At 73.0% G+C, this 57,204-nt stretch carries 44 protein-coding genes, 9 tRNA genes and 1 riboswitch (1 of these 54 only partly in view); of the genes, 24 read left to right on the forward strand and 29 right to left on the reverse strand.

Annotation, left to right across the window (positions count from 1 at the left end; translation table 11 throughout):
* Positions 1–403: 403 nt before the first annotated feature.
* Positions 404–952 carry a MarR family winged helix-turn-helix transcriptional regulator gene (locus tag ACIQ8B_RS02710; protein ID WP_106413547.1) on the reverse strand — a complete coding sequence of 183 codons (549 nt, stop codon included), beginning with the start codon at positions 950–952 and terminating at the stop codon, positions 404–406.
* Between the two features lie 123 nt (positions 953–1,075).
* On the opposite strand from ACIQ8B_RS02710, the gene ACIQ8B_RS02715 reads away from it, so the two are divergent.
* Positions 1,076–2,344 carry an MFS transporter gene (locus ACIQ8B_RS02715; protein ID WP_290001881.1) on the forward strand — a complete coding sequence of 423 codons (1,269 nt, stop codon included), beginning with the start codon at positions 1,076–1,078 and terminating at the stop codon, positions 2,342–2,344.
* Between the two features lie 9 nt (positions 2,345–2,353).
* Here ACIQ8B_RS02715 and ACIQ8B_RS02720 read toward each other — a convergent pair whose 3' ends face one another.
* Both ACIQ8B_RS02720 and ACIQ8B_RS02725 read right to left on the reverse strand, forming a co-directional pair.
* Entirely contained in the window at positions 2,354–4,009 is a 1,656-nt protein-coding gene (locus tag ACIQ8B_RS02720) for a SpoIIE family protein phosphatase (protein WP_403544779.1), read from the reverse strand.
* 169 nt (positions 4,010–4,178) lie between these two features.
* The gene (locus ACIQ8B_RS02725; RefSeq protein WP_403544781.1) at positions 4,179–5,558 is read right to left on the reverse strand and encodes an NAD(P)/FAD-dependent oxidoreductase; all 1,380 of its coding nucleotides are present in this window, start codon (positions 5,556–5,558) and stop codon (positions 4,179–4,181) included.
* A gap of 374 nt (positions 5,559–5,932) precedes the next feature.
* Between ACIQ8B_RS02725 and ACIQ8B_RS02730 the strand changes: the two genes are divergently transcribed.
* On the forward strand, positions 5,933–6,667 hold the full coding sequence (locus ACIQ8B_RS02730) for a TetR/AcrR family transcriptional regulator (RefSeq protein WP_106413544.1): 735 nt from the start codon (positions 5,933–5,935) through the stop codon (positions 6,665–6,667).
* 457 nt (positions 6,668–7,124) lie between these two features.
* Here ACIQ8B_RS02730 and ACIQ8B_RS02735 read toward each other — a convergent pair whose 3' ends face one another.
* Entirely contained in the window at positions 7,125–9,248 is a 2,124-nt protein-coding gene (locus ACIQ8B_RS02735; RefSeq protein ID WP_403544784.1) for an asparagine synthase-related protein, read from the reverse strand.
* A gap of 737 nt (positions 9,249–9,985) precedes the next feature.
* Between ACIQ8B_RS02735 and ACIQ8B_RS02740 the strand changes: the two genes are divergently transcribed.
* The 4 genes from ACIQ8B_RS02740 (at position 9,986) to ACIQ8B_RS02755 (ending at position 15,017) form a co-directional block, all read left to right on the forward strand.
* On the forward strand, positions 9,986–11,410 hold the full coding sequence (locus ACIQ8B_RS02740) for an MFS transporter (RefSeq protein ID WP_290001905.1): 1,425 nt from the start codon (positions 9,986–9,988) through the stop codon (positions 11,408–11,410).
* Between the two features lie 63 nt (positions 11,411–11,473).
* Entirely contained in the window at positions 11,474–12,697 is a 1,224-nt protein-coding gene (gene lhgO / locus ACIQ8B_RS02745; RefSeq protein ID WP_403544786.1) for an L-2-hydroxyglutarate oxidase, read from the forward strand.
* Between the two features lie 85 nt (positions 12,698–12,782).
* A complete protein-coding gene (gene trmB / locus ACIQ8B_RS02750) occupies positions 12,783–13,619 on the forward strand; it encodes a tRNA (guanosine(46)-N7)-methyltransferase TrmB (protein ID WP_403545445.1) in 837 nt (278 codons plus the stop codon).
* A 60-nt stretch (positions 13,620–13,679) separates the two neighbouring features.
* The gene (locus tag ACIQ8B_RS02755; protein ID WP_403544788.1) at positions 13,680–15,017 is read left to right on the forward strand and encodes a PrsW family intramembrane metalloprotease; all 1,338 of its coding nucleotides are present in this window, start codon (positions 13,680–13,682) and stop codon (positions 15,015–15,017) included.
* Between the two features lie 104 nt (positions 15,018–15,121).
* Here ACIQ8B_RS02755 and ACIQ8B_RS02760 read toward each other — a convergent pair whose 3' ends face one another.
* The 5 genes from ACIQ8B_RS02760 to ACIQ8B_RS02780 all read right to left on the reverse strand — a co-directional run bounded on the left by ACIQ8B_RS02760 (position 15,122) and on the right by ACIQ8B_RS02780 (position 19,738).
* Positions 15,122–16,132: a M23 family metallopeptidase gene (locus tag ACIQ8B_RS02760; RefSeq protein WP_403544790.1), complete on the reverse strand. Its 1,011-nt coding sequence runs from the start codon at positions 16,130–16,132 to the stop codon at positions 15,122–15,124.
* 12 nt (positions 16,133–16,144) lie between these two features.
* Positions 16,145–16,302: riboswitch (cyclic di-AMP (ydaO/yuaA leader) on the reverse strand.
* Between the two features lie 318 nt (positions 16,303–16,620).
* Positions 16,621–16,694 (reverse strand) — tRNA-Met (locus ACIQ8B_RS02765).
* Between the two features lie 63 nt (positions 16,695–16,757).
* Positions 16,758–17,891 carry a dihydrofolate reductase family protein gene (locus ACIQ8B_RS02770; RefSeq protein WP_403544792.1) on the reverse strand — a complete coding sequence of 378 codons (1,134 nt, stop codon included), beginning with the start codon at positions 17,889–17,891 and terminating at the stop codon, positions 16,758–16,760.
* A 110-nt stretch (positions 17,892–18,001) separates the two neighbouring features.
* Positions 18,002–18,661: a response regulator gene (locus ACIQ8B_RS02775; protein ID WP_403544794.1), complete on the reverse strand. Its 660-nt coding sequence runs from the start codon at positions 18,659–18,661 to the stop codon at positions 18,002–18,004.
* Between the two features lie 30 nt (positions 18,662–18,691).
* Entirely contained in the window at positions 18,692–19,738 is a 1,047-nt protein-coding gene (locus ACIQ8B_RS02780; RefSeq protein WP_403544796.1) for a HAMP domain-containing sensor histidine kinase, read from the reverse strand.
* Positions 19,739–20,131: 393 nt separating this feature from the next.
* Here ACIQ8B_RS02780 and ACIQ8B_RS02785 point away from each other — a divergent pair, with 393 nt between their 5' ends.
* Positions 20,132–20,425 (forward strand): DUF3040 domain-containing protein, encoded by a 294-nt coding sequence (locus tag ACIQ8B_RS02785; RefSeq protein WP_403544798.1) that lies wholly within the window; start codon positions 20,132–20,134, stop codon positions 20,423–20,425.
* Between the two features lie 95 nt (positions 20,426–20,520).
* On the opposite strand, the gene ACIQ8B_RS02790 is transcribed toward ACIQ8B_RS02785, so the two are convergent.
* The 4 genes from ACIQ8B_RS02790 to ACIQ8B_RS02805 form a co-directional block, all read right to left on the reverse strand.
* A tRNA-Lys gene (locus tag ACIQ8B_RS02790) sits at positions 20,521–20,593 on the reverse strand.
* A gap of 154 nt (positions 20,594–20,747) precedes the next feature.
* Complete coding sequence (locus ACIQ8B_RS02795) at positions 20,748–22,922, reverse strand: DEAD/DEAH box helicase (protein ID WP_403544800.1); 2,175 nt, start codon at positions 22,920–22,922, stop codon at positions 20,748–20,750.
* A 245-nt stretch (positions 22,923–23,167) separates the two neighbouring features.
* A complete protein-coding gene (locus ACIQ8B_RS02800) occupies positions 23,168–23,722 on the reverse strand; it encodes a hypothetical protein (protein WP_403544802.1) in 555 nt (184 codons plus the stop codon).
* A 72-nt stretch (positions 23,723–23,794) separates the two neighbouring features.
* A complete protein-coding gene (locus tag ACIQ8B_RS02805; RefSeq protein WP_026244081.1) occupies positions 23,795–24,145 on the reverse strand; it encodes a metallopeptidase family protein in 351 nt (116 codons plus the stop codon).
* An 83-nt stretch (positions 24,146–24,228) separates the two neighbouring features.
* Between ACIQ8B_RS02805 and ACIQ8B_RS02810 the strand changes: the two genes are divergently transcribed.
* From ACIQ8B_RS02810 to ACIQ8B_RS02840, 7 genes are all read left to right on the forward strand, one after another.
* On the forward strand, positions 24,229–25,860 hold the full coding sequence (locus ACIQ8B_RS02810; protein ID WP_290001934.1) for a metallophosphoesterase: 1,632 nt from the start codon (positions 24,229–24,231) through the stop codon (positions 25,858–25,860).
* Positions 25,861–25,940: 80 nt separating this feature from the next.
* A tRNA-Glu gene (locus ACIQ8B_RS02815) sits at positions 25,941–26,013 on the forward strand.
* A 39-nt stretch (positions 26,014–26,052) separates the two neighbouring features.
* Positions 26,053–26,127, forward strand: a tRNA-Asp gene (locus ACIQ8B_RS02820).
* 24 nt (positions 26,128–26,151) lie between these two features.
* A tRNA-Phe gene (locus tag ACIQ8B_RS02825) sits at positions 26,152–26,225 on the forward strand.
* A gap of 94 nt (positions 26,226–26,319) precedes the next feature.
* On the forward strand, positions 26,320–30,297 hold the full coding sequence (hrpA, locus tag ACIQ8B_RS02830; RefSeq protein ID WP_403544805.1) for an ATP-dependent RNA helicase HrpA: 3,978 nt from the start codon (positions 26,320–26,322) through the stop codon (positions 30,295–30,297).
* Positions 30,298–30,389: 92 nt separating this feature from the next.
* Positions 30,390–30,464 (forward strand) — tRNA-Asp (locus tag ACIQ8B_RS02835).
* Between the two features lie 218 nt (positions 30,465–30,682).
* Positions 30,683–30,901, forward strand: a complete 219-nt coding sequence (locus ACIQ8B_RS02840) for a DUF6274 family protein (protein ID WP_403544807.1) — start codon at positions 30,683–30,685, stop codon at positions 30,899–30,901.
* Positions 30,902–31,340: 439 nt separating this feature from the next.
* Here ACIQ8B_RS02840 and bldC read toward each other — a convergent pair whose 3' ends face one another.
* Positions 31,341–31,547, reverse strand: coding sequence for a developmental transcriptional regulator BldC (gene bldC / locus ACIQ8B_RS02845; protein ID WP_003949541.1), 207 nt, complete (start codon positions 31,545–31,547; stop codon positions 31,341–31,343).
* 539 nt (positions 31,548–32,086) lie between these two features.
* Positions 32,087–32,929 carry a hypothetical protein gene (locus ACIQ8B_RS02850; protein WP_290001941.1) on the reverse strand — a complete coding sequence of 281 codons (843 nt, stop codon included), beginning with the start codon at positions 32,927–32,929 and terminating at the stop codon, positions 32,087–32,089.
* A gap of 219 nt (positions 32,930–33,148) precedes the next feature.
* On the opposite strand from ACIQ8B_RS02850, the gene ACIQ8B_RS02855 reads away from it, so the two are divergent.
* A complete protein-coding gene (locus tag ACIQ8B_RS02855) occupies positions 33,149–34,237 on the forward strand; it encodes a Leu/Phe/Val dehydrogenase (protein ID WP_403544809.1) in 1,089 nt (362 codons plus the stop codon).
* Between the two features lie 320 nt (positions 34,238–34,557).
* The gene (locus ACIQ8B_RS02860; protein ID WP_106413527.1) at positions 34,558–34,806 is read left to right on the forward strand and encodes a DUF3073 domain-containing protein; all 249 of its coding nucleotides are present in this window, start codon (positions 34,558–34,560) and stop codon (positions 34,804–34,806) included.
* 123 nt (positions 34,807–34,929) lie between these two features.
* Here ACIQ8B_RS02860 and purM read toward each other — a convergent pair whose 3' ends face one another.
* The 9 genes from purM to purS all read right to left on the reverse strand — a co-directional run bounded on the left by purM (position 34,930) and on the right by purS (position 43,964).
* Entirely contained in the window at positions 34,930–35,997 is a 1,068-nt protein-coding gene (gene purM, locus ACIQ8B_RS02865; RefSeq protein WP_403544812.1) for a phosphoribosylformylglycinamidine cyclo-ligase, read from the reverse strand.
* A 33-nt stretch (positions 35,998–36,030) separates the two neighbouring features.
* Positions 36,031–37,557, reverse strand: a complete 1,527-nt coding sequence (gene purF / locus ACIQ8B_RS02870) for an amidophosphoribosyltransferase (protein ID WP_106413525.1) — start codon at positions 37,555–37,557, stop codon at positions 36,031–36,033.
* Between the two features lie 62 nt (positions 37,558–37,619).
* The gene (locus tag ACIQ8B_RS02875; protein ID WP_290001953.1) at positions 37,620–38,405 is read right to left on the reverse strand and encodes an META domain-containing protein; all 786 of its coding nucleotides are present in this window, start codon (positions 38,403–38,405) and stop codon (positions 37,620–37,622) included.
* A gap of 53 nt (positions 38,406–38,458) precedes the next feature.
* The gene (locus tag ACIQ8B_RS02880; RefSeq protein WP_290001954.1) at positions 38,459–39,256 is read right to left on the reverse strand and encodes a maleylpyruvate isomerase family mycothiol-dependent enzyme; all 798 of its coding nucleotides are present in this window, start codon (positions 39,254–39,256) and stop codon (positions 38,459–38,461) included.
* A gap of 9 nt (positions 39,257–39,265) precedes the next feature.
* Positions 39,266–40,102, reverse strand: a complete 837-nt coding sequence (locus ACIQ8B_RS02885; protein ID WP_403544815.1) for a M23 family metallopeptidase — start codon at positions 40,100–40,102, stop codon at positions 39,266–39,268.
* 25 nt (positions 40,103–40,127) lie between these two features.
* Entirely contained in the window at positions 40,128–40,610 is a 483-nt protein-coding gene (locus tag ACIQ8B_RS02890; RefSeq protein WP_106413521.1) for a helix-turn-helix transcriptional regulator, read from the reverse strand.
* Between the two features lie 158 nt (positions 40,611–40,768).
* A complete protein-coding gene (gene purL / locus ACIQ8B_RS02895; protein WP_403544817.1) occupies positions 40,769–43,027 on the reverse strand; it encodes a phosphoribosylformylglycinamidine synthase subunit PurL in 2,259 nt (752 codons plus the stop codon).
* Positions 43,024–43,704 (reverse strand): phosphoribosylformylglycinamidine synthase subunit PurQ, encoded by a 681-nt coding sequence (gene purQ / locus ACIQ8B_RS02900; protein WP_290001959.1) that lies wholly within the window; start codon positions 43,702–43,704, stop codon positions 43,024–43,026. Before purQ ends, purL begins: the two co-directional genes overlap by 4 nt.
* Positions 43,701–43,964 carry a phosphoribosylformylglycinamidine synthase subunit PurS gene (purS, locus tag ACIQ8B_RS02905; RefSeq protein ID WP_006133353.1) on the reverse strand — a complete coding sequence of 88 codons (264 nt, stop codon included), beginning with the start codon at positions 43,962–43,964 and terminating at the stop codon, positions 43,701–43,703. Before purS ends, purQ begins: the two co-directional genes overlap by 4 nt.
* Positions 43,965–44,318: 354 nt before the next feature.
* Between purS and ACIQ8B_RS02910 the strand changes: the two genes are divergently transcribed.
* The 8 genes from ACIQ8B_RS02910 (at position 44,319) to ACIQ8B_RS02945 (ending at position 48,946) form a co-directional block, all read left to right on the forward strand.
* Positions 44,319–44,636 carry an Lsr2 family protein gene (locus ACIQ8B_RS02910; RefSeq protein WP_403544820.1) on the forward strand — a complete coding sequence of 106 codons (318 nt, stop codon included), beginning with the start codon at positions 44,319–44,321 and terminating at the stop codon, positions 44,634–44,636.
* Positions 44,637–44,795: 159 nt separating this feature from the next.
* Positions 44,796–44,867: transfer RNA gene (locus ACIQ8B_RS02915), tRNA-Gly, on the forward strand.
* An 80-nt stretch (positions 44,868–44,947) separates the two neighbouring features.
* Positions 44,948–45,020: transfer RNA gene (locus tag ACIQ8B_RS02920), tRNA-Gly, on the forward strand.
* A gap of 159 nt (positions 45,021–45,179) precedes the next feature.
* Positions 45,180–46,151: an ABC transporter ATP-binding protein gene (locus ACIQ8B_RS02925; protein ID WP_403544822.1), complete on the forward strand. Its 972-nt coding sequence runs from the start codon at positions 45,180–45,182 to the stop codon at positions 46,149–46,151.
* Positions 46,148–46,924 carry an ABC transporter permease gene (locus tag ACIQ8B_RS02930; RefSeq protein WP_290001968.1) on the forward strand — a complete coding sequence of 259 codons (777 nt, stop codon included), beginning with the start codon at positions 46,148–46,150 and terminating at the stop codon, positions 46,922–46,924. The genes ACIQ8B_RS02925 and ACIQ8B_RS02930 overlap by 4 nt, the downstream gene beginning before the upstream one ends.
* Positions 46,925–47,004: 80 nt before the next feature.
* Positions 47,005–48,237 carry a sensor histidine kinase gene (locus tag ACIQ8B_RS02935; RefSeq protein ID WP_403544825.1) on the forward strand — a complete coding sequence of 411 codons (1,233 nt, stop codon included), beginning with the start codon at positions 47,005–47,007 and terminating at the stop codon, positions 48,235–48,237.
* Between the two features lie 5 nt (positions 48,238–48,242).
* Complete coding sequence (locus ACIQ8B_RS02940; RefSeq protein ID WP_290002725.1) at positions 48,243–48,848, forward strand: response regulator transcription factor; 606 nt, start codon at positions 48,243–48,245, stop codon at positions 48,846–48,848.
* Positions 48,849–48,873: 25 nt separating this feature from the next.
* Positions 48,874–48,946, forward strand: a tRNA-Gly gene (locus ACIQ8B_RS02945).
* Positions 48,947–49,044: 98 nt separating this feature from the next.
* On the opposite strand, the gene ACIQ8B_RS02950 is transcribed toward ACIQ8B_RS02945, so the two are convergent.
* The 5 genes from ACIQ8B_RS02950 to ACIQ8B_RS02970 all read right to left on the reverse strand — a co-directional run.
* On the reverse strand, positions 49,045–49,944 hold the full coding sequence (locus tag ACIQ8B_RS02950) for a phosphoribosylaminoimidazolesuccinocarboxamide synthase (RefSeq protein WP_403544827.1): 900 nt from the start codon (positions 49,942–49,944) through the stop codon (positions 49,045–49,047).
* Between the two features lie 177 nt (positions 49,945–50,121).
* Positions 50,122–51,498, reverse strand: coding sequence for a N,N-dimethylformamidase beta subunit family domain-containing protein (locus ACIQ8B_RS02955; protein ID WP_403544829.1), 1,377 nt, complete (start codon positions 51,496–51,498; stop codon positions 50,122–50,124).
* 211 nt (positions 51,499–51,709) lie between these two features.
* Positions 51,710–53,473 carry a hypothetical protein gene (locus ACIQ8B_RS02960; RefSeq protein ID WP_403544831.1) on the reverse strand — a complete coding sequence of 588 codons (1,764 nt, stop codon included), beginning with the start codon at positions 53,471–53,473 and terminating at the stop codon, positions 51,710–51,712.
* A 319-nt stretch (positions 53,474–53,792) separates the two neighbouring features.
* A complete protein-coding gene (gene purD, locus ACIQ8B_RS02965; RefSeq protein WP_290001984.1) occupies positions 53,793–55,046 on the reverse strand; it encodes a phosphoribosylamine--glycine ligase in 1,254 nt (417 codons plus the stop codon).
* A gap of 144 nt (positions 55,047–55,190) precedes the next feature.
* Positions 55,191–57,204: the 3' portion of a DNA polymerase III subunit gamma and tau gene (locus ACIQ8B_RS02970; protein WP_403544834.1), read on the reverse strand. The gene runs 197 nt beyond the window's last position; only the last 2,014 of its 2,211 coding nucleotides appear in the window; its start codon lies off the right edge, out of view; its stop codon occupies positions 55,191–55,193.

Raw genomic sequence — 57,204 nt, forward strand, 5'->3', positions numbered from 1 at the left:
GGCGTTGACTTTTGGCACGCTGTTGAGTTCTCAAGGAACGGACGCTTCCTTCGTACTCACCCTCTCGGGCTTTCCTCCGGGCGCTTCCCTTCGGTGTTTCCGACTCTATCAGATCCTTTTCTCGACCTGACCCCCAGTCAGCGGGGTCCGTCTTTCCGGCCGTTGCGGGCCGTTCCGACGTTTCCAACCTTAGCGGACTCTCTCCGTGTTTCCCAAATCGGGAGTGTGGAATTGAATTCAGGCATGCGGACATACCGAAGTCGTTCCCACTGGGAGGCCGTACTGAGGTTTGGGTGCCGCTGTCGCGGCGGAAGTGCTGCCGGAGAACCGTTACGGCCCCGTGGCAACTCGAAGAACCTTACGGATCGCCCGGGGCCGCGTCAAGTGGCTGCGCCAAGATCTTTCAGTCCAGGTCGGTGAGGCGTCCGCCGGCGTCGGGCTGGGCGTCCTCCACCCTGCGCAGCAGGCGGATGAGCACCTCGCCGAGGGCGGTCCTCTCCTCCGGGTCGAGGTCCTGCAGGAGGTCCGTCTCGAAGACGGTGGCCATCCGCATGGCCTCCTGCCACTTCTCCCGGCCGGCCGGGGTGAGCTCCACGATGACGCGGACCCGGTTGTTCTCGTCCCGCTCCCTGGTGACCAGACCCTCGGTGACCATGCGGTCGATGCGGTGGGTCATGGCGGCCGGGGTCAGACCCAGGCGCTTGGCGAGGTCGCTGGGGCCCATCCGGTAGGGGGCGCCGGAGAGGACGAGGGCCTTCAGGACCTCCCAGTCGGCGTTGGTGATGCCGAGCTCGGCGGTCTGCCGGCCGTAGGCGACGTTCATGCGGCGGTTGAGCCGGGAGAGCGCGTTGACGATCTGCTCGACCTGCGGGTCGAGGTCCTGGAACTCGCGCTGGTACGCGGCGATCTGCTCTTCGAGGGTCGGCTCTTCCAAGCCGGGGGTGTCGCCCATGCCCCGCAGTATGGCACGCCCCTCCTTTGCCTTGAAGTCTTTCTCTGTGTACTCTTCAGCGTCGAACTTTAGCTTCTAAGTCTTCACTCCTAACTAGTGAGAGAGGTGAATGTGACCAGGGCGATGGGCGCAGCGATGCGCCGGATCCACGTGGGCAACGCACTCAGCGCTTTCGGGCTGGGCTTCACGGTCCCGTACCTGTACGTCTACGTGGCGCAGGTGCGCGGGCTGGGGTCGGTGACGGCGGGGCTCGTCCTCGCCGTCTTCGCCGTGGCCGCGCTGATCGTGCTGCCGCTGGCCGGACGGGCGATCGTCCGGCGCGGTCCCCTTCCGGTGCTGCTCGCCGCCCTGCTCACCGCCGCGATCGGCGCGCTGTGCCTGGGACTGTCGGCGAGCGCGGCGACCGTGCTGCTGTCGGCGGCGGCGCTCGGCGCCGGGCAGGCGGTCATGCAGCCGGCCCTGGCCACGATGATCGTGGAGTGCTCCGGTCCGGAGACCCGGTCGCGCGCGTTCGCCATGCAGTTCTTCCTGCAGAACCTCGGGCTCGGCGTCGGCGGGCTCATCGGCGGTCACCTCGTCGACCCGACCGAAGCGGGCTCCTTCACGCTCCTCTTCTCCCTCGAAGCGGTGATGTTCGCGCTGCTGGTGCTGGTGATGGCGACGGTGCGGATGCCGCGCTCGCCGCGGATCGGCGGCGCCTCGGCGCAGTCGGCCAAGGGCGGCTGGAAGCAGCTGCTGGGCAACCGGGCCATGGTGCAGCTGTGCGTACTGGGCTTCGTGCTGTTCTTCGCCTGCTACGGCCAGTTCGAGTCGGGCCTGAGCGCGTACGGCGTCGAGGCCGCCGGGATCTCCACCTCCGCGCTGGGGACGGCGCTGGCGGCGAACACACTGATGATCGTCGTCGCGCAGTTCGCGGTGCTCCGCTTCGTGGAGCGGCGCAAGCGGTCGCGCGTCATCGCGTCCGTGGGTCTGATCTGGGCCGTGGCGTGGGCCGTGGCCGGGTACGCGGGGCTCGGCGGCGGCAGCCAGGAGATGGCGACGGCCGCGTTCGTCTCGACGTACGCGCTGTTCGGGCTCGGGGAGGCGCTGCTGTCGCCGACGCTGGCGCCGCTGGTCGCGGACCTCGCGCCGGCCGGGATGGCCGGTCAGTACAACTCGGCCTTCGCCCTGGTGAAGCAGCTCGCGCTGGCGGTGGGGCCCGCGGTGGGCGGACCGATGGCAGCCTCGCTGCACGCGCCGTACATCGTGGTGTTCCTGCTGTTCTCGCTGGGCATCACCGTGCTGGCCCTGCGGCTCGGGCGGCAGCTCACCGCCGTGCAGGACCACCCGGCGGCCGCGGGCAGCCGGATCGTGGCGCAGGGAGGCACGGAGCAGGCCCCGGCACCCGCCTGACCGTGCGCGTCACACGCCGGCGCCGACGGTCTTCGGCAGCAGGAACTCGCACCAGACGGCCTTGCCGCCGCCCGGCGTGCGCCTGCTGCCCCACGCCGAGGCGATCGTCGCGACGATGGCGATGCCCCGGCCGGACTCGTCACCGGGCTCAGCGCGGCGGCGCCTGGGCAGGTGGTCGTCGCCGTCGGTGACCTCGATGATCAGACGGCGGTCGGTGCGGCGCAGGCGCAGGCGCATCGGGGGTGTGCCGTGCTGGAGGGAGTTGGCGACCAGTTCGCTGGTGGCCAGCACGCCCAGATCGTGCAGCTCGGGCGGGAAGCGCCAGCTCGTCAGGACGCCGGACGCGAAGGCACGCGCGCGGGGGGCCGCCTCGACCCCGCCGAGCAGTTCCAGGGCGGCGTTGCGGAACAGCTCGCTCTCCACGCCCGAACGCGCGGGGTGCTGGAGGACCAGGACGGCCACGTCGTCGTCGTGGTCGGGGGTGACGCCGGCCGAACGGACCAGGCGGTCGCAGACGACCTGGGGACCGCCGGTGGCTCCGGCCAGGGCGCGCTCCAGGGCGGCGATGCCCTCGTCCAGGTCCTCGTCACGGCGCTCGACGAGGCCGTCGGTGTAGAGGACGGCGGTGGAGCCGGGGCCGAGCGGCACGGAGCCGGAGGCGTGCATCCAGCCGCCGGTGCCGAGCGGGGGGCCGGTCGGTTCGTCGGCGCGCAGGACGGTGCCGTTCTCGTCGCGCACCAGGATGGGGAGGTGCCCCGCGGAGGCGTAGACCAGGCGGCCCTCGTTGGGGTCGTGGATGGCGTAGACGCAGGTGGCGATCTGGTTGGCGTCGATCTCCATGGCGAGACCGTCGAGCAGTTGGAGCACCTCGTGCGGCGGGAGGTCGAGGCGCGCGTACGCCCGTACGGCCGTGCGCAGTTGGCCCATGACGGCGGCGGCGCGCACGCCCCGGCCCATCACGTCGCCGATGACCAGGGCGGTACGGCCGCCGCCGAGGGTGATGACGTCGTACCAGTCGCCGCCGACGGCCGCCTCGGTGCCGCCGGGGTGGTAGGTCGCGGCGACCCGCAGGTCGTCGGGCTCCTCCAGCTCCTGCGGGAGCAGGGAGCGCTGGAGGGTGACGGCGGTCTCGCGCTGCTGCCGTTCGCTGGCGCGCAGCCGCTCGGCGGCTTCCGCGTGGTCGGTGACGTCGGTGGCGAAGATCAGCACCCCACGGCCGTCGCCCTCGCCGGCGGGCGTGCAGGTGAACGTGTACGAGCGCCCGTCGGGGGCCTTGCGCGATTTCACCGTGCGGGGCTTGCCGCTGCGCAGGACCTGGTCGAGGAGGGGCAGCAGGCCCAGTTCGTCCAGCTCCGGGAGCGCTCCCCGCGCGGGCGCGCCGGCGGGGCGGATGCCGAACGCGGCCGTATAGGCGTCGTTGAGGTAGGCGATGCGGTGGTCGGGGCCGTGCACCAGAGCGACGAGGCAGGGGACGCGGTCCAGGACTTCGCGCACCCCCAGCTCGTCGACGGCCGGCGCGGGCCCGTCCCCGTCGGTGAACCGCTCGGCGCGGGCCACGGGCACGGAGCCCTCTCCCCGCCGGTCCGGGGAAACCGTCTGCTCGGTCCGCGCTGCGGCGCGGCGCTGCGTTCCGGGGAGCCGGGCGCTCCAGCGCGTGAAGTTCACGAATCCTTGCCTCGTGTAGTTGTCGGCGGCCGGGTACCGGAACCGGCCGCGGCCCGGGGGCCGCACCGGGGCGGGTCCTCCCGCCCGCGGTGGTGGACCAGTCTGGCAGGGTCCGGCCGGGCCGACATCCGCTGGACGCCGGTCCGGCGCCAGGAGTTCCCGGGTCCGGTCAGGACGACCCCTCCGGGTTGTGCGGTGGGTCGTGGGAAGGCTTTCCACCGGCCGCCAGTTCGAACTCTGCCCGCGGATGTTCGAGCGATCCGAGCGACACGATCTCCCTCTTGAAGAGGCCCGCGAGCGTCCACTCCGCGGCCACCCGGGCCTTGCGGTTGAAGGTCGGCACCCGGCTGAGGTGGTACGTCCGGTGCATGAACCAGGCGGGGTAGCCCTTCAGCTTGCGCCCGTAGACCTGGGCGACCCCCTTGTGCAGTCCCAGGGAGGCGACGGAACCGGCGTACTTGTGGGCGTACGTCTCCAGGGGTTCGCCGCGCAGGGAGTGGACGACGTTGTCACCGAGCACCCGGGCCTGGCGCAGGGCGTGCTGGGCGTTGGGGGCGCACGTGCGGCCCTCCTCGCGCGCGGTGACGTCGGGTACGGCGGCGGCGTCCCCGGCGGCCCAGGCGTGGGGGGCGCCCTCGACGGCCAGTTCGGCGGTGCAGCGCAGCCGGCCCCGCTCGTTCAGCGGCAGGTCGGTGGCCGCCAGCACGGGATGCGGCTTCACCCCGGCGGTCCACACGACCGTCCGTGTCGGGAAGCGCGACCCGTCGCTCAGTACGGCGACACGGTCGGCGCAGGACTCCAGGCGCGTCCCGAGGCGTACGTCGATGTTGCGGCGGCGCAGTTCGGTGAGGGTGTAGCGCCCCAGCTCCTCGCCGACCTCGGGCAGGATCCGGTCCGACGCCTCCACCAGGATCCACTTCATGTCCTCGGGGCGGACGTTGTGGTAGTACCGCGTCGCGTACCGCGCCATGTCCTCCAGCTCGCCGAGCGCCTCCACGCCCGCGTAGCCGCCGCCGACGAAGACGAACGTCAGCGCGGCATCGCGGACCGCGGGGTCACGGGTCGACGAGGCGATGTCCATCTGCTCCAGCACGTGGTTGCGCAGCCCGATGGCCTCCTCCACCGTTCTGAAGCCGATGGCGTGGTCGGCGAGGCCGGGGATGGGCAGGGAGCGCGCCACGGAACCGGGAGCGAGAACCAGTTCGTCGTACCCGATCCGCCGCCCGTCCGTCCCCTCCTCCTCGGCGGCCGGGGTGCGGACGGTGGCCGTGCGCGCCGCGTGGTCGACGGCCGTGGCCTCCCCGATGACGATGCGGCACCGGTCGAGAACACGACGCAGCGGTACGACGACATGACGAGGGGAAATGGCGCCGGCGGCCGCTTCGGGAAGGAACGGCTGGTACGTCATGTACGGGTCCGGCGTGACGACCGTGATCTCGGCCTCGCCCCGCCCGATCTCCCGTCTCAGTCTCCGCTGCAGGCGCAGGGCCGTGTACATCCCGACGTAGCCGCCGCCGACAACGAGAATGCGCGCACGTTCCTTCACCATCCCATGACGCACCCGCCGCTTCCGTTTGTCCACAGCCTCGACGAATTGTGTGACCGTAGGACACCCGCGTCCGTGGTTGGCCGAATTACCGACCCACGCCCGGTCACCGCAGGTCACACCCCATGATCGACACCCTCCCCGCGGGATATTCAGGACGTATGCGACTCGTGCTCCGATCGAGGGGCGCTCCGTGCGGAACGTGCCCCTTCTGAATTGACCCCCTCTCAACTATGTTCATCTCTCGACGGGGTGCAGGGGGATGCGCTCATCGGGTCCGCGACGGGCGGGACCGACAGGCCGGTCCCGTTTCCACGCCCCGGACGTCAATGGCGGGGAGAGTCTCCGGGGGGAGACGTCATTACCGGGGGATACACATGCATGTTCAGGACTCTCGATGGTCGTCCGCGGTCGCCTCTGGCGCGACGATGAGCGCCGCCTCCGGCGGGCGCCCGGACGGCACACGCACCACACCGCTGCGGGTCGACGCCCAGCGCAACCTGGAGCACGTGCTGCGTGCCGCGCGTGAGGTCTTCGGCGAGCTGGGGTACGGCGCGCCGATGGAGGACGTGGCGCGCCGGGCACGGGTCGGCGTCGGCACGGTGTACCGGCGGTTCCCGAGCAAGGACGTGCTCGTGCGGCGGATCGCCGAGGAGGAGACGTCCCGGCTGACCGAGCAGGCGCGCGCCGCTCTGGGGCAGGAGGACGAGCCGTGGTCGGCGCTGTCGCGCTTCCTGCGCACATCGGTCGCCTCCGGCGCGGGGCGGCTGCTGCCGCCGCAGGTGCTGGGGGTGGGCGTCGCGGAGGAGCAGGGTCTGCCGGACCACGCGCGGCTGCCGCAGCAGCGGACGCCGCCGGCGGGGGAGCTGCGGCTCATGTCCGAGGAGCCGGCGGAGGACGACGCGGGGGCGGCGGAGCTGCTCGACGTGGTCGGGCAGCTGGTGGACCGGGCGCGGGCGGCGGGGGAGCTGCGGGCGGACGTGTCCGTGTCGGACGTGCTGTTGGTGATCGCCACGGCGGCGCCTTCGTTGCCGGACGCGGCGCAGCAGGCCGCGGCGTCGGCGCGGTTGCTGGACATCCTCCTGGAGGGGCTCCGCAGCCGCCCGTCCTGACCCACGCCGCCGGAGGGGTTCACCCCCTACAGCGCCGGCCTGCGTACGTGTGCTGCACACGCCCGGACCTCGAACCACCCGGCGGGGGTGCGGTGGCGAGGGCTCGCGTGCCTCGAACGGCCGGGCAGGAGCCGCGTACGGCGAGGCGGGGCGCCCGGCGTGGGCGGGGTGCAGCCGCCTACGGCGGGGAGGGGACGGGGTGGGGGCGGGCGCCCGCAGCGGCCGGCGCGTCCGCGCCCTGTGCCTCTGCAGGTGACCTCATCGCGCCGGACCGAGGACGACCGCCCCCACCGCGGCCCCGCACCACCCACCCACCGCGGGCGCTGCACCAGCCCCCACCGGACGGCAACCCCGCGCCGCAGGCATCAGACCCCGACCCCCACCGGACGGCAACCCCGCGCCGCAGGCGTCACGCCCAGCCCCACCGGACCGCAAGCCGCAAGCCGCAACGCGAGCGTCAGCGTGACCCCGCCGCCCCCGCCCCCAGCGCGCCCCTCTGCGGGGCGATCCCCGCCGGCACCGCCCGCTGCCGCGCAGGCGTGCCCGTCCAGCACGTCCCCCGCCTCGCCAGCAGCCTCCGCAGCCACACCTCCAGCGCCACCAGATCCGCCAGCCCGTCCAGCGGCAGCGGCTCCCCCTCCGCCGCCCCCCGCAGCGCCTTCCGCACGACCCGCGCCTCCACCAGCCCCGCCTCCGCCAGCAGCGGCGTGTCGAACAGCGAGATCAGCGACCCCGCCGCCACCCGCAGCCCCGTCCGCGCGGCAACCGCCGACGTAGGCGCCCCCTGCGCCCCCCACCCCGCCGGCAGATCCCGCACCCCCGCGCCCTCCAGCACCGACCGCAGGATCGCCGCCCGCGCCCCCGGCCGCACCCGCAGCGCCTCCGGCAGGGCCCGGCACGCCCGCACCACCTGGTTGTCGAGGAACGGCGTGTGCAGCCGCTGCGACCGGATCTCCGCCGCCTGTTCCAGCACCCGCACGTCCGCCGCGTACCGCGCCAGCGCCGCCCGCGCCCGGAAGTCCCCCGGCCGCTGTCCCGGCCCGACCTCCGACCGCCAGGTCGACGCCTGGAGGCGAACCGATACTTCAGCCAGTGCCTCACCCGTCAGCCACCGCGCCGCGGGCCCGGGTCTCCCCCAGGTCAGCGCCGCCAGCGAGGCGTCCGCGGCCCCGCCCGGTCCGTCGTCGTCGAGCTTCCGGTGCAGCAGCCGCTGCGCGAGGGACTCCAGCCCCGTCCGGTACGGCGTCCGCGCCAGCCGCCGGGCCGCCGCGTAGACCCGCGCCGGCACCATCACGGACCCGTCCGCCTTGGCGAGGGCCGCGACCGGCCGCACGAGATGCCGCCGCTTGCGGTCCAGCAACAAGTCGGCGAGCCGTGCCGGATGAGCGTCGAGCACCTGCTTGGCGCCGTACCCGGTGAAGTGATCCGCGCTGCCCGCGGCCAGCCGTGCCCGGTGCCGCGCCGCGGCGACCAGCGAGGGCCCCGGTTCGTCGGTCAGCGGCACGTCCAGTTCGACGTACGGAAGCGTCGACTCCTCACCGGCGACCACCACATGGTGCAGCCGGGGGTTGGCGGCGAGTGCGCCCGCCCGCTCCAGTTCGCCCGCGTCGCGCCCCCCTGCGTCGCCAGCGGCGAGGTCGTTGAAGGTGACGGCCAGCAGCCGCTCCCCCGCGCCGGTGCCGTGCCCCAGCACGGTCCCCGGCCTCCCGGGCAGCCCGGCGGCCAGCAGGGCCAGGGCGCCCGACGCGGGCCCTCCGGACAGATCCGCCCCGATCCCCGCGACCGGCGTCCCGCGGGCCGCACGCCGTTCCGCGGGCCCCATGCCCGGCACCGGACCGGGGTCTATGTCGGCCCCGGGGACGTGACGCGGCGCGGCCAGTCGCGTCCGCACGGCCTCCACCAGCGCGTCCCGCACCGCGTCCACCGCGTGGTCGGGGTCGGCGGGCGGGGCGGCGACCGCCAGCGAGGCGACGGGCTCGTACCCGGCGACCTCCCGCGTGCCGGTGCGCAGGATCAGCGCGTGCCCCGGCGGAACGCGCTTCACGCCGTCGTACGGGGTGGAGTCCTGCAGCGCGGCGGGCACGTCGGGCGCGGCGAGCAGCGCGGCGAGGTGCCCGAAGTCGAGGTTGGCCTCGACGAGGTCGGCGAGCGGCAGGGCGGCGGTGGCGTAGGCGGTGCCCCGCTCGAAGGGGGTGTAGAAGACGGGCCGGGCGCCGGCGAGGTCGCCGCACACCGTGATGCGGCGCCCGACCTGGACGACGGCCGTGTAGCTGCCCGGCCAGGCGGTCAGGTGCCGCAGCGCCCCGCCCCGGGCGGCGAACAGGGCGACGCGCAGTTGTTCGTCGGAGGCGCCGCAGGTGCCGAGGACGGCGATCCGCGTCTGCTCGTCGGCGGAGACCACCCGCACCTCGTCGGGGCGCCAGTCGCCGACCGCCCACAGCGGGTCGGGGTCGCCCCACAGCGGCTGGGAACCCACCGGCTGCAGGGTCTCACCGTCGACGCCGGTGGCGCCGGCGGAGCCGACGGGGCCGTATCCCCCGGCCGCCGCGGCGGTGCTGCTCCATCCCACCAACCACCGCATCGCCGCCTCCACATGCCGTGGACCACCAGTGCACCGTACGAACCGGTTCCCCATGCTGCCATGAAGGAGGCGCTCGGCGACGCCGCCGGAGCGGTGTGTGCTCCGGCGAATGCGCCCCGGCGGATACACCCACCCTCGAAGGCGGTTGCCCCCGCACTCGCTCGAACACCCGCCCGATGCACGGAGATCGACGTTCGGGTCGCGATCGCCCACCAAGCCACTTCGACGCGAATGCGCCCCCTCAACGCGCCCCCAAAACCCCCAACGCGCCCTCGACTACCTGGGTAGAAGCGTGGATACACCGAAAAGAGTGGCATTGATTTTCGGCCAAATTGGAGCGGTGAGATCACACTCGAACACGCTCCGTACAGGCTTTGCGCACCACCGCGGGCGCGCGGTCCGGGAGGCGGAGCACGCCTCCCGGACCGCGCCGCCGCCCGCGGGGATGAAGGCGGCGGTGTTCCCCCAGCCCACTGGATCCAGTACAGCGGGCCGACCCACGCACGGACCATGGAACCGCTCCCGGCATGGCCGGAGAAGAGCGCACGGACGGGCGCACGGCCACACACCGGGAGCACGTCGCAACTGCGCGTATCGGACCCGCACTTCAGTACGGACCACAATCCCGCCATCCGGAAGAATGCCCCTTAACGCTTGGGATGCGGCGAACTACGCTGGGTTTACGAATGCCGCGTGGTTATGCCAGAGCGGCAGCCGTCTGTGTCGAGGGGTGGCGCATGTCCAGGGAGCAACGCGGGCCGAACGAAAAACTCGGCGCCGTTCTCGCCCTCGCGGGAATCAGCAACGCCGGCCTCGCGCGGCGCGTCAACGACCTCGGCGCCCAGCGGGGACTGACGCTGCGCTACGACAAGACGTCGGTGGCGCGCTGGGTGTCGAAGGGCATGGTGCCGCAGGGCGCCGCCCCGCACCTGATCGCCGCCGCCATCGGCCAGAAGCTGGGCCGCCCCGTGCCGCTGCACGAGATCGGCCTGGCGGACGCCGATCCCGCGCCGGAGGTGGGCCTCGCCTTCCCGCGTGACGTCGGCCAGGCGGTGAGGTCCGCGACGGAGCTGTACCGGCTGGACCTCGCCGGCCGCCGCGCCGGTTCCGGCGGCATCTGGCAGTCGCTCGCCGGATCGTTCGCGGTGAGCGCGTACGCGACGCCCGCCTCACGGTGGCTGATAACCCCGGCCGACAGTTCGGTCGCGCGCGAGGTGAGCCCGTCCGACGGCTCCGGCGCACCACTCAAAGTCGGCCACAGCGATGTGCGGAAACTGCGGGAGGCCGCGGAGGACGCCCGGCGCTGGGACTCCAAGTACGGCGGCGGCGACTGGCGTTCGTCGATGGTCCCCGAGTGTCTGAGGGTCGAGGCGGCCCCGCTGCTGCTCGGCTCCTACTCCGACGACGTGGGCCGCTCCCTCTTCGGCGCGGCGGCCGAACTCACCCGCCTCGCGGGCTGGATGGCCTTCGACACCGGCCAGCAGGAGGCGGCGCAGCGCTACTACATCCAGGCCCTGCGCCTGGCCCGCGCGGCGGCCGACGTCCCCCTCGGCGGCTACGTCCTCGCCTCGATGTCGCTCCAGGCGACGTACCGCGGCTTCGGTGACGAGGGCGTGGACCTCGCCCAGGCCGCGCTGGAGCGCAACCGCGGGCTGGCCACCGCCCGCACCCTGAGCTTCTTCCGCCTGGTCGAGGCACGCGCGCACGCCCGCGCGGGCGACGCGCAGGCGGCCGGCGCCGCGCTGAGGTCCGCGGAGAGCTGGCTGGAGCGGTCCCGGCCCGGCGACAGCGACCCGACCTGGCTCGGCTTCTACTCCTACGACCGTTTCGCCGCCGACGCGGCGGAGTGCTACCGCGACCTGAAGGCGCCCCGCCAGGTGCGCCGCTTCACCGAGCAGGCGCTGTCGCAGCCGACCGAGGAGTTCGTGCGCTCGCACGGCCTGCGCCTCGTGGTCTCCGCGGTCGCCGAACTGGAGTCCGGGAACCTGGACGCGGCCTGCGAGCAGGGCGTACGGGCCGTGGAGGTGGCGGGCCGCATCTCCTCGGCGCGCACCACGGAGTACGTCAAGGACCTGCTGCACCGGCTGGAGCCGTACGGCGACGAGCCGCGCGTGGTCGAGCTGCGCGAGCGTGCCCGTCCGCTGCTGATGACGACGGCCTGACCGTCCCGCCCGCCCTTGGTTTGAAGCCGCTGTCAGTGGCGCAGTGCACTATCGACGCGGGAGGTGGCGCAGGTGGTGGCGGGGTCGTACGACTGTGACGTGGTGGTGGTCGGAGGCGGGATCGTCGGCCTGTCGACGGCGTATGCCATCGGGCGGGCGGCTCCGGGCACGCGGGTGACCGTGCTGGAGAAGGAGCCGGGCCCGGCCCGGCACCAGACGGGCCGCAACAGCGGGGTGATCCACAGCGGCATCTACTACCGCCCCGGCTCGCTCAAGGCGCGGTACGCGGTGCGGGGCGCGGCGGAGATGGTGAAGTTCTGCGCCGAGTACGACATCCCGCACGCGGTGACGGGCAAGCTGATCGTCGCCACGGACCGCGCGGAGCTGCCCCGGCTGCACGCCCTGGTGCAGCGCGGCCGGGAGAACGGCATCGCGGTGCGCGAGCTGTGCGCCGCGCAGATCGCGGAGTACGAGCCGGAGGTCCGGGGCCTCGCCGCGATCCACGTCGGCACCACCGGCATCTGCGACTACGGGGCGGTGGCCCGCCGGCTCGCGGAGGCGTCCGGCGCCGACGTACGGCACGGCGCGGAGGTGGTCCGCGTCGACCGGCGCCCCGACCGGGGCGTGGCCGTGCTGACGGCGGCCGGCGACATCGTGCGCGCCCGCGTGCTGGTGAACTGCGCGGGGCTGCACTGCGACCGGATCGCCCTGCTCACGGGCGACGAGCCCGGCGCCCGCATCGTGCCGTTCCGCGGGGAGTACTACGAGCTGGCCCGCCCCGAGCTGGTGCGGGGCCTGGTCTATCCGGTGCCGGACCCGGCGTTCCCGTTCCTCGGCGTCCACCTCACCCGCGGCACGGACGAGGGCGTGCACGTGGGGCCGAACGCGGTCCCGGCACTGGCCCGCGAGGGGTACGACTGGCGGACGGTGCGGCCGCGCGAGCTGGGGGCGACCCTGGCCTGGCCGGGCTCCTGGCAGCTGGCCCGCCGCCACTGGCGGTACGGCGCGGGAGAGCTGCACCGCTCGCTGTCCAAGCCCGCCTTCGCGCGGGCCGTGCGCAGGCTGCTGCCCGCCGTGCGGGACGAGGACCTGGTGCCGACGGCGGCCGGGGTGCGGGCGCAGGCGGTGCTGCGCGACGGCACGCTGGTCGACGACTTCCTGATCCGGGAGGCGCCCCGCGCGGTGCACGTGCTGAACGCCCCCTCGCCCGCCGCGACCGCGTCGCTGCCGATCGGCAGGGAGATCGCCCGGCGGGCGCTGGCCGGCCTCGCCGGGAGCGAGCGGTGAGAGCGGGTCGTGGGGCCGGTCCGTGGGACCGGGCGGACGTGCGCGCCGTCCCCGTAAAATCGAGGGCACTGTGTCTGAATCCGTGATGAGCACCCCCGAAGCACCGCACGCCGCGCAGCAGCCCGGCGCGCGGGCCCGCCGCGACCGCGCGAAGGGGGAGCCGCGCTTCCCCGACGGCCCGAAGGCCGACCCCGCCGGATCGCACTTCGAGCGGCGGATCCGCAGCTTCCAGCCCCGCCGCAGTCGGGTCACCGCAGGCCAGGCGGACGCCCTGCAGCGGCTGTGGCCGGTGTGGGGGCTCGACATCGACGGCAGCCGCCGCCTGGACCTGGCCGAGCTGTTCGGGAACGACCGGCCGGTCGTCCTGGAGATCGGCTTCGGCATGGGCGAGGCCACCGCCGAGATGGCCGCCGCCGACCCGGGGACGAACATCCTCGCCGTGGACGTCCACACCCCCGGCCAGGGTCACCTGCTGCACCTCGCCGAGGAGCGCGGACTGACCCACGTACGGGTGGCGAACGGGGACGCGATCATCCTGCTGCGCGAGATGCTCGCCCCGGACTCACTGAGCGGGCTGCGCGTCTTCTTCCCGGACCCCTGGCCGAAGAAGCGGCACCACAAGCGGCGGCTGATCCAGCCCGAGTTCCTCACCCTCGCCGCGTCCCGCCTGGCGCCGGGCGCGCTCGTGCACTGCGCCACCGACTGGGAGCCGTACGCCGAGCAGATGCTCGAGGTGCTCACCGTGCACCCCGCCTACGAGAACACGCGGGCGGACGGCGGTTTCGCGCCGCGTCCGGAGTTCCGGCCGCTCACCCGTTTCGAGCGGCAGGGGCTGGACAAGGGGCATGTGGTGAACGACCTGCTCTTCCGCCGCGTACCGCACGACGACCGTGCCGGGCACCGGGCCGGGGACCCCGCCTGACCTCCCCCGAGCCCCTGAGCCGGCACGCAGCCCTGCCCCTTTCTCGTTAGGGTCGAATCCGTGGCCAGCAGCCCTCCGTACCCGCCGTGCCCCGGCGCAGCTCCCGGCAGCACGCTGCGGCACCCGCACTGGTGGCAGCGCCCCGCGGTGCGCTACGGAGCGGTGGTCACACTGCTGGCCCTGTCCGGGCTGGTGATCCTCGCGCTGGTCAGGGAGCAGACGGGCACCGAGGGCTTCCTGGTCGGTCTCGGGCTGGCCGTGCTGCCGGTCCCGCTGCTGCTCGCGGCGTTCCGCTGGCTGGGCCGGGTGGACCCGGGGCCCTGGCGGAACCTGCTGTTCGCCTTCGCCTGGGGGGCGTGCGCGGCGGCGCTCATAGCGATCGTGGCGAACAGTTTCGCCACCCGGTGGATAGCGACGACCACCGCCGACCCGGCCGGTGCCGACACCCTGGGCGCGACGGTGATAGCGCCGGTCGTGGAGGAGACCGCGAAGGCGGCGGCGGTGCTGCTGCTCTTCCTCTTCCGCAGACGCGACGTCAACGGGATCCTCGACGGCGTGGTGGCGGCCGGGTTCACCGCGACCGGCTTCGCGTTCACCGAGAACGTCCTCTACCTCGGCAACGCCTTCGGCACCGACCAGCTCACCGGCGGCAGCGGCATCGCCTCGGTCACCGCGGCGACCTTCTTCGTCCGCATCGTCATGTCGCCCTTCGCGCACCCCCTGTTCACCGTGCTCACCGGCATCGGCTTCGGCGCGGCCGCGCTGTCCGCCGACCGGCAGCGGGTGCGGCGCGTGCTCTTCCCGGTCGCCGGGCTGCTCCTCGCGATGGGCATGCACGCCCTGTGGAACGGCTCCGTCATGCTCGGCCAGTTCGGCTTCCTCGCGGTGTACGGGGCGTTCATGGTGCCCGCGTTCGGGCTGCTGACCTGGCTGGTGGTGTGGACGCGGCAGCGGGAGCTGCGGACCGTGCGCACGGAGCTGCCCGCGTACGTGGCCGCCGGCTGGCTGCGTCCCGCGGAGCCGTTCGCGCTGGGCTCGATGCGGGCCCGGCGCCTCGCCCGGAAGTTCGCGCGTGAGCACGGGGGCAGGCCCGCGGCGCGCGCGGTCGCCCAGTACGAGGCGTACGCGACCTCGCTGGCGTTCCTGCGGCACCGGGGCCGCGCGGGGAAGGCGGGACCGGACTTCGTGAGCCGGGAGCGGGAGCTGCTGCTGGAGCTGTGGCACCGGCGCGCGGCGGCCCGTCCGGCACTGGAGCACGCGGCCCGTCTCACGGCGCCCCCGGTGCCGTACGGCGCGGCGTGGGCGTACGGGCCCGTCCCCGCGCCGTGGCAGGCGTACGGGCAGCCGCCCCACGGTCATCCGTATCCGGCGTACGGGGAGCACCCCCACCGCCGCTGAGGAGCCCCGGACATGCGGGACCGGCAGCCCTGACGTCGGGGGGGGCGTCGTCGGGGCTGCCGGCGTTCGCGGCGTCGGCGGCCGGGACGCGGCCGCCGGGTGGTTCAGACGCTGAGGCCCTTGCCGGCCAGCCAGGCGGCCGGGTCGACGCCGCCGGAGGAGCCGGCGGGGTGGACCTCGAAGTGAAGGTGGGCGCCGGTGACGTTGCCGGTCGCGCCGACGCGGCCGATCACGTCGCCGGTGGTGACCTTCTGGCCGACGCTGACGTTGATCGACGACTGGTGGGCGTACCAGATCTCGGTGCCGTCGTCGAGGGTGAGCACGGTCTTGTAGCCGTACGAGCCGTCCCAGCCGGCGGCGGTGATCGTGCCGGTGTGGACCGCCTTGATCAGCGTGCCGGTGGGGGCGGCGAAGTCGAGGCCCGTGTGGTAGCCGGAGGACCAGTAGACGCCGGCCTGACCGAACGTCGAGGTGAGGGTGTACGAGGAGGTCGGCAGGGTGTACTGCTTGGCCAGCTCGGCGAGGCGTTCGGCCTCGGCCTTCTTCGCGGCCTCCTCCTCCGCCCTCTTCTTCGCGGCCTCGGCCTTCTCCTTGGCCTCCTTCTCCGCCTTGGCGGCGGCCTCGGCGGCCTCCTTCTCGGCGGCGGCGAGGGCGGCGGCCTGGGCCTTGCTCTGCGCCTGCCCCTGCTGCTGCTCGACCTGGGCCATGATGCGGGCGCGCAGCGCCTCTCCGGCGCCGGAGGCGCCCTCCTCGGCGTCGGCGGTGGTCATGCCGATGTCGCTGAGGGGGGTGCTCGTGCCCTTGGGCGTTTCCTCCTCGGAGAGGAGGGAACCCACGTTGGGCAGGTCGGGCATGGAGATGGAGACGGGCGGCTTGCCGGTCTGGGCGCTGGCCATGCCGCCGGCGCCGACGGCGGCTATGACGCCGACGCCCAGGACGGTGGAGCTGCGGGCGAGTCCGCCTCCGCGCTGCTTGGCGACGCGGTGCCGCCCGCGCACGGGCCGTACGGACTCCGCGGTGGGGTTCCACTCCTCGAACGGGCCCTCGTCGGCGCCGTAGGCGAAGGTGTCGCTCGGGTGGAACGGGGCCTCGGGGGCAGGCGGGTTGGACGCCACGTGGGCGCGCTCCTTTCCTTCCTTCTTCGCCTACCGGGTTAGCTGACGGGTTCGGAGCAGGAAGGTCTCCTACGCGCGTATACGAGCCGTGTTCTCACGGCGGTATCCGCCCGATTCACCCCATGGTGGTGGTTCCCCGGTTCCCTCGCGGGATTCGGCGCGTGCGCACGGAGCCGCCTTCTGTGACGGCTGGGACGACCGCGCTGCGTTATCGAACGTTAATAGACGCGGGGGCCGGATTCCAAGCCATTCCTCTTGATCGTTCACGATTTCCGTGCGGACTTAAGCGCCATGACCGGGCGAAAACGGGCGAGTTGACCGCGCGTCGGACGACCGGTCGAACCTGACGGTATGTCAGTTGTTATGCGCTGCGAAGCACTTCGCTCACGCTGCGTGAGAGGCGGGGAGAAAGGTGCCGGCACAAGGCGCCGGTATACAGAAAACACCGAGGGCCGGAACCCTTTCGGATTCCGGCCCTCGGCCTTCAGTAGCGGGGACAGGATTTGAACCTGCGACCTCTGGGTTATGAGCCCAGCGAGCTACCGAGCTGCTCCACCCCGCGTCGGTAATCACCAGTGTACGGCATCCGCGGGGCCCGACGCACATCCCTTCCCCGGCGGCGCGATCAGCCGGCCGGCAGATGCGCGTTCGGCGCCTTCGCACGCCGCTCGTGCTCCGGCAGGACCAGCACCGTGGCGCCCCCGTCCGCCAGCACCGCGCTGCCGTCGGCGTCCGCCACGAAGGTGTCCGGCTCCCGCCAGGCCGTGACCACCCGGCGCACCCCCGCGTCCAGGATCAGCCGCGCGCAGGGCGCCGGCCGGGACGCGCGACGGGCGCACGGCTCCAGGCTGGAGTAGACGGTGGCGCCGGCCAGCCGCGGGTCGGTGGGGTCGGTCCTGGCGAGCGCGGCCTCCTCCGCGTGCACCACGGGGTCGCCGCCCTCACGGGAGTACCCCCGCGCCAACTCGGTGCCGTCGGCGGCGACCACGACCGCGCCGACGCTGAACGCGGTCCCGGAGGGCGGGCACAGCGCGGCCAGCTCGCAGGCGAGGGCGAGCCAGTGGTGGTCGGCCGCGGAGGGCAGCGCGCCGGTGCCGGGCGCGGTGGGCTCGTAGCGCATCAGGACGACGTCGCCGACGGGCCGAGTCTCGACCAGCCGCAGCCGGCCGCCCTGGTAGGAGCCGGGGCCGAACAGCCGGGGGGCGTCCGGGTCGCCGACGAACAGCGGGGCGAGGACGAGCTGCAGTTCGTCGGCGAGGCCCTGGGTCATCAGCTGGGTGTGGATCCGCCCGCCGCCCTCGACCATCAGGCGCCGCACCCCGCGCTCGTCGTGCAGGTGCTCCAGCAGCCGCCGCCAGTCCAGGCCGTCGCCGAGCGGGACGACGTCGGCGGCGAGACCGAGGGCGCGGGCCCGTCCGGCGCCCTCGTCGGTGGTGTAGAGGACCTTCTCGCCGCCGGTGTACCAGAACCGCGCCGCCGGGTCCAGGTCGCCGGAGCCGCTCACCGTGACCTTCAGCGGGTACTCCGGCCTGCCGTCCGCGACCCGGGCGGCGCGGCGCTCGGGCGAGTTGACCAGCAGACGGGGGTTGTCGGCGCGCAGGGTGCCGGCGCCGACCAGGACGGCGTCCACGGAGGCCCGTACCTCGTCGACCCGGTCGAAGTCGGCCGGGCTCGACAGCAGCAGCCGCTCCGGGCCGGTGTCGTCCAGGTAGCCGTCGAGGGAGACGGCGGCGGACAGCAGGACGTACGGGTGCGGCATCGGCGGGCTCTCCGGGTGCGGGTTGACGGCGGGACCGCTGCGCGGTCCGCGTCCAGTCTGGCAACCCGTGCGGCGGGGAGCGGACCGTGCCCCGGCCGCCGGGACCGGTGTCAGGGCTCGATCAGGCCGACCCGGATGGCGTAGCGGGTGAGCTCCAGCCGGTCCTTGAGGCCCAGTTTGGCGAGCAGATTGGCACGGTGCCGCTCCACCGTCTTGGGGCTGATCACCAGCAGGTCCGCGATCTGCTGGGAGGTGTGGCCCTCGGCGACCAGCTTGAGAATCTGCTCCTCCCGGTCGGTGATGGCCTTCGCGGGCAGCGTCCGGCCCTCCCGCGCGAGGTCGAGGTAGTTGTGGATGAGGGCGTTGACCGCCCCCGGGTAGAGGAAGGGCTCGCCCCGCATGGTGGCGTGGCAGGCCTCGACGAGATCGCGGTCGGCGACCGACTTCAGGACGTAGCCCGAGGCGCCGGCGGCCAGCGCCTCGAAGAAGAACTGCTCGTTGTCGTACATGGTCAGCACGAGGATCCGGGTCCCCGGCAGGGTGCGGGAGAGCTCACGGGCCGCCTGCAGACCGGTCAGGCGCGGCATGGCGATGTCGAGGATGGCCAGGTCGGGGCGGTGCTCCCGGGCCAGTTCGAGGGCTTCGGCGCCGTCGGCGGCCTCCGCCACCACGGTCAGATCCGGTTCGCCGTCCAGGATGAGTCGGACCCCCCGGCGGACCAGGGCGTGGTCGTCGGCGAGGAGGATGCGGGCGGGGGACGGGTCGGTCATGGTTCAGCGTTTCCGGTCGGGGGACGTCGGTCACGGGGGCGGGGCGTGCGCGGGCGCGGACCGGCGCACGACGGCGGGAGCGGTCGAGGAGGCGGACGTCCGCACGGGCCGTACGGGGACGAGGACGTGCGCGGGGAAACGCGCGGGAACGGGCACGGCGAGCCGCAGCTCCGTACCACCGGCGGCACGGGGCTCCACGGTCAGCTCGGCGCCCACGAGCAGCGCCCGCTCCCGCATGCCGCGGATGCCGGCGCCCTCGTCCGCGCCGCCGATGCCGATGCCGTCGTCGCGGACCCGCAGCTCGACCCCGCCGGGGGTGCTCCGCAGGGCCAGCTCGGCGCGGCGGGCCCCCGCGTGCCGGGCGACGTTGGTGAGGCCCTCCTGCGCGACCCGGTAGAGCACCAGCTCCGACTCGCGGTCCAGCTCGGGCAGGTCGGGGTCGAGGCAGTGCTGGACGCTCAGCCCAGGACCGCCGAACTCGGTGGCGAGCGCCTTGAGGGCACTGGCCAGGCCCAGCTCGTCCAGCACGCCGGGGCGCAGCCGGCGGGCGATCCGCCGGATCTCCTCCAGGGAGGCGCGGGTGGTCTCCTGCACCTGGCGCAGCTCGTCGCCGAGCTCGGCCGGAGCGTGGTCGGCGGCCCGTTTGAGCTGCAGCAGCACGGCGGTCAGCGACTGGCCCACCTCGTCGTGCAGCTCACGGGCGACACGGCGGCGTTCCGCCTCCTGCGCGGACAGCGCGCGGGCACTGCTGGTGGCCCGCTCGTCCTCCAGCCGGTCGAGCATCGTGTTGTACGTGGTGATCAGCTCGGCGATCTCGCCGCGCCCGCCGACCGCGGGGCGGTTCCCCGGGCGGAGCAGGTCGGTGGTGTTCATCGCGCGGGTCAGGCGCTGCAGCGGGGCGAGGCCGACGCGCAGCAGCAGGGCGTTGGCGACGAGCATGGCGGCCAGTCCCACGGTGAGCACCGCGGCCTCGGTGAGCAGCACGGGCGTGGACACGGTGACGGGTCCCAGGAGCAGGGCGGTGGCGACGATGAGCACGACGGCGTTGAGCAGGAAGATGCGCCAGAACAGAGGCACTCGGTTCCGCCTCCTCGCCGTCGGTATGCTCAAGGCCCCCGACGGCCCGCGGCCGGGGGCGCGGCGCGGGCCGTCACCGTCCAGCCTCCGCCCCGGACCGGGCCCGCGCCATCCGTGACAGTCCCCATTTTCCCGGCGTCGGCGGCCCCGTGCCCGTGCTTCCGTGGATACCGGTCCCCCAGGGGGATGGGGGGCGCGACGGATGGCCCCGGCGGAGCGGTACGGGCCACGCTGGAGGCTCCGTACCGGGCGGGTGACGACCTCGGCGCACGGGCACACTCCAGGACAACGGCCCGCGTTCGCGGCAAGCCGGCGGTCCGCGCACGTCCCGGTGCTCGGAGCGACGGCCGTCGACGGTGTGACCGGGCGGCCACCCCCTGGGAAGGAGGAGCCGTGCCCCAGTCCGACGACGATCGCCTGGTCGACCTCGCGGCCCGACTCGAGCACGAGGACCCCCGTTTCGCCCGTTCCCTGGCCACCGGCCGCCCGGCCCGCCCGCGCGAGTACCGGCGCGCCGGCGCCTGGTGGGTGCTGGTCATCGGGCTGGGCATGCTGGTCGCGGGCATCGTCGTCCCCGACGGGCTGCTGATCGCGGCGGGCCTGGTGACCAGCGGAATCGGCGTGCAGCTCATCGACCCCCACCGGCGCCCGGACGAGAACGCCGCCCGGCGCCCGTCACCGTACTGATCCGCCCCTTCCTGGATACGCGAACGGCGCTCGTACCGGCCTGGCCGGTACGAGCGCCGTTCCGCGCGTCGGGGGGCTCCCCCTCCCGCGGGAGGTAGGCCCTGTGGGACTCGAACCCACAACCAATGGATTAAAAGTCCACTGCTCTGCCAATTGAGCTAAGGGCCCCTGGCGATGTTGCCTCCCCGAGCATAGCCGGACGCGGCCGGGGAGCCGATCGGGTATCGGGCAGGCGGCGTTGCGGCCGGAGGGGCACACATGCGCGAGGGCCCGCGCGACAGGTGTCGCGCGGGCCCTCGGCGGTCGGTCCGGTGAGGCGGGGTCAGCCGTTGCGCTTCCAGCGCGGCTTGTCCTCGCGGCGCTGGAAGGAGCCGCCGCCGCGGTGGTCGTCACGACGGCCGTACGGGCGGTCGTGGCCGCCGGAGCGGAAGCCCGGGCGGTCGCCCTGACGGTCGCGGTTGAAGGGGCGGTCGCTGCCGCGGTGGCCGGGACGGTCGTCCCGGCGGAACCCGCCGCGGTCGCGGTCGCGGTCGAAGCCACCGCGGTCGTCACGGCGCTCGAAGGAACGCCCGCCGCGGTCGCCCCGCTCGTCCCGGCGGTCGTCACGACGGAACCCGCCACGGTCACCGCGGTCGCGGTTGAAGCCGCCCCGGTCACCGCGGTCGTCCCGGCGGAAGCCGCCGCGGTCGTCACGGTCGTCCCGGCGGAAACCGCCACGGTCGCCGTCACGGCGGTCGAAGGACCGGCCGCCACGGTCGTCCCGGCGGTCGTCCCGGCGGAAGCCGCCGCGGTCACCGCGGTCGCGGTTGAAGCCACCGCGGTCGTCACGGCGCTCGAAGGAACGCCCGCCGCGGTCGCCCCGCTCGTCCCGGCGGTCGTCACGACGGAACCCGCCGCGGTCGCCGCGGTCGTCCCGGCGGAACCCGCCGCGGTCGTCACGGTCGTCCCGCCGCTCGTACGGCGCCGGGGCCTCCGCGCGCTCGGTCCGCTCGGTCCGCTCGACGTCCCGCGCGGTCGGCTGCTCCGGCAGCGTCACCTCGGCCTCGGCGACCACGGCGGCCGCCTCGGCGGTCACGGCCTGGGGGTCCTCGCCCCGCTCGCGCGCGGCGCGCGCCAGCAGGCGGTCGGCCTCCTCGCGCAGCTCGGTGGCGCGGCGCTGGGCCCGCTCCAGCTCCTTGGTGAGCTGGGCGACCTCACGCTCGGCCTGCTGGGCGGCGTTGCCGGCGGATTCGGCCTGCACCTCGGTCATCGACCGGGCGCCGGTGATCTCGGCGACCTCCGGGTCGAAGGCGGCGCCGCCCTGGATGATGTGGCGCGTGGCGTCGACGCCCGCGTCCTCCATCAGCCGGAAGATCTGGCGCCGCTGGTGCGGCAGCGACAGGGAGACGACCGTGCCGGTGCGGCCGGCGCGCGCCGTGCGGCCGGCGCGGTGCAGGTAGTCCTTGTGGTCGCCGGCCGGGTCGACGTTCAGCACCAGGTCGATGCCGTCGACGTGGATGCCGCGGGCGGCGACGTCGGTGGCGACCAGGACGTTGACGTAGCCGTCCTTGAAGTCGGCCAGGGTGCGGGTGCGGGCGCCCTGGGTCATGCCGCCGTGCAGCGCCTCGGCCTTCACGCCGGCGTCGCGCAGCTGCTCGGCGACGCGGTCGGCGCCGAGCTGGGTGCGGACGAAGATGATCGTGCGGCCCTTGCGGGAGGCGATGGCCGCGGTGACCGGCGCCTTGTCCTTGGGCTTCACGACGAGGATGTGGTGCGACATGGTCGTCACCGCGCCCTGTGCCGCGTCCACCTCGTGCGACACCGGGGAGTCGAGGTAGCGGTCGACGAGGGTCTTGATCTCGTTCTCCATGGTGGCGGAGAACAGCATGCGCTGGCCGCCCGCGGGGACCTGGTCCAGCAGCTCCGTCACCTCGGGCATGAAGCCGAGGTCGGACATCTGGTCGGCCTCGTCGAGGACCGCGATCTCCACGTTCTCCAGGGAGCAGGCGCCGCGGTTGATGATGTCGCGCAGCCGGCCCGGGGTGGCGACGAGGACGTCGACGCCGCGCTCGAGGGCGTAGATCTGGTTGCCCATGGAGGTGCCGCCGCAGACGACCTTCATCTTCAGGCCGAGGACGTCGCCGTAGGGCTGGAGGGCGTCGGCCACCTGCATGGCCAGCTCGCGGGTCGGCGTCAGGATGACGGCGCGCGGCTTGTGCTTCTCGGTGCGGCCGCCGGCGAGCTGCGCCAGGGTCGGCAGACCGAAGGAGAGGGTCTTGCCGGAGCCGGTGCGGCCGCGGCCGAGGATGTCCTTGCCGGCCAGGGCGTCCGGGATGGTCGCGGCCTGGATCGGGAAGGGGCTGGTCACGCCGTTCTGCGCGAGCTTGCGCACGATGCCCTCGGGGAGGCCGAGGGAGGCGAAGGTGATCTCGGGGGTCGCCGCCTCGGTGGCGGCGGTGGTGTCGGTGTCCTCGGTGTTCTCGGGCACGACGACGTGATCAGTACTGGCGATGGGCATACGAATGCGAAACCTTCCGGAGTCTCTTCGGCACGCGCCCGTCAACTCCGTGATTCGCAGTTCGCAATTACGACCGCCTCAATGCGGTCCACCACGGCAAGGGAGAGAGTACGCGCCACACGGCGCGCTCTGTTGTGGCGCCGGGCAAATAGGATCAGACGATCTGCCACCATACGCACCCCGGCCCCTCGGGTGCAAATCGTCAGGTGGGAGGGGTGCCGCCGGGCGGCGGGGCCCGGTGACGGCTAGGCCGGCGCCCCCGCTCTCGGCGCGGGCTCCCGCTGCGCGAGCTGGGGCTCGGGCGGCTGGTGGGCGGACGAGGACGGCTCGGCCTGGGTCGGCTCGGACGTGGGCCCAGGGTCGGGCGGCGGGTCCGAGGGCTGCGGTTCCGGGGTCCGGCTGGGCTCCGGCGGACCGGGGCGGTCGTCGGGGCTCGGGCGCGCGGGTTCGCCGGAACCGCCCCCGTCGTCCTGCGCGGGGCGGCTCGCGTCGGCGGACGGCCGGCCGTCGGACGGGGAGGGGCGTTCCTCGTCGCGGTCCTTCCCCTCGTCCTCGCCGCTCCTGTCCCGGTCGCCGCCCCCGCCGCGTCCGCCGTCGCCCCCGGCGGCTCCGTGACCGGCCCTGCCGCCGCCCGGCTCGGCGACCGCGCCGTCCGGGGCCTCGCCGCCCGGCCGGCCCGCGGAGGGGGACGGCCCGGCCTTTCCCCCGGTGCCGTCGTCACCCACGCTCACGCATCCGGCGGCAGCGGCGACCGCCACGACCGTGGCGGCCAGGCGGACGGGTACGTACAAGCGGCGCACGGGCCACCTCCGGTTGGAGTACAGGGTCGACAACCCCAACTCCCGTCACCCGCAGGAGGACACGCGGGCGGCCTATCCGTAGCCGAGCGCGTGCAGCCGGGCGTCGTCGATCCCGAAGTGGTGCGCGATCTCGTGCACCACTGTGATCTCGGTCTCCGTGACCACGTCCTCCCGGGACTCGCACATCCGCAGGGTCGGCCCCCGGTAGACGGTGATCCGGTCGGGCAGCACCCCGGCGTACCACTCCCCCCGCTCGGTCAGCGGCGTCCCCTCGTACAGCCCGAGCAGCTCCGGGTCGTCCGCCGGCGGCTCGTCCTCCACGAACACCGCGACGTTGTCCATGAGCCGCGTCAGCTCCGGGGGGATCCGGTCCAGCGCCTCGGCGACCAGCTCCTCGAACTCCTCGCGCGTCATCTCCAGCACGAAGCCATTGTCGGGGACGATCGGTCCGTACGAGAGCGGGCGGAGCCCGCATATCCGGCCGCCCGTACGGGCATAGGGGATCAATGGCCCGCGTCCCGACTGCCGTCATGAACCTGTTCCACCGCTTTCCACGGCTCCCGCAGGCCCTGACCCGCCGCCCCCGCTCCGCCGGTCCGCCCCCGGCCGCCGTCCTCGACGCGCGGCCGCGCCCCTGGGCGCGCGCCCTCGGACTGGTCGCGGTGGTTCTGCTCGGTGCGTGGCTCGGTCTGCTCGTCGTCGGCAACGTCCGCGTGCCGGTCGGCCCCATGAACACCACCATGACCCTGCGGCCGTCCTTCTCCGGCGGGACGAAGATCAATGTCTCCCCCCTGGGCGCGCTGCAGCTCGACAGCCACATCGCGCCGGTGCGCCTGGACGTCAACGTCGACCAGCTCGACCCCGAGCGCTCCCGGGCCCTCGTCGACCACCCGGAACGCCTCTCGGGGCTCCAGGACGAGGTCACCGAGGACATCGCCCGCGGCACCGCGGACCTCGCCGTGCGCTCCTGCGTCGCCGTCGTCACCGGCGCCGCCACGCTCGGCCTCCTCGTCTACCGCCGCCCGCGCCGCGCCCTGGCCGCCGGGGGGCTCGCCCTCGGCCTGCTGGCCGCGTCCGGCGGCACGGCGTACGCGACCTGGAACCCGGACTCGGTGCTGGAGCCGAAGTTCTCCGGCCTGCTGTCCTCCGCGCCCTCGCTGGTCGGCGACGCGCGCAGCATCGTGACCGAGTTCGACGTCTACCAGCGGGAGCTGGCCCGTCTGGTCACCAACGTGACCAAGCTCTACGACGCCACCTCCACGCTCCCCGTCTACCAGCCGGACCCGACCACCATCCGCGTCCTGCACGTCTCCGACATCCACCTCAACCCCGCGAGCTGGAAGATCATCGCCTCGCTGGTGGAGCAGTACCAGGTGGACGTGATCGTGGACTCCGGCGACACGATGGACCACGGCACGGCCGCCGAGAACGGCTTCCTGGACCCGATCGAGGACCTGGGCGCCCCGTACGTGTGGGTGCGCGGCAACCACGACTCCCTCGTCACCCAGCGCCACCTCGAACGGATGAGGAACGTGCACGTCCTTGACGACGGGCGGGCGAGGACCGTCGCGGGCCTGCGGTTCGCGGGCATCGGCGACCCGCAGTTCACCCCCGACCGCACCCGGAGGACCGGGGCCGAGCAGTCCCAGGAGCTGGCGGGCGCCCGTCTCGCCTCCGCGATGCGGGACCAGAAGAGGGCCGGCACCCCCGTGGACGTGGCGGTCGTCCACGAGCCCTCGGCGGCCCGCGAGGTCGACGGCACCGTGCCGCTGGTCCTCTCCGGTCACCTGCACCGCGAGGACACCGAGGTGATGCGGTACGGCACCCGGCTGCGCGTCGAGGGCTCCACCGGCGGCAGCGGTCTGCGTGCGATCGAGGGGGAGTACCCGGACCCCATCGAGACGTCGATCCTCTACTTCGACCGGGACACCAGGCGTCTCCAGGCCTGGGACTCGATCGAGCTGGGCGGCCTCGGCCTGACCACGGCGGAGGTCAGCCGGCACCTGCCCGAGGAGAACCAGCCGGGCGCGGGCGCCTCCCCGTCCCCCTCGGGAAGCGCCTCCGGCTCCCCCTCCGGCAGCCCGTCGGGGAGCACTCCCTCGCCCTCCCCCGCCACGCCGTCGCGGCCCCGCTCCTAAACGGTTTTGGCGAACCGTCCCGCCATCCCATATGCTTCTCACGTCCCCGACGCGCTGAGAAGCGCCCAGGCGGGCCGATAGCCCTCATCGTCTAGCGGCCTAGGACGCCGCCCTTTCAAGGCGGTAGCACGGGTTCGAATCCCGTTGGGGGCACGCACCACCCTGTGCGACACTGTCGTACGACACAAGCTTGGTCCTGTGGAGCAGTTTGGAGTGCTCGCCACCCTGTCAAGGTGGAGGCCGCGGGTTCAAATCCCGTCAGGACCGCTGGTGTTTCACGTGAAACACCGCGGCTGGGTAGCTCAGTTGGTACGAGCGTCCGCCTGAAAAGCGGAAGGTCGCCGGTTCGACCCCGGCCCCAGCCACAGCCAAGGCCCCGATCTCCGATCGGGGCCTTGTTGTGTGCCCCGGCAAAATGGCTCGCCGCGTTTTTCCGCGGTCTGAGATCCTGGAGTCCGTATGTCTACGCACTCTGCCCCCGCCCTCGGCTCCCTCGCCTCCCGCCTCTCCGAACTGTCGCTGCGCGATGCGCACCGGCTCGGGCGGCGGCTGGAGGGCGCCCGCAAGATCCGTAAGCCGGAGGCGCGTGCCGCCGTGCTCGGTGAGATCGAGGCGGAGGTCGCCGCGGCCGAGGAGCGGATGGCGGTGCGCCGGGCCAGGGTGCCGGAGGTCAGGTATCCCGAGCAGCTGCCCGTCAGCCAGAAGAAGGACGCCATCGCCGAGGCCATCCGTGATCACCAGGTGGTGATCGTGGCCGGTGAGACGGGCTCCGGCAAGACCACGCAGATCCCGAAGATCTGCATGGAGCTGGGCCGGGGCGTCCGCGGCATGATCGGGCACACCCAGCCCCGGCGGATCGCGGCCCGCACGGTGGCCGAGCGCGTCGCCGAGGAGCTGGACACCCCGCTCGGCGAGGCCGTCGGCTGGAAGGTCCGCTTCACCGACCAGGTGAACCCGGACGCCACGTTCATCAAGCTGATGACGGACGGCATCCTCCTCGCGGAGATCCAGACCGACCGCGAACTGCGCGCCTACGACACGATCATCATCGACGAGGCGCACGAGCGGTCGCTGAACATCGACTTCCTGCTCGGCTATCTCGCGCAGCTGCTGCCGAAGCGTCCCGACCTCAAGGTCGTCATCACCTCGGCGACCATCGACCCGGAGCGCTTCTCCCGGCACTTCGACGACGCCCCGATCATCGAGGTCAGCGGGCGCACGTATCCGGTGGAGGTGCGGTACCGGCCGCTGCTGGAGGAGGACTCCGACGACGCCGACCGGGACCAGATCACCGCGATCACCGACGCCGTCGAGGAGCTGATGGCGGAGGGACCCGGCGACATCCTGGTGTTCCTCTCCGGTGAGCGGGAGATCCGGGACACCGCGGACGCGCTGACCAGGAAGCGGTACCGCTCCACCGAGGTACTGCCGCTGTACGCCCGGCTGTCGCACGCCGAACAGCACCGGGTGTTCCAGCCGCACGGCGGACGCCGGATCGTGCTGGCGACCAACGTGGCCGAGACCTCCCTCACCGTCCCCGGCATCAAGTACGTCATCGACCCGGGCTTCGCCCGCATCTCGCGCTACAGCCACCGCACCAAGGTGCAGCGGCTGCCGATCGAGCCGATCTCGCAGGCCAGCGCCAACCAGCGCAAGGGCCGCTGCGGCCGCACCTCGGACGGCATCTGCATCCGGCTGTACAGCGAGGACGACTTCCTGTCCCGTCCGGAGTTCACCGACGCGGAGATCCTGCGGACCAACCTCGCCTCGGTCATCCTCCAGATGACGGCCGCCGGCCTGGGCGAGATCGAGAAGTTCCCCTTCATCGACCCGCCGGACCACCGCAACATCCGCGACGGCGTCCAGCTGCTCCAGGAGCTCGGTGCGCTGGACCCCACGCAGAAGGACCCGCGCAAGCGCCTCACGCAGACCGGCCGGAAGCTGGCCCAGCTGCCGGTGGACCCCCGGCTGGCGCGCATGGTGCTGGAGGCCGAGCGCAACGGCTGCGTCCGCGAGGTCATGGTCATCGCGGCCGCCCTGTCGATCCAGGACCCGCGCGAGCGGCCCTCCGACAAGCAGACGCAGGCCGACCAGCAGCACGCCCGGTTCCGTGACGAGACCAGCGACTTCCTCGCCTTCCTCAGCCTGTGGCGGTACATCCGCGAGCAGCAGAAGGAGCGCGGTTCGTCGTCGTTCCGGCGGATGTGCAAGCAGGAGTACCTGAACTTCCTGCGGATCCGCGAGTGGCAGGACATCTACGCCCAGCTGCGGACCGTCGCCAAGCAGATGGGCATGCACCTCGACGACCAGGACGCCCCCGCCGACCGCATCCACGTCTCGCTGCTGTCCGGGCTGCTCTCGCACATCGGCATGAAGGACGTGAAGGAGTCCAAGGACTCCGGACAGGGCGGCCGGCGCGACGGCGGACGCAACGAGTATCTCGGCGCGCGCAACGCCAAGTTCGCCATCTTCCCGGGCTCCGCCCTGTTCAAGAAGCCGCCGCGGTTCGTGATGTCGGCGGAGCTGGTGGAGACGTCCCGGCTGTGGGCGCGGGTCAACGCGAAGATCGAGCCGGAATGGGTGGAGCCGCTCGCGGAGCACCTGATCAAGCGCACCTACAGCGAGCCGCACTGGGAGAAGGACCAGGCGGCCGTGATGGCGTACGAGAAGGTCACGCTGTACGGCGTGCCGATCGTGGCGCAGCGGAAGGTGAACTACGGCCGGATCGACCCGGAGCTGTCCCGCGAGCTGTTCATCCGCAACGCCCTGGTCGAGGGCGACTGGCGCACGCACCACAAGTTCTTCGCGGACAACCGCAAGCTGCTGACCGAGGTCGAGGAGCTGGAGCACCGGGCGCGGCGCCGGGACATCCTGGTCGACGACGAGACCCTCTTCGACTTCTACGACCAGCGGATCCCCGAGCACGTGGTGTCGGGGGCGCACTTCGACTCGTGGTGGAAGCACAAGCGGCGCGAGCAGCCCGACTTCCTCGACTTCGAGCGGGAGATGCTGATCCGTGAGTCGGCGGACGCGGTCACCAAGGCCGACTACCCCGACTCCTGGCGCCAGGGCCCGCTCAAGTTCCGTGTGACGTACCAGTTCGAGCCCGGGGCGGACGCGGACGGCGTCACCGTCCACATCCCGCTCCAGGTGCTGAACCAGGTCACGGACGAGGGCTTCGACTGGCAGATCCCGGGTCTGCGGGAAGAGGTCGTCACCGAGCTGATCCGCTCCCTGCCCAAGCCGATCCGGCGCAACTACGTCCCCGCGCCGAACTACGCGAAGGCGTTCCTGGAGCGCGCGGTGCCGCTGCAGGAGCCGCTGACCGTCACGATGGCCCGCGAGCTGAAGCGGATGGTCGGCGTGCCGTTCGAGGCGGACGACTTCGACTGGTCCCGCGTCCCGGACCACTTGAAGGTGACGTTCCGGATCGTCGACGAGCGGCGCCGCACGCTCGCCGAGGACAAGGACCTGGAGGCGCTCAAGCTCCAGCTGCGGCCCAAGGCGCGCAAGGCGCTGTCGCAGGCGGCCGCCGCCACGGCGCAGCGCCGGGGCGGGGAGTCGCTGGAGCGCAGGGGACTGACGGACTGGACGATCGGTTCGCTCACCCGGGTGTTCGAGACCCGTCGGGCCGGCCAGCCGGTGAAGGCGTACCCGGCGCTGGTGGACGACGGCGACTCGGTGTCGGTGCGGCTGTTCGACTCGGAGGCCGAGCAGGCGGAGGCGATGTGGAAGGGCACCCGGCGGCTGATCCTGCTGGGCATCCCGGTCAACCCCGCGAAGTTCGCTTCCGAAAAGCTGGCCAACCCTCAGAAGCTCGCCCTGTCCGCCAATCCGCACGGCTCGGTGCAGGCGCTGTTCGACGACTGCGCCATGGCCGCGGCGGACCAGCTGATCGCGGACTTCGGCGGCCCGGTGTGGGACGAGGAGTCGTACCGGAAGCTGTTCGACAAGGTGCGCGCGGAGATCGTCGACACGACGGTCCGGGCGGTCGGCCAGGTCCAGCAGGTGCTGGCCGCCTGGCAGGCCTGTGAGCGCCGCCTGAAGGGCGTCCGCAGCCCCGCGCTGCTGCCGAACCTCCAGGACGTCCGCACGCAGCTCGACGGGCTGGTGCGGCCGGGTTTCGTGACGGAGACGGGGCTGCGCCGACTGCCCGACCTGATGCGGTACCTGGTGGCCGCGGACCGCCGGCTCCAGCAGATGCCGACGAACGTGCAGCGGGACACCACGCGCATGGCGAAGGTCCACGAGATGCAGGACGAGTACGCCTGGCTGCTGGAACAGATGCCGCAGGGGCGGCCGGTGCCGCAGCAGGTGCGGGACATCCGCTGGATGATCGAGGAACTGCGGGTCAGCTACTTCGCCCACGCCCTGGGCACGGCGTACCCGGTGTCGGACAAGCGGATCGTGAAGGCGATCGACGCCGCGGCGCCGTGACGGGGCCCGCACACAGGGTGAGTTCGACCAGGGGGCTCCCGCTCCTGTACAGTCCTTCTCGCAGCGCAACGCAGGAAAAGCGCAGCGATCCTGGTCCTGTGGAGCAGTTTGGAGTGCTCGCCACCCTGTCAAGGTGGAGGCCGCGGGTTCAAATCCCGTCAGGACCGCATACCGGAAGGCCCGCCCCCCGTAAGGGATGGCGGGCCTTCCGCATGTGGAGAACCGTCCGGCGCCCCGGGGCCGCCCGGAGGACTCCGCAGCAGGCCCGTGGCCCGGAGAGGGCTCACAGCCCCTGTCGCGGGCCCCTGCGCCGTCTTGACGGCCCGTCGGCCCCCCGGTACTCCAGGAACAGGGCACGTGTCCGCAGGGGACCTGGAGGCGGCGTATGGCGGCATCGGCCAGGCACGAGACGCGGGCCCTGCTCCGCGCGCACCTCGCGGCCGCGTCGTCGTACCGCCATCTCACCCGGCACTGCCCGGTCTGCCATCGTCTGCAGCGCCTGGCGACGGACTCCGCGCCCTTCGACGGCGCCGAGGCCGCCGAGCCGTCCGAACCGGTCGAGGGCCCGGAGGAACCAGCCGCCGTCGATCCACGTTCCCTCTAGCGCATATGCCGTGAGCTCAACAACCCGGCCGGTATGTGACGGGTGTCACCGCATGAGTTTTCACCATGGTGGAACTTACACCCCGCCTACAACAGGTCAATTTAATATGTGCAATTGCACTGCCCCGAAGACTCCGCGCCGACCCCGCTCGGGGCCAAGCCCACAGGCGCCCTCGGACTCCGGCAAACCCGCGCGCACGGAGGGCCGTTGAGGCCGTCAGGACCTGCGGGCGCACCCGCCGCCGACGCACAAAAAAGATCGCGCTGGACCCGGCGGAGTCCAGCGCGATCGACGACGCACCCGGTGTTCAGTTGGCTGTGAAGCTCTGAGTCCGTTGGGCGAGGGGGCTGTTGGGGCAGTCCCCGCGTCGCTTGGAGCTAAAAGTCGCGGGCGTCACGGCCGGTGGGGGACCAGCCGGTTCTGCCCGGTTCATGCAGGTTCAGGCCTCGCTGCGCTGCTGCGGGATACCCGCGAGCAGTGCGCGGACCTCGGCCTCGCGGTAGCGGCGGTGCCCGCCGAGCGTGCGGATCGACGTGAGCTTGCCGGCCTTCGCCCAGCGCGTGACCGTCTTCGGGTCGACGCGGAACATGGTGGCAACCTCAGCGGGGGTCAGCAGCGGCTCGGCATCAGGGGTGCGAGCGGTCATGAGCGGCCTCCTCGGGAGAACCGAACCTTCTCGGTTCTTTCCTCTAAATTCTGCACCTTGACCCGCGTTGCCCGAAATGGCGGACGCGAGTCGAGTCGGTTATAGGACGAACGGCTTGTCCTCGGCACTACAACTACACCATCTGTCCAGCCACGTCGGCCAAACCGATGGAATTGCCCTCCCAGGTGTTCATCAGCCGCGGAAGCCGATGGACCATGCCATAGCGGACAGTCACGCCCCTGTGACGATCAGTCACAGCAGCGTGCAGGAGTCACCGGACCCCCCAAAGCGTGCAATGCTGAGATTCCGCCCATAGTGGAGCACAGCAGGACGGAGGAGTCCTCCCCGGACTCCTTGTCCTATTTTGGCATGAGGAGGGGCAAGGGACGCAAGGGTCTTGTACGTGCGGTCCGTCACGCTTGACACGCTTGAGACGTACGCCCGGAACAGCCGCTACGTCCGATGTCGCCTCAGGACTGACGCGACTTCAACCACCTCAGGGCGAAGACAAAACCCCAAGAAGAGCGTTTGGTCAAACGTCAGTTCGCCGAGCGCAGGTCACGCACCGCGCGCCAGCGCTCGACGAGCCGCCCGTAGGCCTCTGCCGCGTCCCCTTCGTCGCCCCGCCGCAGCGCCGCGATCCCCTCACCGACGTCGGCCGCCGAATGATCGCCCTCCAGGGCGCCGGCCGGCAGGGCGTGCACGAGGCCCCCGTAGTCCAGCTCGACCAGCGAGCGCGGGTGGAACTCCTCCAGCCAGCGGCCGACGTCCACCAGGCCGTCGATCAGCAGGCTCTCGTCCACGGCGTCCCGCAGCGTCCGCAGCCCCCGCGCCACCCGGCGCCGCGCCTGGACCATGGGCGTGCGATAGCGAAGGACCGGGTCCTCCCCGGCGGAGGCCTCGGCGTACTCGCGCTCCTCGTCGGCGAAGAGCACGAACCAGTTGATCGGCACCTGCCAGGTGGAGGTGCGGATCCACGGCCGCGCGTCGGGGTGCTCGGCCAGCCACCGCTCGTAGTCCCGGCTCGTCTGGTGCCGCACGACCGGGGGCAGCAGGGCGTCCAGGACCGGCAGCGGATACTCCTCCGCGAGCTCCCCCAGGGCCTGCCAGCCGCGCAGCCGGGTGCGCCACGGACAGACGCGGACCTCGCCGTCCGTCTCCAGCACGAACGCGTCCTCGCTCTCGTGCACCGGGACGGGCACCGGCGGGGTGGGCGCCAGGTCGGCCAGCGACCGGCGCAGCTCGTCCTGGTAGGAGGGGAGGCCGGGCCGGCGGGCGTACCGCTCCCAGTGGCCGCGCTCCGGCTCGGGGAAGGCGGCCAGCGGTTCGTACACGCGCAGGTAGGAGGCGTAGGGGACGATCACCGAGGACACCTTGGTCACGTTCTGCTCCCTCCCCCGCGGACCGCTGCGAAAACCTGCCCGGCCCCCGCCCGGACGGGTGGCAAATCCGGCAGATCGCCGCACGCGGTACTCCGGACGGAGGTGATCCGGGACACAGTGGCGCCGTCGGGCGCGCGAGGATCTACTCTCGTGCCACAGCCCCCGCCACCCGTACGGGAGCCCGTCCCACCCGCCGCTACTTACTCAGGAGTCACCACAGTGACCGACGTATCTGACGGCGTCCTGCACACCCTGTTCCGTTCGGACCAGGGCGGCCACGAACAAGTCGTGCTCTGCCAGGACCGTGCCAGCGGCCTCAAGGCCGTCATCGCCCTCCACTCCACCGCCCTGGGCCCCGCCCTGGGCGGCACGCGCTTCTACCCGTACGCCTCCGAGGAGGAGGCCGTCGCCGACGCGCTGAACCTGGCGCGCGGAATGTCGTACAAGAACGCCATGGCCGGTCTCGACCACGGCGGCGGCAAGGCCGTGATCATCGGCGACCCGGAGCGCATCAAGACCGAGGAACTGCTGCTGGCCTACGGCCGGTTCGTCGCCTCCCTCGGCGGCCGTTACGTCACCGCCTGCGACGTCGGCACCTACGTCGCCGACATGGACGTCGTCGCCCGGGAGTGCCGCTGGACCACCGGCCGCTCCCCCGAGAACGGCGGCGCGGGCGACTCCTCGGTGCTCACCTCCTACGGCGTCTACCAGGGCATGCGGGCCGCCGCCCAGCACCTGTGGGGCGACCCGTCGCTGCGGGACCGCAAGGTCGGCATCGCGGGCGTGGGCAAGGTCGGGCACCACCTGGTGGAGCACCTGCGGGCCGAGGGCGCCGAGGTCGTGATCACCGACGTGCGCGAGGACGCCGTCCGCCGGATCCTCGACCGGCACCCCGAGGGCGTGTCGGCGGCGGCCGACACCGAGGCGCTGATCCGCACCGAGGGCCTGGACGTCTACGCCCCGTGCGCGCTCGGCGGCGCCCTGAACGACGACACCGTGCCGGTGCTGACCGCCAAGGTGGTCTGCGGCGCGGCCAACAACCAGCTCGCCCACCCGGGCGTGGAGAAGGACCTCGCCGACCGCGGGATCCTCTACGCGCCGGACTACGTGGTGAACGCCGGCGGCGTGATCCAGGTCGCCGACGAGCTGCACGGCTTCGACTTCGACCGGTGCAAGGCGAAGGCGTCGAAGATCTTCGACACCACGCTCGCCATATTCGCACGTGCGAAGGAGGACGGTATTCCGCCGGCCGCCGCGGCCGACCGGATCGCCGAGCAGCGGATGGCGGAGGCGCGTCCGCGGCGGTGAGGCCGGTGCGAAAGCACCCCCGATCGAGGCGCTTTCGCACACATGAGCGGTACCCGCCGGGGGGCACTTGGAGAGAACTCTCACTTCTCCCGGCGGGTCGACCGTCGATAAGTGGTTATTATCGCGGTTGACCAGCGAGGACGGGGCGCCTCGACGGTCCTGGGCGCGGGCACGTCATACGGGCGACGTACCGTATGGGCGCGGGCTCAGGTACCGTGGAAGCCCTACGGACCGGTCTCTCCATGGAGAGCCCGTTCTGGACCATGAACGCGTGTCAAGACTCTGGGGCCGTCGAGCCCCGTCGTTGAGGGGGTCGAGCCATGGGGCGCGGCCGGGCCAAGGCCAAGCAGACGAAGGTCGCCCGCCAGCTGAAGTACAACAGCGGTGGGACTGACCTCTCACGCCTGGCCGAGGAGCTGGGCGCATCGACATCGAATCAGTCACCGAACGGTGACCGTTTCGAGGACGATGAGCAAGACGACGACCTGTACGCACGGTACGCCGACCTCTACGAGGACGACGAGGAGGACGAGGACGGCCCGTCCTCGCAACAGCGTCGCGGTGCCTGACCTTGCGTGATGCATGAACCCGGTCGGTGATCCCGGTCACCCGCCGGGTTCAGTGCTGCCCGGACCGGCCTCGTCGGCCGGTGCGTTGCCCGCACGTTCACCGTGCGGGCAACGACCAGGTGCTCAGTTCGCGTAGTCACCGACAAGAGCCGCACCCGTGATGTGGTCACCGCGCTCGGTGATCTCGCCGGCCACCCAGGCGTCCACGCCGCGGTCGGCCAGCGTGGTGAGCGCCACGTCGACGGATTCCTGCGGCACGATCGCGATCATGCCGACGCCCATGTTCAGCGTCTTCTCCAGCTCCAGCCGCTCGACCGAACCGGTCCGTCCGACCAGGTCGAACACCGGAGCGGGCGTCCAGGTGGAGCGGTCCACCGTGGCGTGCAGCCCGTCGGGGATCACCCGGGCCAGGTTGGCCGCCAGCCCACCGCCGGTGACGTGACTGAACGCGTGCACCTCGGTGGTGCGGATCAGCGCCAGGCAGTCCAGCGAGTAGATCTTGGTGGGCTCCAGCAGTTCCTCACCGAGGGTGCGGCCCAGCTCGTCGATCCGGGCGTCGAGGGCGAGACCGGCCCGCTCCAGCAGCACGTGCCGGACGAGCGAGTAGCCGTTGGAGTGCAGCCCGGAGGACGCCATGGCGATCACCGCGTCACCCGAACGGATGCGGTCCGCGCCGAGCAGCCGGTCGGCCTCCACCACGCCCGTACCGGCGCCGGCGACGTCGAAGTCGTCCGGGCCCAGCAGACCCGGGTGCTCGGCCGTCTCGCCGCCCACCAGGGCGCATCCGGCCAGCACACAGCCCTCCGCGATGCCCTTCACGAGGGCGGCGACGCGCTCGGGGTGGACCTTGCCGACGCAGATGTAGTCGGTCATGAACAGCGGCTCGGCGCCGCACACCACGATGTCGTCCATGACCATCGCGACCAGGTCGTGGCCGATGGAGTCGTACACGCCCATCCGGCGCGCGATGTCGACCTTGGTGCCGACGCCGTCCGTGGCGGAGGCGAGCAGCGGGCGCTCGTAGTTCTTCAGGGCGGAGGCGTCGAAGAGGCCGGCGAATCCGCCGATGCCGCCGAGGACCTCGGGGCGCCGGGTCTTCTTCACCCACTCCTTCATCAGCTCGACCGCGCGGTCGCCCGCTTCGATGTCGACGCCCGCCGCTGCGTAACTGGCACCAGTGTTCTGGGACATGGCTGTGAGAGCTTTCGTGTCGTCCGTCAGGGCTTACGGGCGGCGGATCGCGTCGACCGCGGCCGGGGCGGCGGTGCCGGCGGCCAGCTCGGTCTCCAACAGCTGCTTGCCGAGGAGCTCGGGGTCGGGCAGCTCCATCGGGTACTCGCCGTCGAAGCAGGCGCGGCACAGGTTGGGCTTGGCGATGGTGGTCGCCTCGATCATGCCGTCGAGGGAGATGTACGCCAGGGAGTCGGCGCCCAGGGAGGTGCCGATCTCCTCGATGGTCATGCCGTTGGCGATCAGCTCGGCGCGGGTGGCGAAGTCGATGCCGAAGAAGCAGGGCCACTTCACGGGCGGCGAGGAGATCCGGATGTGGACCTCGGCGGCGCCCGCCTCACGGAGCATGCGGACCAGGGCCCGCTGGGTGTTGCCGCGCACGATCGAGTCGTCGACCACGACCAGGCGCTTGCCCTTGATGACTTCCTTGAGCGGGTTCAGCTTCAGGCGGATGCCCAGCTGCCGGATGGTCTGCGAGGGCTGGATGAACGTACGGCCGACGTACGCGTTCTTGACCAGGCCGGCGCCGAACGGGATGCCGGAGGCCTCCGCGTAGCCGATGGCGGCGGGGGTGCCGGACTCCGGCGTCGCTATCACCAGGTCGGCCTCGGCCGGGGCCTCGGCGGCGAGACGGCGGCCCATCTCGACGCGCGAGAGGTAGACGTTCCGGCCGGCGATGTCGGTGTCGGGGCGGGCCAGGTACACGTACTCGAAGACGCAGCCCTTGGGCTTCGCTTCCGCGAATCGGGACGTTCGCAGTCCGTTCTCGTCGATGGCGACGAACTCGCCCGGCTCGATCTCGCGTACATAGCTCGCGCCGCAGATGTCGAGGGCGGCGGACTCGGAGGCGACCACCCAGCCGCGCTCCAGCCGGCCGAGGACCAGCGGGCGGATGCCCTGCGGGTCGCGGGCCGCGTAGAGGGTGTTCTCGTCCATGAAGACGAGGCTGAAGGCGCCCTGGACCTTGGGCAGGACCACGTGTGCGGCCTGCTCCACGGTCACCGGCTCGCCGTCGGCGGCGCGCTGGCCGGCCAGCAGGGCGGTGATCAGGTCGGTGTCGTTGGTCGCGGCCACCTTGGGCGCGCGGCCGTTCTCCTTGGGGAGCTCGGCGACCATGCCGGCGAGCTGCGCCGTGTTCACCAGGTTGCCGTTGTGCCCGAGCGCGATGGATCCGTGCGCGGTGGCGCGGAACGTCGGCTGGGCGTTCTCCCACACGGAGGCGCCGGTGGTCGAGTAGCGGGCGTGACCGACCGCGATGTGACCCTGGAGGGAGCCGAGGGAGGTCTCGTCGAAGACCTGGGACACCAGGCCCATGTCCTTGAAGACGAGGATCTGGGAGCCGTTGCTGACCGCGATTCCCGCGGATTCCTGGCCCCGATGCTGGAGGGCGTAGAGCCCGAAGTACGTGAGCTTGGCGACCTCTTCACCCGGAGCCCAGACACCGAAGACGCCGCAGGCGTCCTGGGGGCCCTTCTCTCCGGGGAGCAGGTCGTGGTTGAGTCGTCCGTCACCACGTGGCACGCCACCGAGTGTAGGCGAGACCGGCCGCTGATCCGAATGCGGGATGCGGGCCCGCGGGTGGGTCAGCGGGCCGCGACGGCCCGCATCTCGGTGCCGTTTTCGCTGGTCAGGGTGAGGGTGTCGCCGTCGACGGCGTAGGCGGCGGTGCCGTTGAAGAGCTTCGTCAAAGCCTTCTCGGCGTCCATGAGTGAGTCTTCGCACATCATTCGGGTCAGGGACGGGACGCCGAGGGTGATATGGCCGTCGCGCACGGTGGCGTCGGCGTTCACCTGGTTGCAGCCCAGGTTCCCGGAGACCGCGCCGCGCTTCTCGTCGAAGGTGAGGTGGGCGCGGCCGGCGCCGTCGGGGGTGGTGACGCTCCAGCGGGTGCCGTGCAACGGGCTGTCCTCGGTCTCGCTGAGGCGCACGGTGTCTCCGGACGCGGCGGTCAGCGTCAGGCGGCCGCCCGCCACGTCGGCCTTGAGCTCTCCGGCGGCCAGGACGCGGGAGACGGCGCTCTCGCCCCGCATGACCTGCTCGTCGCAGGCCCGCAGGGTGGTCTCCGGGCCGGTGATGCGGACGCGGTCGCCGTCGGTGCGGACGCGGGCCTCGAAGAGGTTGCAGCCGTAGCTGCCGGTGGCCCGGCCGTCCTCGCCGAGGGTGAGGTGGGCTCCGTCGGGGGCACGGTGGGTGGCGCCGTCGACGGTGACGCTGTCGACGGTCCAGCGGACGCCGGTGACCGGCCGCTCCGCCTCGGCGGCGCCGCTGCCGGCGCCCGCCTTCTCGCTGCCGCAGGCCGCGGCGAGCGGGACGACGAGCACGGCGACGGCCGTCAGGGTCCTGCGCGCGGTGTGCTTGTGTCGGTCCATGCCGTTCCGACGGAAGGGCGGAGCGAGTGGTTCCCCCGTTACGTGCCCGCTGCTCAGCCGAGCAGCGGCAGGTACGGCCCGAGGTCCGCGCGCTCGCCGCTGGCGCCGACCGCGGCGGAGGCCACGGCGTCCGGCCAGGAGAGACGGCCGCCGGCCAGCCGGATCCAGGTGAGCGGGTCGGTCTCGACGACGTTCGGCGGGGTGCCCCGGGTGTGCCGGGGGCCTTCGACGCACTGGACCACGGCGAACGGCGGGACGCGCACCTCCGTCGAGCCGCCGGGCGCCTTCGCGGCGAGCACGTCGGCCAGCAGCCGGACGCAGGTGGCCTGCGCCTGCCGGTCGTACGGGACGTCCAGGCCGGGGACCGCGGCGTTCAGGTCGTCGGTGTGGACGACGAGCTCCACGGCGCGGGTGACGACGTAGTCGGCGAGGGGCAGGGCGCCCGCGCTGGTCGGGAGCAGCCTGCCGCCGGGGTGGGTGTCGAGGCGGGCGGTGAAGCGCCGCTCGGCGTCCGCGAGGTAGGCGTCGAGGTCGGGGTGGCCGGCCGCGAGCCGGTGCGCGGTGTCCGCAATGGCGCCGGCGTCGGCGGCGACGGCCGAGGGCCAGTCGAGGAGCCGCGCGTCCTGCCGGGCGGGCTCCGGCTCGTCCAGCAGCCGGTCCACGGCCAGCAGCGCGGTGCCGATGTGGGCGACCAGCTGCCGGACGGTCCAGTCGCCGAGCCGGGTCGGCGCGGCGAGCTGCTCCGGGGTGAGGGCGCGGACCGCCGTGCGTACGTGCCCGAACTGGGCCAGGACGGCGGCGCGGGTCCTGGCGGGGTCGTAGGAGCGGGGGCGTTTCCTGGCCGGTGGCATGGCGGAAGCCTATGCGCGGGCGCCGGCCCGCTGTGCCGGGACCTCGAACACCTCGTTGTTGCGGGGGACGCCTGTGCCGCGCCAGGTGAAGGGGATGCCCCGCGCGGTGTCCGGGTCGGGTCCGTCCATGAGCTGGAAGTGCAGGTGGGGTTCGGTGGAGTTGCCCGAGTTGCCGACCTGGGCGATCACCTGGCCCGCGCGCACCCGGTCGCCCTCGCCGACGGTCAGGGAGCCGCGCCGGAGGTGGGCGTAGAGCGCGTAGGCGCCGTCGCCGAGGTCGAGGATCACGTGGTTGCCGATGATCCTCCCGGCGCCGAACAGGTCCCGCACGTTCGCCTCGAGGAGCATCAGGTACGCCAGCGCGGGCAGGGAGCCGCGGCTGAGGTGGTCGCGCGCCCGGTCGGTGGCCCGGACGACGGTGGCGTCGCCCACCGCGTGCAGCGGGGCGCCGTAGGCGGGGAAGTCGCCGTTGCGGCGGGCCATCGGCCACAGCGCGCGGAACGCCGGACGGGAGCCCGGCTCGGGCTCGGCGACGACGTCGATGGCGAAGGTCTGGCCGTAGGCATGGGTGTGGTGGCTCGGGGTGTGGTCCGCGGGGCTGTTCAGCGCGATCCAGCGGCCGGTGACCGGCGGCTCGACCTCGACGGGCTCCCGGGCGGCACGGGGGCTGTCCGGGGCTCCGCCCCACCGGTTGGCGACGACCAGTACGACGTGGGCCAGCAGCAGCGGCAGGAAGTCCCACCACACCGGATGGCCGAGGTCCAGCGTCACGTGGGCGGTCACCAGGGCGAAGAAGGCGATGAGGAGCCCGCGGTAGGCGGTCTTGGCGAGTTTGCGTGCGGACATGCTTCCCCCAGTGCTCGTCGGTGCGTCAGTGCCGTGCCGCCGCCAGCGCCACCAGCAGCGGCACCACCCGGCCCGCCGGGACCTCGTGGCGGCCCCGGCCGGTGGTGCGCAGCCAGCCGGCGGCGGTGAGCTGGCGCAGGTGGTGGTAGATCTGCCCGGTCGTGCCAATGTCGTCCAGCTCCGCCAGTTCGGCGGCGGTGCGGCGGCCGCCGGTTATCTCGCGGAGCAGCCGGAGCCGGACCGGGTGGCCGAGGGCGGCGAAGGACTCCGCCGCGTCCGGCCACTCGTAGGTGAGCAGGTCCGAGGTGAGCGCGCCGTGCTGCCAGTCGTACCGCTCGCCGGTCGGCAGCCGCACCGCGCCGGTGAACAGCACGCCTCCGTCGGCCGCCTTCAGCTCGGCGAGCTGCTCCTTGAGCCCCTCCAGGGCCCAGAAGTCGCCCTCCCCCACGCGGGGGGCCGTACGGTCGGCCGCTTCGAGCGCCGCCAGTCGGCGCTCCAGCTCGGTCATGCGCTCTTCCAGTTCCACGAATTTGAGATTACGTAACTACGTAATCCCGCGCAAGAGCCTGTGGACACTATGGACATCTGTGGCCCCGGACACGACGGAGCCCCCGCCGGAAGGGGCGGGGGCTCCGGAAGGGCCGGGCGTGGGCCGGCCGGGAGGGGTCAGGCCAGCAGCGCCGGGATCGTCCCCTCGTGGGTCTCGCGCAGTTCGGCCAGGGTGAGCGAGAACTCGCCCTGGACCTCGACCGTGTCGCCGTCCACGACGCCGACGCGGGTGGCCGGCAGGCCGCGCGCACCGCACATGTCGTTGAAGCGGACCTCCTCCGAGCGCGGCACGGCGACGATCGCGCGGCCGGCCGACTCGGAGAACAGGAAGGTGAACGCGTCCAGCCCGTCGGGCACCACCAGACGCGCGCCCTTGCCGCCGAGCAGGGCCGACTCGACGACCGCCTGGATCAGACCGCCGTCCGACAGGTCGTGCGCGGAGTCGATCATGCCGTCGCGGGAGGCGGAGATCAGGATCTCGCCGAGCAGCCGCTCACGCTCCAGGTCGACCCGCGGGGGCAGGCCGCCGAGGTGGTCGTGGATCACCTGCGACCAGGCCGAGCCGCCGAACTCCTCGCGGGTGTCGCCGAGGAGGTACAGCAGCTGGCCCTCCTCCTGGAAGGCGACCGGGGTGCGGCGGGCCACGTCGTCGATGACGCCGAGGACGGCGACCACCGGCGTCGGGTGGATGGCGGCCTCGCCCGTCTGGTTGTAGAGCGAGACGTTGCCGCCGGTCACCGGCGTGCCGAGCTGCCGGCAGCCGTCCGCCAGACCGCGCACGGCCTCGGCGAACTGCCACATGACCGCCGGGTCCTCCGGGGAGCCGAAGTTCAGGCAGTCGGAGACGGCGAGCGGCTTGGCGCCGGTCGTCGCCACGTTGCGGTAGGCCTCGGCGAGGGCGAGCTGCGCGCCCGTGTAGGGGTCGAGCTTGGCGTACCGGCCGTTGCCGTCGGTGGCGATCGCGACGCCGAGGCCGGACTCCTCGTCGATGCGGATCATCCCGGAGTCCTCGGGCTGGGCGAGGACGGTGTTGCCCTGTACGAAGCGGTCGTACTGCTGGGTGATCCACTGCTTCGACGCCTGGTTGGGCGAGCCGACCAGCTTGAGGACCTGGTCCTTCAGCTCCTCGCCGGTCCGCGGCCGGGGCAGCTTGTTCGCGTCGTCCGCCTGCAGCTCGTCCTGCCAGGACGGGCGGGTGTAGGGCCGCTCGTAGACCGGGCCGTCGTGGGCGACCGTGCGCGGGTCGACGTCGACGATCTTCTCGCCGTGCCAGTAGATCTCCAGGCGGTCGCCGTCGGTCACCTCGCCGATGACGGTGGCGATGACGTCCCACTTGTCGCAGATCTCGAGGAACCGGTCGACCTTCTCCGGCTCCACGACGGCGCACATGCGCTCCTGCGACTCGCTCATGAGGATCTCCTCGGGCGAGAGCGTGGAGTCGCGCAGGGGCACGTCGTCGAGGGTGACGCGCATGCCGCCGGAGCCGTTGGAGGCCAGCTCGGAGGTGGCGCAGGACAGGCCGGCCGCGCCGAGGTCCTGGATGCCGACGACCAGCTTCTCCCGGAACGCCTCCAGGGTGCACTCGATGAGGAGCTTCTCCTGGAAGGGGTCGCCGACCTGGACGGCGGGACGCTTGGAGGGCTTGGCGTCGTCGAAGGTCTCGGAGGCCAGGATCGACGCGCCGCCGATGCCGTCGCCGCCGGTGCGGGCGCCGTACAGGATGACCTTGTTGCCCGCGCCGGACGCCTTGGCGAGGTGGATGTCCTCGTGCCGCATGACACCGATCGCACCCGCGTTGACCAGCGGGTTGCCCTGGTAGCAGGCGTCGAAGACGACCTCGCCGCCGATGTTGGGCAGGCCCAGGCAGTTGCCGTAGCCGCCGATGCCGGCGACCACGCCGGGCAGCACGCGCTTGGTGTCGGGGTGGTCGGCGGCGCCGAAGCGCAGCGGGTCCACGACCGCGACCGGGCGCGCGCCCATCGCGATGATGTCGCGCACGATGCCGCCCACGCCGGTGGCCGCGCCCTGGTAGGGCTCGACGTACGACGGGTGGTTGTGCGACTCGACCTTGAAGGTGACCGCGTAGCCCTGGCCGACGTCCACCACGCCCGCGTTCTCGCCGATGCCGACGAGCAGCGCGTCGGACTCGGGGGCCTTCTCGCCGAACTGGCGCAGGTGCACCTTGGAGGACTTGTACGAGCAGTGCTCGGACCACATGACGGAGTACATGGCGAGCTCGGCGCCGGTGGGACGGCGGCCGAGGATCTCCACCACCCGCTCGTACTCGTCCTTCTTCAGGCCCAGCTCGGCCCAGGGCAGCTCGACGTCGGGGGTGACGGCCGCGTGCTCGACCGTGTCCAGAGGCGTCCGGCTCATGCGTTGACCAGCTTCTTGAGGATCGACGTGAAGAAGGGCAGGCCGTCGGTACGGCCCGTACCGATCAGCGACTCGACGGCGTGCTCGGGGTGCGGCATGAGACCGACGACGTTCCCGGCCTCGTTGGTGATGCCGGCGATGTCGTTGAGCGAGCCGTTCGGGTTGAAGTCGAGGTAGCGGAAGGCGACACGCCCCTCGGCCTCCAGCTCGTCCAGCGTGTACCGGTCGGCGACGTAGCGGCCGTCCATGTTCTTCAGCGGGATGTGGATCTCCTGGCCGGCCGCGTAGTCGGTGGTCCAGGCGGTGTCCGCGTTCTCCACCCGCAGCTTCTGGTCGCGGCAGATGAAGTGCAGGTGGTCGTTGCCCAGCATGCCGCCGGGGAGCAGGTGCGCCTCGGTGAGGATCTGGAAGCCGTTGCAGATGCCGAGCACCGGCAGGCCGGCCCTGGCCTGGTCGATGACGGTGTCCATGACCGGCGAGAAGCGCGCGATGGCGCCGGCGCGCAGGTAGTCGCCGTAGCTGAAACCGCCGCAGAGCACCACGGCGTCGACCTGCTTGAGGTCCTTGTCCTTGTGCCAGAGGGCGACGGGCTCGGCGCCCGCGACGCGGATCGCGCGCTGGGTGTCCCGGTCGTCGAGGCTGCCCGGGAAAGTGACGACGCCGATACGAGCGGTCACTTCGCAGCCTCCGCGACTTCCTCGACCCGGACGGTGAAGTCCTCGATCACGGTGTTGGCGAGGAAGGATTCCGCAAGATCGTGGATACGGGCGAGCGCGGCCTCGTCGACCGGCCCGTCAACTTCCAGTTCGAATCGCTTTCCCTGACGGACGTCCGAGATCCCTTCGAAACCCAGTCGCGGCAGTGCGCGCTGCACCGCCTGGCCCTGGGGGTCGAGGATCTCCGGCTTGAGCATGACGTCGACTACGACGCGTGCCACTGGCACTCCCGGTGTGTGGTGCTGAGCAGGTTCCTTCAGACTACCCGCACAAAATTTCTACGCGAGTAGAGTTGTAGGAATCTACGTGAGCACCGTCACAATTCGGCATCACGGAGAGGCTTGCCGGAAAAGATCCGGGAAAGATCCGTGTTCTCCCGCGCATCGCTATTGCGCCCGGACGCGCGGGCAGATTTAGTCGGGCTTCCCATTGCATTGCCGGGCACTGTACAAATGAATTGTCATTAGCAGATACTCAGCCCGATTACAGGCGGACAGCCGACATCTCTGGGGCGTACCGGCACGTCATGACGGACGTCCGGACGGAAGAGGTGCCGCACGAAGGGACCGATATTCGTGGCGCAGAAGGTCGTGGTCACTCTCTTCGACGACATCGACGGCTCGGAAGCGGCGGAAACGATCGCCTTCGGACTCGACGGCACGTCGTACGAGATCGACCTCAACGAGGCGAACGCCAGGAGACTGCGCGAGGCGCTCGAGCCCTACGTGGACGCCGGCCGCAAGCGCGCCCGCTCCGGCGAGGTCTACCGGCAGACCGAGGTCGCCCCGGACCCGGCGGCCGTGCGCGCCTGGGCGCAGGCGCACCGGATGGACGTCCCCGCCCGCGGCCGCATCCCCAAGCGGGTCTACGAGGCGTTCGCCGCGGCCCGCTGAACCGCACTCCCGTACGGAGCCGGCCCCGGTCGGGTGAGCCCGCCGACGGCCGGTCACCGTCCCCTCGCGGCAGCCGACTTGCGCAGCCCCCCTGCTGATCAGCTAGAGTCTGGAGCACGCCGAGGGGCGAGGCCGAGAAAAGGCCCGGCCCGAGGACATGCGGGTGTAGTTCAGTAGTAGAACATCCCCCTTCCAGGGGGAAGGCGCAGTGTGCAATTCCTGTCACCCGCTCTGCACCGCCGTACCCTCCACGGTCGTGGATCAGGTAAGCTGGTGCCCGCGCCGATCGGTGAGAGCCGGTCGGAGGCAATGCGGACGTAGCTCAGTTGGTAGAGCGCAACCTTGCCAAGGTTGAGGTCGCGAGTTCGAGCCTCGTCGTCCGCTCGGGACAAGACCCCGGTCCATCGGACCGGGGTTCTTTCGTGTACCCGCCTCACGCACCCGCCTCAAGGCGCCCGCTCCGCGAGGCCGTCTGACATTTGTCATGTCCGGTGGTGACACGGCGCACTGCCGGACCCTCGCCCCGGACGGGATGCTCGAGGCATGCAAACGACCGGACTTGAGAACGTGATCGAGGTCACGGGCCTGCGACGCGTCTACGGGGGCGGGTTCGAAGCGGTGCGCGGGATCGACTTCACCGTGCGGCGCGGAGAGATCTTCGCCCTGCTGGGCACCAACGGGGCCGGCAAGACCTCCACCGTCGAACTCCTCGAAGGACTCGCCCCGCCCGCTGGCGGGGCGGTACGGGTCCTCGGCCACGACCCGTACACCGAGCGCGCCGCCGTACGGCACCGCACCGGCGTGATGCTCCAGGAAGGGGGCTTCCCCTCCGAGCTGACCGTCGCCGAGACCGCCCGCATGTGGGCGGGCTGCGTCAGCGGCGCACGCCCCGAGCGGGAGGTGCTGGCGATGGTGGGCCTGGACTCCAAGTCCGACGTCCGGGTCAAGCAGCTGTCCGGCGGACAGCGGCGGCGCCTGGACCTCGCGCTCGCGCTGCTCGGCGACCCCGAGGTGCTCTTCCTCGACGAGCCGACCACCGGACTCGACGCCGAAGGCCGCCGTGACACGTGGGAGTTGGTGAGCGCCCTGCGCGACTCCGGCACCACCGTGCTGCTCACCACGCACTACCTGGAGGAGGCCGAGAACCTCGCCGACCGGCTCGCGATCATGCACGACGGACGGATCGCCGTCACCGGCACCCCGGCGGAGGTCACCGCGACCGAGCCGTCCCGGATCACCTTCGACCTGCCCGAGGGCTACCACCTGGGCGACCTCCCGCCGCTCGACGGAATGGGCGTGACCGGCCACGCCGTGGACGGCCGCACCGTCCGGCTGCGCACCCACGACCTGCAGCGCTCGGCCACCGCACTGCTGGTGTGGGCGCGCGACGCGGGCGTGGAGCTGCGCCGCCTCGACGTGCGCTCGGCATCCCTGGAGGAGGCCTTCCTCACCATCGCCAAGGACGCCTCGGCCCCCGCGGCGAACGGCGCCACCACGGAGGAGTACGCGGCATGAGCACCACCACGACCACCCCGGCCGGCCGGATGGCCTCCCTGGCCCGGGCCGAACTGACGCTGCTGGGACGCAACAGGAGCGCCCTGGTCGCCGGGCTCTTCGTGCCGCTGATCATGCCGCTCAGCGTGCGTTCCGCCGCCGAGGAGATGAACCTCGCGGAGGCCGGGCTCACCCCCGGCACGCTCGTCCTGCCCGCCGCCGTCGGCTTCTCGCTGCTGTTCGCCGTGTACTCCACCCTCGTCGGCGTCTACGTCGTCCGGCGCGAGGAGCTGGTGCTGAAGCGGCTGCGCACGGGCGAACTGCGGGACGCGGAGATCCTCTCCGGGGCCGCGCTGCCTGCCGTCCTCACCGGGCTGCTGCAGTGCCTGCTGCTGATCGCGGGCTGCGCCGTGCTGCTCGACCTGTCGGCGCCCTCCGCGCCGCATCTGGCCGTGATCGGCCTTCTGCTGGGCCTCGTGATGAGCGCGGCGCTCGCCGCCGCCACCGCGAGCTGGACCCGGACCGGCGAGAGCGCCCAGGTCACGCCCATGCCGCTGATGTTCGTCTCGATGCTCGGCTCCGGGATGTTCGTCCCGCTGGAGCTGTTCCCGGACCGTCTGGCGTCCGTCTGCGAGCTGCTCCCGCTGACGCCGGTCGTCACCCTGGTGCGCGGCGGCTGGACCGGCGGCCTCTCGGCCGGGGAGTCCCTCGGGGCCCTCGCGGTGGCGCTGGCCTGGACCGCACTGGCGGTGTTTGCTGTACGGCGGCGGTTCCGCTGGGAGCCGCGGCGCTGAGGCGCTGACCAGGGGCGGACGACACCCGGCACCGCGGTGACGGGTGCGGCGCCGGAGATCGGCAGGGACAGGAGCGGCGGATGGGAAGCCCGGGCGGCTGGTGGGGGCGCAAGAGCACACCCGCGAAGGTCGAGACGTACACGCGGTGGTCGTTCTACTTCATCGCGCTGTCCGAGCCGGCGGTGATCGGCGCGATGGCCTTCGGGCTGCTGGAGGCACGGCTCGCGCTGCTGCTCATGGTGCCGGTCGTCGGACACGTCGCGCTGGCCATGGTGATCGTCTCCCGCGCCCTGGACTGGACGTGCCGCCGGCGTCCCCAGCCGCTGCGGCTGCTGTGGGCGCTGGGCGCCGTGACCGCCGCGATCGCGGTCATGGCCCTCGTCCTCACCCGGCACGGCCCCGGCGGGGACGACGTCGACTCCGTCCTCAGGGCGGTCTTCGGCGCCACGCTCTGCTACGGCGTGGGCATGATGGCCCTCGCCATGAAGCAGCGGCGGCGCGTCGTCTGGCTCGTCGCCGGGTTCGGGGCCGGCGCGGCCCTGGTCACCTGGGCGCTCGGCACGCCCGTCCTCGCCGCGCTCACCAGGGCCGCGTTCGTGACGGCCTCGAACGGCTTCATCGCCGCCACCTCCTGCTTCTCCATCTGGCTGCTCAACGCCGTCTACGCCCTGGACGAGGCGCGCGAGACCCGGGCCCGGCTCGCGGTCGCCGAGGAGCGGCTGCGCTTCGGCCGGGACCTGCACGACGTGATGGGCAGGAACCTCGCCGTGATCGCCCTGAAGAGCGAGCTGGCCGTCCAGCTCGCGCGGCGCGAACGGCCCGAGGCGGTCGAGCAGATGATCGAGGTGCAGCGCATCGCCCAGGAGTCCCAGCGGGAGGTGCGGGAGGTCGTGCGCGGTTACCGCAGGGCCGACCTGGAGGCCGAACTCAGCGGGGCGCGGGGAGTGCTGAGGGCGGCCGGAATCGACTGCGAGGTCAGCGGCGAGACCGACGGGCTGCCCGCCGAGGTGCAGTCGGCCCTGGGCTGGGTGGTGCGGGAGGCGACCACCAACGTGCTGCGGCACGGCGACGCGAAGAAGTGCACCGTCACGGTGCGGAGGCCGGAGGGGCGTGTGGTGCTGACGGTGCGCAACGACGGGGCGGCGGCCCCCCACGGGTCGTCCCGTACGGGCGGGACGGGGCTGGCCGGGCTGCGGGAGCGGCTGTCCGCGGTGGACGGCACGCTGGACGCCGGGGAGGCCGGGGACGGCGAGTTCCGGCTCGTCGCGGAGGTCCCGCTGACCGCGCGGCCCGTGCTGGAGGTCGCGTCGTGACCGACGTGGTGCGGCTGCTGCTCGCCGACGACGAGCACCTGATCCGCGGGGCGCTGGCCGCCCTGCTGTCCCTGGAGGACGACCTCCTGGTGGTCGCCGAGGCCGCGTCCGGGCCGGAGGCCCTGGCGATGGCGCGGGCACACGCCCCGGACGTCGCCGTGCTCGACCTCCAGATGCCCGGCGCGGACGGTGTGAAGGTCGCCACAACCCTGCGGACGGAGCTGCCCGACTGCCAGGTGCTGATCGTGACCGGCCACGGCCGTCCGGGGCATCTCAAGCGGGCGCTCGCGGCGGGGGTGCGGGGGTTCGTCCCCAAGACCGTCAGCGCCCAGCGGCTCGCGGAGATCATCCGCACCGTGCACGGGGGAAACCGCTACGTCGACCCCGAGTTGGCCGCCGACGCGATCGCCGCCGGCGACTCGCCGCTGACCGCGCGCGAGGCGGAGGTGCTGGAGCTGGCGGCCGACGGGGCGCCCGTCGCGGAGATCGCGGAGCGGGCCCGGCTGTCCCAGGGGACCGTGCGGAACTACCTCTCCTCCGCCGTCTCGAAGCTCGGCGCGGAGAACCGGCACACCGCGGTGCGTCTCGCCCAGGAACGAGGTTGGGTATAGTGGTGCTCGCGCCACGGCGCAGCAGGCGAACGTAGCTCAGTTGGTAGAGCGCAACCTTGCCAAGGTTGAGGTCGCGAGTTCGAACCTCGTCGTTCGCTCAGAGGACGAAGGCCCCGGTCGATGACCGGGGCCTTCGTCGTGGGCGAGTGCCCTGGGGGCGGGGGCCGGGGGACGCGCCCCGGCCCCGGGCCCGCGTTCAGCTCCAGGTGGTGCCCGTCAGGCGCTCGTACGCCTCCACGTACTTCGCACGGGTGGCGTCCACGACCTGCCGCGGCAGCGGCGGCGGGGGCTGCTCGCTCTCGCGGTCCCAGCCCGACTCGGCCGAGGTCAGCCAGTCACGGACGAACTGCTTGTCGTACGAGGGCTGCGCGCGCCCCGGCTCCCACTGCTCGGCCGGCCAGAAGCGGGACGAGTCCGGGGTGAGCACCTCGTCCGCGATGACCAGGCCCTCCCCGTCGAAACCGAACTCGAACTTGGTGTCCGCGAGGATGATGCCCCGGTCCCGGGCGATGTCGCGGGCGCGGGAGTAGGCGGCGAGGGTTGCCTGGCGCAGCTGCGCCGCGGTGTCCGCGCCGACCTGGCGGGCGACCTCCTCGTAGGAGACGTTCTCGTCGTGCTCGCCGACGGCGGCCTTGGTGGCCGGGGTGAAGATGGGGGCGGGCAGCTCGGAGCCGTCGACCAGTCCCTCGGGCAGAGCCAGTCCGCAGACGGTCCGGCTCTCGTTGTACTCGGCGAGGCCCGAGCCGGTGAGGTAGCCGCGGGCCACGCACTCCACCGGGATCATGTTCAGCGACCTGCACACCAGGGTGCGGCCCGCCCAGTCCGCGGGGGCGCCGTCCGGGAGGTCGGTGCTCAGCACATGGTGGGGGAGCAGGTCCGCGAGCTGGTCGAACCACCACAGGGAGAGCTGGGTGAGCACCCGGCCCTTGTCCGGGATCTCGGTGGGCAGCACCCAGTCGTAGGCGGAGATGCGGTCGCTGGCGACCATCACGAGGTCGCCCGCCTCGTTCCGGTACAGCTCGCGCACCTTGCCGGTGTGCAGATGCACCAGGCCCGGAACCTGCATCGGCTCGGGCTTGTCGACGAATCCGGACACGGTTCCTCCGCGTGGTTGGACAGAAGGGACGCCCGCGGCGCTCCCGGCTCCCGCGAAAACTCCCGGAGGGCGGTGGCGGAGAGGGCCGGACGGTACGTCGATTCTCCCGTATGTGCGGGCGGGACGGCGGCCGGGGTGGTGCGGGCGGGTCCGACGGGCGAGGGCTCCCGCACCCCGTCAGGCGCGTTTGCAGACGCGGTCGAGCAGATTGACGGTGGCCCGCTGGATCCGGGGGTCGGCGTGCCCCGGCCGGTCGAGGGCCGGGGACCAGGCGAGCGTGCCCGAGGCGAAGACCCAGGCGCCGGACGGCGCGCGGTACAGGGAGGTCTCCTGGTGGCGCCGGGCGCCCCGCCGGTCGCCGTACGGGGAGTGCGCGAGCAGGATCCGCTCGTCGTGGCCGGGCAGCGGGGTGCGCGGGTAGTAGCGGTCGGCCCCGCCCGCGACCATGCCGTCGAGGGCGTCACCCTCGTGCGCGCCGGTCGCCTCCCACAGCCAGTGGCCGGCGTTGCGGACGATCAGCGGGCGCGGCCCCGGGACCGGACCGGCGTACTGGATGCCGAGCAGGTGCTGCTCCGCCCGGTCGTTCTCCCGCCACAGCGCGGGCCCGGCCTGACCCCGGCGTCTCCCGCAGGTCAGCAGCCGGTCGGGGCCGGACGGGGCGGGGGCCAGCTCGATCTGCCGGTGCAGGGTGCGGGCGGAGAGGAACACCAGCGAGGTGCCGTGGTCACGGGCGTCCTCCGCGGCCGCGCGCATCTCCGCCGTCCAGTACTCGTCCAGGCCGGGGAAGACCAGGCCCCGGTGGCGGGCCGGGTCGACACGGCCGGCGTGCAGGTCGCGGGCGGTGGCGTAGGCGAGGTCGTAGCCGTGGCGCTCCGCCCAGCGGATCACGTCGTAGGCGTGCTCGGCCTGCGGCGGGAGCCCGTCGCCGGCGTAGGGGCGGTCGAAGGTGACGGTGGTGACCGGGTCGGCCGCGTCGTGCTCGTCCTGGGCGGGGGCGAGGCTCGCGCCGGTGCGGCCGTCCGCCGCCGGGTACGGGTTGTACGCCTGCCAGGTGACGTCCGGCAGCACCAGCAGCAGGTCGGCCGCGCGGTCGTCGCGCACGGCGAACGGGACGTGCGCGCGGTGCCGCCCGTCCTCCGTGGTGAGCACGGCGACGTATGCGCCGACGCTCCAGTACGACGGGACCGGCAGCCGCCAGGACCGCCACCAGTGGTGGCAGGAGACGGTGCGTCCGGCGGTGAGCGGCGGGAGCTGCGCCGTGCCGTGGAGACGGGGGCCGGTGGTCATCTCGGCGGCGCCCCGGCCGTCGTAGTGGCCGATGCGGTGGACGCTGACGCGGAACGGCTGGGGCGGGTCGACGGTCACGTGGAAGTCGATCGAGTCGCCGGGTGCCACGGCGGAGGTGCCGGCGAAGCCTTCGATGCGGCCCTCACGGGGGGCACCGGTGTCGTTGCCGGAGGGGCGCTGCCACGGAAGGGCGACGGGTGCGAAGGGGTCACTGCCGTCGGGTGCCGGTGACCCCGTCGTCGCGTGGCGGACTCGCTCCGGTCGCATGATCGTTCTCCCTCCCCTGGGCGTGGACGGCCCCAGCACATCACAGTCCGCACGCGCGCCGTCACCGTTCGTCGCGTGTGCGCTGAAGTGGAAGGATGCACTCCGGGCGGGGCGGACGGCTCCGGCAGGGCGGAGCGGCTGCGGCAGGGCGGAGCGGCTGCGGCAGGGCGGAGCGGCTGCGGCAGGGCGGAGCGGCTGTTGCGGCTGCGGCTCAGACGAGGCGTACGGGCTTCTCGGGGCGTATGCCCTGACGGGTGAGCCACTTCCGCAGGCCCGAGGGGTCGCCGTCCTCGACGAGGGTCAGCACCTGGGGCGGCAGGTCGGTGGCGCGGGCGCCGCCGACGAGGAGGGTGGGCCCGTCGAGCCAGTCGAGACCGGGGGTGGCGCCCACGGTGTCCATCGCCGCGCAGCAGACCATCGCCGTGATGTGGTCGGCGAGCAGCTCCCGTCCGGCGCGGGGCGGCTGGAGCGGGAAGAGGGGCAGCGCGCGGTCGTCGCGCAGGGGGCCGGGATCGGGTGCCGCGGTGCTCTGCGGACCGGCGGGGACGGCGGCCGCGGCGGCCTCCTCGCGGGCCAGCTCCGCCGTGATGCGCGCGGCGAGGACGGCGCTGTGGGGGGTGCCTCCGGCCAGGTCGTCCTCCTCCGGGGCGACGGCCGGAACGGGCGCCGGGGGCAGGTCCGGTGAGGCGGCCAGGTGGGTCAGGACGCGGGCGAGGGTGGGCCCGTCGGGGGCCTGCGGCTCCTCGTCCGCGGGCGGGACGCGGAGCGCGTCGAGTATCCGGTGCAGGCGGGCGGCGTCGGCGCGCCACTTGCGGTCGACGACCTCCTCCGGATAGTCGCCCCAGTGGACCGGCGACCAGGCGGGGCCGGTCTCCGCGGGACCGCCGTGGAAGAGGCGGGCGGCGAGCAGGGAGGTGGCCTCGTCGACCGCGCCGGGCTCCTCCAGGAGGTCGCAGGCCGGACGCTCCCCGAGACGCGAGGCGAACCCCTCGGCCAGCCGGTCCCTCCGGGACAGCTCGGTGAGGGCGGCGACCACACCCGCGTTGAGCCGGGCGGGCCAGCGGCCCATCCGCCAGGCGGGCAGCGCCACCCGGGTCAGCAGCCGGTCCCAGCCCGCGTAGGCCAGACCGACCTGCTCCTGGGCGACGATCCGCAGCCCGTAGTCCACGGCCTTGGCACGCTCGGCCGCCGCGGCGGCGACCCCGCGCTCCATCTCGGCGGCGTGCACCCGGCTGCCGTGCAGCAGCAGGCGGGCCACCCAGCCGATCCCGGCGAACACCGCGCGGGACACCGGCCCGCGGTCCGGCGCCGACGTCACGGCGACCGCGGCGTCCAGGCCCCGTACGAAGCGCCGGGCGGCGGCTATGTCCGGGTGCGCCGACGGTCCCGTGCCGGCGACGACCGGGGCGAGCAGGGCGCGCAGCTCGGCCACCCGCATCCACCACAGGAACGGCGAGCCGATGACCAGCACGGGCGCGGCGGGCGCGCGGCGCGCGGCCCGGCCCGCATGGGCGATGTCGTCGTACTCCTCGGGCGGCGGGGGTCCGTGCGCGGGGTGGGTGCGGTCCTCCAGCCAGCTGTCGCAGTCCGGGGTGAGCGCTATGGCGGACGGCGCGGGAACGCCGAGGCGGTCGGCGAGGTCCCGCACCATCCGGTACAGGTCCGGGGCCGCCTCCTCGGCGACCGGCACGGTGGGGCTGACGGCGGGCCGGGCGCGGGCGACGACCAGGGCGACACCGGCGGCGAGCAGCAGCACGAGCACGGCGAGCGGCGTGAGGACGCGGCGGGCGAGGTCCCAGCCGGGGCCCGGCAGGTGGCCCGTGGAACCGCCGGCGAGCAGGATCACCGCGGCGGCGGCCGGCAGCAGCGCGACGGCCAGCGCACGGCTGCGGACGCGCAGCACGGCCAGCGCACGGGCCCGCGCGCCCTGAGCGCCTCGGGCGCCCGTCTCCGCCTCCACTCCGCTCGCGGTCATGGCCCGCCCTCACCCCCTCCCGGCGCCTGACGCAGTCCTGGCTTGCCCATGCCCCCCACTGTGGCACCCGCCGCTGACATCGCAATGCCGATGGGCCAAGTGCCGGAACGCTTGCGCGGCACCCTAGTTGGGGCCCCGGCCCCCGTCAGCCGGATGGCACATCGCTCACTCGATGGAATGGCTTTGGGGAAAGGTGGTCGACGGACGGCAAGGGTCAGGCCCCGGATCCTGGGGGATCCGGGGCCCGTGGGGTGGGTGAAGGCGCGGCTGGGGCGACCTGGCCCCTCGTGGGGGCCATGCCGCTGCTCACTCGCCCTGGTTACGCGTCCTGCGCCGCCTTCCGCGCGATGTCCGTACGGTGCTGGGAGCCGTCGAGCTTGATGCGGGCCACGGCCCGGTAGGCGCGGTCGCGGGCCTCGGTGAGGTCCTTGCCGGTCGCCGTCACGGACAGCACGCGCCCGCCCGCGCTGACGACCGTGTCGCCCTCGCGCCGGGTCCCGGCGTGCAGGACGTACGCGTGCGGGGCGTCCTGGGCGGCGACCTCGTCGAGGCCGGTGACGGGGTCGCCGGTGCGCGGGGCGCCGGGGTAGTTGTGCGAGGCGACGACCACGGTGACCGCGGCGTCGTCGCTCCAGCGGATCGGCTCCAGGTGGGCGAGGTTGCCGGTGGCGGCGGCCATCAGCAGCCCGGCCAGGGGCGTCTTCAGCCGGGCCAGCACCACCTGGGTCTCGGGGTCGCCGAACCGGGCGTTGAACTCGATCACGCGGACCCCGCGCGAGGTGATCGCCAGACCGGCGTAGAGCAGGCCGGAGAACGGCGTGCCGCGGCGGCGCATCTCGTCCACGGTCGGCTGCAGCACGGTCTCGGCGACCTCGTCGACCAGCTTGGGGTCGGCCCACGGCAGCGGGGAGTACGCCCCCATGCCGCCGGTGTTCGGGCCCTCGTCGCCGTCCAGCGCGCGCTTGAAGTCCTGGGCGGGCTGGAGGGGCACGACGGTCTCGCCGTCGGTGATCGCGAAGAGGGAGACCTCGGGGCCGTCGAGGTACTCCTCGACGACGACGCGCTCACAGCCGGCCGCGTGCGCGCGGGCCGTCTCGAGGTCGTCGGTCACGACGACGCCCTTGCCGGCCGCGAGCCCGTCGTCCTTCACGACGTACGGGGCGCCGAACGCGCTGAGGGCCGCGTCGACCTCGTCCGGAGTGGTGCACACGTAGGAGCGGGCGGTGGGCACGCCGGCCCCCGCCATGACGTCCTTCGCGAAGGCCTTGGAGCCCTCGAGCCGCGCGGCCTCCTTGGAGGGGCCGAAGACGGGGACGCCCGCCTCGCGCACGGCGTCGGCGACGCCGGCGACGAGCGGCGCCTCGGGGCCGACCACCACGAGGTCCGCGCCCAGCCGCACGGCCAGCGCGGACACGGCGGCGCCGTCGAGGGCGTCGACCTGGTGCAGCTCGGCGACCTCGGCGATGCCGGCGTTGCCGGGCGCGCAGTGCAGCGCGGTGACATCGGGGTCGAGGGACAGGGAGTGGCACAGGGCGTGTTCGCGGGCGCCGCTGCCGATGACGAGGACCTTCACGGGGGTCAGCCTAACGGCAGACGGCGGGCGCCTTTTGTGCGGGCTTCCGAACGGGCGGGGAGGGGGGTGTCGTGCGTTCCTCCAAAACCCGGGCCGCCCGCCGGCGCTTGCGCGCGTGGCTCCGTGGGGCCCGGCGGGCCGGCCCTACTCGTTCGTGAACTCCTCGACGACCGTCGCGCCCAGCTCGCGGACGAGGAGCTCCTGCCCGGAGAGGGCGGACTCGTCCAGGTCGGGGTCGTCGTCCTCCGGGATGTCGTCCTCGGGCGACACCGGAGGGGGCGGCTCCGGGGCGGCCGGCCGGGCCGGGGCGGCCGGGGCGGATGCCGAGGGGACAGGGGACGGAGGGGCGGGGGCCACCGCCGGAGGGGCGGAGGGCCGATGGCTGTCGCCGCCGCCACCGGGTGCTCCGTATCCGCCACCGCCGCTGCGGCCGCCGGACGGGCCGCCCGCCGGGCCGCCACCGCCGGACGGGTCGACGACCGCCTCGATCTTCCACTGCACGTTGAACTGCTCGGCCAGCGCCTGACGCAGCACGTCCTCGCTGCCGCTGCTGAGGAAGTTGTCCCGGGCGCCCGCGTTCACGAAGCCGAGCTGGAGGGTCGTGCCGTCGAAGCCCGTCACCTGGGCGTTCTGGCTGAGCAGGATCCAGGTGAAGCGGCGGCGGTTCTTGACCGTCTCCAGGATGTTCGGCCAGAGCATGCGGGGGTCGAGGCCGCCGCCGCTCGGGGGTGCGGCGGACGCCGAAGGTGCCGACGGGGCCGGGGGCGGGGCCGCCGACGGGGCGCCGGGCGGTGCCGGCTGCGCCCGGCCGGCGCCGCCGCCCGCCGGGGTGGCCGTGGGCCAGCCGCCGGGACGCCTGCCCGTACCGGCGCCCGCGCCGCCGGCGGGGGCGGCGGTGGGCCAGGCGCCGGGGGCAGGGGTGGGGGGCGCCGGCGGGGCGGGTGCCGGTGCGGCGGCCGCCGGGGGCGACTGCGGAGCGACAGGGGGAGGCGTCGGAGCGGGGGCCGGAGCCTGCGGCCGGGCCGGAGGGGGCGTGGATGCGGGCGACGCCTGCGCCCGTACGGCCGCGCGGGCCGCGGCGGGGCCGCCGCCGGGCTCGACCGCACCCGCGGGCGGAGCCCCGGCCCCATGGGCCCCGGGACCGGGGACGTACCCCATGGCGGGCGCGCCGGCGGCCGGACCGCCCGCCGAGAACTGCGCCCCGCGCTCGATGCGGTCCAGCCGGGCCATGACCGAGCGCTCGTCGCCGTACGCGGCGGGCAGCAGTACGCGTGCGCAGATCAGCTCCAGCTGGAGCCGGGGCGAGGTGGCGCCGCGCATCTCGGTGAGCCCCTCGTTGACGATGTCGGCGGCGCGGCTGAGCTCGGCGGGCCCGAAGGTGTCGGCCTGCGCCTGCATGCGCTCCAGGACGTCGGCGGGGGCGTCGATGAGGCCCTTGTCGGCGGCGTCGGGGACGGCGGCGAGGATGACCAGGTCACGCAGCCGCTCCAGCAGGTCGGCGACGAACCGGCGCGGGTCGTTGCCGCCCTCGATCACCCGGTCGACGACCTCGAAGGCGGCCGCCCCGTCACCGGTCGCGAACGCCTCGACGACGGAGTCGAGCAGCGAACCGTCCGTGTAGCCCAGCAGGGAGGTGGCCATGGCGTACGTCACGCCCTCCTCCCCCGCGCCGGCGAGCAGCTGGTCCATGACGGACATCGAGTCACGCACGGAACCGGCGCCGGCCCGCACCACCAGCGGCAGCACGCCCTCCTCGACGGCGATGCCCTCCTTCTGGCACACCTCACCGAGGTACTCGCGCAGGGTGCCGGGCGGGACGAGCCGGAACGGGTAGTGATGGGTGCGCGACCGGATGGTCCCGATGACCTTCTCGGGCTCGGTGGTCGCGAAGATGAACTTCAGATGCTCCGGCGGCTCCTCGACGACCTTGAGCAGCGCGTTGAAACCGGCCGACGTGACCATGTGGGCCTCGTCGATGATGTAGATCTTGTAGCGGCTGGACGCCGGCCCGAAGAACGCCTTCTCTCGCAGGTCACGGGCGTCGTCCACACCGCCGTGGGACGCGGCGTCGATCTCGATGACGTCGATCGAACCGGGGCCGTTGCGCGCGAGGTCGCGGCAGGACTGGCAGGTGCCGCACGGGGTCGGGGTGGGTCCC

The organism is Streptomyces sp. NPDC096105, assembly GCF_044763335.1.
GTDB lineage: Bacteria > Actinomycetota > Actinomycetes > Streptomycetales > Streptomycetaceae > Streptomyces.

What these genes read in the sequence shown, in the direction of transcription:
- ACIQ8B_RS02710 (WP_106413547.1), bottom strand. Translation starts at nt 952, where the DNA reads ATGGGCGACACCCCCGGCTTGGAAGAGCCGACCCTCGAAGAGCAGATC.
- ACIQ8B_RS02715 (WP_290001881.1), top strand. Translation starts at nt 1,076, where the DNA reads ATGGGCGCAGCGATGCGCCGGATCCACGTGGGCAACGCACTCAGCGCT.
- ACIQ8B_RS02725 (WP_403544781.1), bottom strand. Translation starts at nt 5,558, where the DNA reads ATGGTGAAGGAACGTGCGCGCATTCTCGTTGTCGGCGGCGGCTACGTC.
- ACIQ8B_RS02730 (WP_106413544.1), top strand. Translation starts at nt 5,933, where the DNA reads ATGCATGTTCAGGACTCTCGATGGTCGTCCGCGGTCGCCTCTGGCGCG.
- ACIQ8B_RS02735 (WP_403544784.1), bottom strand. Translation starts at nt 9,248, where the DNA reads ATGCGGTGGTTGGTGGGATGGAGCAGCACCGCCGCGGCGGCCGGGGGA.
- ACIQ8B_RS02740 (WP_290001905.1), top strand. Translation starts at nt 9,986, where the DNA reads ATGTCCAGGGAGCAACGCGGGCCGAACGAAAAACTCGGCGCCGTTCTC.
- trmB (WP_403545445.1), top strand. Translation starts at nt 12,783, where the DNA reads ATGAGCACCCCCGAAGCACCGCACGCCGCGCAGCAGCCCGGCGCGCGG.
- ACIQ8B_RS02770 (WP_403544792.1), bottom strand. Translation starts at nt 17,891, where the DNA reads ATGCCGCACCCGTACGTCCTGCTGTCCGCCGCCGTCTCCCTCGACGGC.
- ACIQ8B_RS02775 (WP_403544794.1), bottom strand. Translation starts at nt 18,661, where the DNA reads ATGACCGACCCGTCCCCCGCCCGCATCCTCCTCGCCGACGACCACGCC.
- ACIQ8B_RS02795 (WP_403544800.1), bottom strand. Translation starts at nt 22,922, where the DNA reads ATGCCCATCGCCAGTACTGATCACGTCGTCGTGCCCGAGAACACCGAG.
- ACIQ8B_RS02810 (WP_290001934.1), top strand. Translation starts at nt 24,229, where the DNA reads ATGGCCCGCGTCCCGACTGCCGTCATGAACCTGTTCCACCGCTTTCCA.
- hrpA (WP_403544805.1), top strand. Translation starts at nt 26,320, where the DNA reads ATGTCTACGCACTCTGCCCCCGCCCTCGGCTCCCTCGCCTCCCGCCTC.
- ACIQ8B_RS02840 (WP_403544807.1), top strand. Translation starts at nt 30,683, where the DNA reads ATGGCGGCATCGGCCAGGCACGAGACGCGGGCCCTGCTCCGCGCGCAC.
- bldC (WP_003949541.1), bottom strand. Translation starts at nt 31,547, where the DNA reads ATGACCGCTCGCACCCCTGATGCCGAGCCGCTGCTGACCCCCGCTGAG.
- ACIQ8B_RS02860 (WP_106413527.1), top strand. Translation starts at nt 34,558, where the DNA reads ATGGGGCGCGGCCGGGCCAAGGCCAAGCAGACGAAGGTCGCCCGCCAG.
- purM (WP_403544812.1), bottom strand. Translation starts at nt 35,997, where the DNA reads ATGTCCCAGAACACTGGTGCCAGTTACGCAGCGGCGGGCGTCGACATC.
- ACIQ8B_RS02875 (WP_290001953.1), bottom strand. Translation starts at nt 38,405, where the DNA reads ATGGACCGACACAAGCACACCGCGCGCAGGACCCTGACGGCCGTCGCC.
- ACIQ8B_RS02880 (WP_290001954.1), bottom strand. Translation starts at nt 39,256, where the DNA reads ATGCCACCGGCCAGGAAACGCCCCCGCTCCTACGACCCCGCCAGGACC.
- ACIQ8B_RS02885 (WP_403544815.1), bottom strand. Translation starts at nt 40,102, where the DNA reads ATGTCCGCACGCAAACTCGCCAAGACCGCCTACCGCGGGCTCCTCATC.
- ACIQ8B_RS02890 (WP_106413521.1), bottom strand. Translation starts at nt 40,610, where the DNA reads ATGACCGAGCTGGAGCGCCGACTGGCGGCGCTCGAAGCGGCCGACCGT.
- purL (WP_403544817.1), bottom strand. Translation starts at nt 43,027, where the DNA reads ATGAGCCGGACGCCTCTGGACACGGTCGAGCACGCGGCCGTCACCCCC.
- ACIQ8B_RS02925 (WP_403544822.1), top strand. Translation starts at nt 45,180, where the DNA reads ATGCAAACGACCGGACTTGAGAACGTGATCGAGGTCACGGGCCTGCGA.
- ACIQ8B_RS02930 (WP_290001968.1), top strand. Translation starts at nt 46,148, where the DNA reads ATGAGCACCACCACGACCACCCCGGCCGGCCGGATGGCCTCCCTGGCC.
- ACIQ8B_RS02935 (WP_403544825.1), top strand. Translation starts at nt 47,005, where the DNA reads ATGGGAAGCCCGGGCGGCTGGTGGGGGCGCAAGAGCACACCCGCGAAG.
- ACIQ8B_RS02955 (WP_403544829.1), bottom strand. Translation starts at nt 51,498, where the DNA reads ATGCGACCGGAGCGAGTCCGCCACGCGACGACGGGGTCACCGGCACCC.
- ACIQ8B_RS02960 (WP_403544831.1), bottom strand. Translation starts at nt 53,473, where the DNA reads ATGACCGCGAGCGGAGTGGAGGCGGAGACGGGCGCCCGAGGCGCTCAG.